Below are 42,538 nucleotides of genomic sequence, written 5' to 3'. Positions count from 1 at the left end.
ACACGCGGCGTTCCACTCCGGATGTCAACGAAGGGGAAGGAGGGGTATCGAGGGTTGGTCATGACACATGACCACCGATACGGCTTCGTCGACTTGAGTGGGATGTCGTCCTCGTACTGGCTGTACTTCCGGCGAATCGACGCCTCGAAGTGCGGTGCCAGACGCGGGGGCCGGGTGCCCATTCTGTTCGGAGTCCCAAGCCAGGCGAGACCGGCATCCGGGCCGACGCGAGGGCGGCTGGGCCAGTATGAGGACAGTCCGCCTCAATTTCATCCCACGCGCCAGCCAAGTGACAGTGCCCCGGGAGGGTTTCCCTTGTCACCATGCTCTCCGCGTCCAGCTCACGTTCTCCGAACGGCAGCTCGGGGCCGACTGCGCAGCGCACCACCTGACAAGCGACCCCACAGCCCTGTCGGACCTCCCAACGGATCCGAAGGGCAGCGATTCCCCACGGCACCGCTCTGCCACGACGTACGGCGCACCGAAGCCGAACGTCCCGCCCCTTTTCCCAACCAGCAGTAGGCCCGACAAGTCCACGCTCGCGTGACCTCCAGAGGAGCCGTTGTGACAGCCCACAAACATCGTCGCCCCTTACGCCGAATAGCCGCGACGATGGCCCTCGCCCTCGTCCTGCCTGTCCTGTCGCTGTTCGCGCCGACGACGCCGGCGCACGCCGAAACTCCGGCACCTGCCTTCAAGGTGCTCGTCTTCTCCAAGACCACCGGATTCCGGCACGACTCGATCCCCGACGGCATCGCGGCGATTCAGAAGCTAGGCCAGGACGACGGCTTCGCGGTCGACTCGACCGAGGACAGCTCGAAGTTCACTGACGAGAACCTGGCGCAGTACCAGGCCGTCGTCTTCCTGTCCACGACCGGCGATCCGCTGGGCACCCAGGAGCAGAAGGACTCCTTCCAGCGCTACATCCAGCGCGGTGGCGGTTTCGCCGGGGTCCACGCGGCCTCCGACAGCGGTTACAACTGGCCGTGGTACGGCAAACTCGTCGGCGGGTACTTCAAGTCGCACCCGGCGATCCAGCAGGCCACCGTCAAGGTCGAGGACCCGGCGCACCCGTCGACCGAAGGTCTGCCGACGTCGTGGACCCGCACCGACGAGTGGTACGACTACCAGGCCAACCCCCGCAGCACCGTGCACGTGCTGCAGTCGATGGACGAGAAGTCCTACTCCGGCGGCACCATGGGCATCGACCACCCGACCACGTGGTGCCAGGACTACGACGGCGGCCGGTCGTGGTACACGGGGCTCGGCCACACCAGGGAGAGCTTCGCCGAGCCGAACTTCCTGAAGATGCTCCTCGGCGGCATCAAGACCGCGGCAGGTGTGGTGAAGGCCGACTGCGCGGCTTCGCAGAACGGCAGCTTCGAGAAGGTCACCCTCGACAACAAGACGTCGAACCCGATGATGCTGGACGTCGCGGACGACGGCCGGGTCTTCTTCGTCGACCGGATGGGCGACGTCAGGGTCATCAAACCCAGCGGCGGCACCGTGACGGCCGGTCACCTGAACGTGTTCACCGCCAACGAGAGCGGGCTGCTCGGCCTGGCATTGGACCGAGACTTCGACTCCAATCACTGGGTGTACCTGTTCCACTCGCCGACCGGGGTGAACGTCGACCGGCTGAGCCGGTTCACCGTCACCGGGGACACCCTCGACATGTCGAGCGAGAAGAAAGTCCTCGAAATTCCGGTGCAGCGGGCCGAGTGCTGCCACCACGGCGGCGGCATGCTGATGGATCACAAGACCGGCGACCTGTGGCTCGCCACCGGCGACAACACCAATCCGTTCGCCTCGGACGCCTACACGCCGATCGACGAGCAGCCGGGCCGTGAGGCATGGGACGCGCAACGCACTGCGGGCAACACCAACGACCTCAGCGGCAAGCTGCTGCGGATCCACCCCGAGGCGGACGGCACCTACACCGTGCCGTCGGGCAACCTGTTCGCGCCTGGTTCCGCGAAGACCAGGCCGGAGATCTACGGCATGGGATTCCGCAACCCCTTCCGTATCGGCCTCGACCCGAAGACCGGACACCCGCTGGTCGCCGACTACGGACCTGACGCCGGGTCTGCGAGCCCCACGCGGGGTCCGGAGAACACGGTGGAATGGAACCTGGTCACCCAGCCGGGCAACTACGGCTGGCCGTACTGCACCGGCCCCAACAGGCCCTACGTCGAATACGATTTCGCGACCAAGAAGTCGGGGTCGGCGTTCAACTGCGCGGCACCGGTCAACAAGTCGCCCAACAACACCGGTCTGACCGACCTGCCTCCGGCGATCCCTGCCACGGTCTGGTACCACTACAACACTGACCAGCAGAACTTCCCCGAGTTGAATGGCGGCGCGCCGATGGCGGGCCCGGTCTACCGGTACGACCCGGACCTGAAGTCGGACGTCAAGTGGCCGGCGTACTGGGACAACAAGGCGATCTTCGGCGAGTGGAACACCAACAAAATGTTCTCGTTCCAGCTGAACGAGGACAGCACCAAGCTCATCAAGATCAACCAGATACTCAAGTCCATGAGCTTCAAGCGGCCCATGGACCTGAAGTTCGGCCCCGACGGGGCGCTGTACATGATCGAGTGGGGATCCGGGTTCGGCGGCGACAACGCCGACTCCGGCGTCTACCGGATCGAGTACGTCAAGGGCAATCGGCCGCCGGTAGCCCGCGCCTCGGCGGACAAGACCGACGGACCGCTGCCGCTGACCGTGAAGTTGTCCAGTGAGGGGACCAAGGACCCCGAAGGCAAGGCGCTCACGTACGCCTGGGACTTCGGTGACGGCACGGACGCCTCCACCGACCCCAACCCGACGCACACCTACACCAAGGCGGGCGAGTACAACGCGGTCCTGACCGTCACCAACGCGGACGGCATGACCGCCAAGGCCAGCGTGACGATCACTGCGGGCAACACCCGGCCGACCGTCAAGGTAGACCTGCCACCGAACGGCGGGTTCTTCGACTTCGGCGACCAGGTGAAGTTCAAGGTCACCGTCACCGACCCCGAGGACGGCCAGATCGACTGTAACGAGGTCCAGATCCAGGCGATCCTCGGCCACGACGGCCACGGCCACCCCCTCGACCAGCTCAAGGGCTGCGAGGGTGTGGTGCAAACGACAGAGGGCGGGCACGGCGTCGACGACAACCTCTTCTATGCGATCGAGGCCAGTTACACCGACCACGGCGCCGCCGACGAGGCCAAGCCGCTGACCGGGCGGGGTCAGGTCATCCTGCAGCCCAAGCGCAAGCAGGCCGAGCACTTCGCCGAGACCGGCCGGGCGTCGGACGGCAAGGGCACCGACGCCCCGGGCGTGCAGACCGAGACCACCAGCGACCCGATGGGCGGTGGCAAGAACATCGGGTACATCGAGGACGGCGACTGGTGGTCGTTCGACCCGGTGAACCTGACCGACATCGACGCGATCCGGTTCCGGGCCGCGTCGAACACCTCCGGCGGAACCATTCAGGTCAAGCTGGGCGACCCGGAGAACGGAAAGCTGGTCGGCTCGGTCGACGTGCCGGGCACCGGCGGCTGGCAGAAGTACATCGACGTCACAATGAACCTCACCAACCCGCCGACGGAGAGCGGACCGCTGTACTTCATCGCGCGCAGCCCGGCGAGCACGGCGGGCGGTCTCTTCAACGTCAACTGGGCCGACTTCACCGGTAGAGGCGTCACGGAGAATCAGCGCCCGGTGGTGACCGCGTCGGCGAACCCGACATCGGGCACCGCACCGCTGAAGGTCGACTTCACCGCGTCGGCCACCGACCCCGACGGCAACCTGCCACTCACCTACAAGTGGGATTTCGGGGTGAAGGGAGCCCCGCAGCCGACCACCCAGAACGCGAGCTACACCTACACTGCGCCGGGTACGTACACCGCAGCGGTCACCGTGACCAACGCCAAGGGCGCGAAGACGACCAAGGAAATCTCGATCAAGGTGGACGCGTCGAACACGCTCTGCCTGGCCGGGCGTTCCGACGACTTCCTGGGCACTGAACTCGACCATGGCCGCTGGTCGGTCATCCGCGAGAACCAGGACCTGAAGATCGCCGACGGCAAGCTCGTGATCCCGACATCGAACACCGACCTGTACGGAGCCGGCGGCGGCACGTCGAACATCGTCGTACAGCCGGCGCCGGACGGAGCCTGGATGGCCACGGCCAAGGTCACTCTCAACGCGCGTGACCAGTACCAGCAGGCGGGCCTGATCCTCTACGGCGGCGACGACGACTACGCCAAGATGGTGCTGCAGGCGCGCGGCACCAACGACCACGCCAACCGCATCTTCCAGTTCATCCGCGAGGAGAACGGCGCTCCCAAGGAGGTGCCGGCGAGCAACACGGCGCAGCTCGGGGATGCCTACCCCGACACCGTGTACGTGCGGTTCATCAGCGACGGCACCAACCTGACCGCCCACTACTCAGCGGACGGCGTCAACTTCACCGCGATGCCGGAGACGAAGAAGCTCGCCGGGATCAGCAACCCGAAGATCGGTCTGCTCGCCCTGTCCGGCAACGGCAGTCATCCGGTGATCGACGCGTCCTTCGACTGGTTCCAGATCACCCCGGACGACACGGCGAGCGCGTCGGGTCCGAACGACGAGTTCGACGGCACGGCGATCGACGGCTGCCGCTGGGACTCGATCGTGCGCCACGACCCCTCGGCTGTGCGGGTGACCGGCGGCAACCTGGAGATCGACACTTCGAAGGGCGACATCTTCGGGACGGGCAACTCCGGCCCGGAGAACTTCATCCTGCAGAAGGCGCCGGAAGGCGACTGGACGCTGGAGACCAAGATCGACGCATCGGCGTTCAACCAGGCCTACCAGCAGGGCGGGCTGATGGTGTACGCCGGTGACGACGACTACGTGAAGTTCGACTACATCACCGACAACAACGCCGGGGCGGCTGTGGCGCGCAGGATCGAGCTGCGCAGCGAGGTCGGCGGAACCGTGCAGAACCCGCAGCCGGCGGTCAGCCAGCTCACCAGCGGCGTGTGGTGGCTGCGACTGAAGAAGGAGGGCGACACCTTCCACGGCTACTACTCCTCCAACGGCACCGACTGGACCGAGATTGGCGTGAACGGCACGCCGACCGCGGTCAAGAACAGCAAGGTCGCCAGCGGTGCGAAGGTCGGGCTGTTCGCCTTGGGCGCCAACCAGACGGAGTCGAAGACGGCCAAGTTCGACCACTTCCACCTCACCCAGGATGTCGCCGACAAGACTCCGCCGTTGACGACCGCGAAGACCGACCCGGCCCAGCCGGACAGCGGCTGGTTCACCGGTCCGGTCAGGGTCACGCTGACGGCAGCCGACGAGGAGAAGGGCAGTGGGGTCGACCGCACCGAGTACCGGCTCGACGGCGGCGCCTGGACCGCATACACCACCCCGGTCATCGTCGCCGGGGACGGCTCGCACACGCTGGCCTACCGCTCGACCGACAAGGCGGGGAACGTCGAGGACGTCAAGGCCGTGACAGCCAAGATCGACACCAAGGCCCCAACCGTTCTGATCTCCGGCGTGGCAGCCGGTCAGCAGTACGGCGACAGCCAGGATCTCGCCATCAGCTGGCAGGCCCTCGACACCGCTTCGGGCATCAAGTCGGTGACCGGCAAGTTGGATGGCAAGCCGTTCGAGTCGGGTGCGGTCCTGGCCCTGCACGAGCTGGCACTGGGCGAGCACACGCTGACCGTCATCGCCACCGACAAGGCGGACAACACGACCGAGCAGACGGTGAAGTTCTCCGTCGTCACCTTTACGGCTGACATCGCCAACCTGATCGACCGTTTCGAGGCCTCCGGGAAGCTCACCCAGAAGAACGCCGACACGCTTCACAAGGCGCTCGACGGCGTCCGCGACGCGGAGAGCAAGGACAAGAAGAACGACGAAATCGTTAAGGAGCTCGAGAAGTTCAAGGACAAGGTCAACGACAAGAAGATCATCACCGATGACCAGGTCAGGACGGTGCTCATCCGGGACGCCGATGCACTGATCGCTCAGTACGGCGGCGCGCCGAAGAGCGGCTGAACATGACCGGGGCGGCGGCCCCGACGGGTGCCGGACGACCGGAAGGGGACCCGGCACCCCGCCGAACCACCCGAGGTGTCCCGCGGCACGCGTCGCGGGACACCCGCCTCATTCCTCTCCGATCAGAACACACGCCCCTTTCATGGGAGGTGCATCATCAGCCGGCATTCGATCCGGGGCCGGGTGCTCACGCTCGCGGCCGCGTTCATGTCTGGCGCGCTCGTCGTCGGCGGTCTGGTGTTCGCGGTGACCCGGCCGAGTTCGACCGAGCGGATGGCCGACCGGCTCCGCGCTGAGTCGGCCCAACGCGACAGGGAACAGATCAGGGACCTCACCGAGCTGGCCCGCACCACCCGCGACAGACTCGCTCCGGTGCTCGACGGACTGGACCGGGCCATGCCCATGCCCGCTGACGGCGGCACCGCGGGAACCCCGGCCAACGTCGCGAAGTGGCGGCAGGCGGCCGCCGCGGCCGTCAAGGACTTCGCCGACCCGCCTTCCGGCGAAACCGCCACCAACGTGGCACGCTCAAGTCTCGCCTCCGCCATACGGCAGATTGCTACCGCCGTCGACACATACGCGACCTCGCAGGCACTTGCCGGGCGCAGCCGTGAGACCGTCATGGCCCTCGCCGTACGTCAGCGCGCTGATGCCGTCTTCACCTGGTCGGTCGGAGCCATCGCTCTCGACGCGGTGAACGGCGACGTGGGCTACGGGCACCAGCCCGTGTTCCTGCCGGCCTCGCCCGGCAGCAGGGCACTCACCGCCGATCCCGAACACGAGGGGAGTAATTCGTGAACATGGCACTGAGGAACACCGCAGCGGCTGTCCTGCTCGCCGTGCTCGCTCTGCTGCTCGGCGCGCCTGCGGCTTCCGCGCACGGCGGACCGATCGTATTGGAGGTTGTCGGAGACGGCAGCCATGGCGTCAACGTGGTGGCCACCTGGAAAAAGGATCGTCATCCGGTCAGGGACATCGTCATCGGGACGGTGGTCGCGACCTCCACAGACAGCCGTTCCTTCGGACCGCTCCAGCTTGTCTCCGCGCCTGAGGGCCAGAACCTTTACCGCATCGCCCAGCCGCTGCCGACAGGCACATGGCGTGTCACGGTGACCACGACCGAACCCGCCGAGACGCAGAAGACGGTGAACGTGGTGGCACGAGACATCACCGCCGCCCCCGAATCGCAGCAGGCCACCGGTGCACCAACGGGCCCGGCCGACATGACGCTCACGATCGTCGTCGCGGTGGGGATCGCGGCTGCGGCGGTGATCGGTGTCGCGGCCGGGATGCACCTGCTCCGTGGCAAGCGGCCGGGCTCCACCGAGCCCAGATGATCAATTCCAAGGGGTGTCCGCCCAAGGGCTGTCCCGTCATCCCTGGTGGATCAGCGCGCGGCGTCAGATGCGGTGCGTCGCAAGGCGGAGGCGCGTCCTCCCACTGGGTGTATTCGGGTGTTCCGACAGCACAGCGAGGTGCCGCAGCTGTCGCCGTGCGCCCGCCAGGAATGACGGGACAGCCCTTGGGCGGCCGCGTACCGGCCGCAGGCCTACGCCCGGCCGGGAGTGAACTGCCGGCGGTGACAGTGGTCAGATCACGGTCACCGGGTGACGCACCACTGCGTCGAACAGAAAGCCCTGCGTGTTGGCCACGGCGGTGTCCGGCTGGGTGTGGCCGGCCGTGTCGGTGGCGCGGGCCAGGAGGTGAGTGTCGCCGACCGTGTCGGGCTTCCAGGTCAGGGACCAGCGGGTCCAGGTGCCGGCACGGGGCCGGTCGTGGAGCCGGACGGGCCGCCAGCTCGCCCCGCCGTCGGTGCTGACATCGACCCGCGCGATGGCCCCCGCGCCCGACCAAGATCGGCCGTGCAGCACCTGCCCCTCCCCCACCGTGAACCTCGCCCCACTCCCGAGCTCGAAGGCACTCCTGACCACCTGCCGGGTCAGCGGCGCGCTGCCCTCCTCCGGGTATGCGGAGCCGAACAGACGGTAGAAGATGGTGTTCCAGGGCGAGTAGAGCGGCTGCCTGGACACCTCGATGTCGCCGACCCACTTGATCGACGAGATCCCCACCCACCCCGGCACCAGCACCCGCACCGGATACCCGTGGTCGTACGGAAGCGGTTCGCCGTTCATCTCGTACGCCAGCAGCACATCGTCCAGCGCCTTGGCCAGCGACAGCGGACGGCGTACCCGCCCGAGGTTCTCACCGCCGCTGAAGAACTCGGCGTCCAGGCCGCGCGGCTGCACATCCACGGCGTACGAGGACAGCCTGGCCTTGCGCAGGACATCGGACAGGCGCACCCCGCGCCAGCGCGCGACGCCGATCGCCCCCAGCGTCCACGGGGTGCCGGTGACCGTTTCGCCCTGCTGCGTAGTGAAGTAGCTGCGGCCGTTTCCGGCGCACTCGACGAACGCTGTACGGGTCACGGCGGGCAGGGCGCGCAGATCGTCGTACCCGAACTCCACCGGCCTGTCCTCACGGGGCGCGCCACGCAGCCCGCTGCCCCACAGCTTCAGCCGCCAGTCGGCGGCGTCCAGGACAGGGGTGGCGGTGTGGTTGCGCACGAAGAACAGTTCGTTGGGGGTGCGGTGGCCGGTTCCGCGCAGCGCCTCCCAGCGGGTCTCAGCGTTGGTGCCGCGCCGAATGAACCACTCGGGCGGCAGCGGCTTGACAATCGTGGGATCGGCGGCGTGGGCGAGGTACGGCGGGGGGATCGCGGCCCCTGCGGCGGTCGCGGCGAGCAGGGTCAGCAGCCGGCGGCGGGTGACCCCGTCCGCCCTGGCGTCCCCGGAGAGCCACTGGCTCAGCCTGTGGCGGTCGTACGCGGATTCGTCGTGGTGGGCGGGGGAGACGGGTGAAGGCATGAGATTTCCTCGTCGTTGAGACAACAGACAGACATGGGAGACGACGGTGCGAGCCGGCGCACTGGGCGGCGTGCCGGGAAGGCTGCCGAGGTCCACAGCGCGGCGGCGTGTCAGAGGTTCCAGCGGCGGCATGGCTGGATGCAAGCACGCAGCGCGAGAAGGCGTCAACGGGGCGATCTCGCCACTCGGTTGGTCCTTTTCTGCGGCAAGTCATTGTCAATACCTGTGGGTGAGTTGGGTTTCAGTCCGCTTCGGGCCGCTCGATGCGGCGGCCGTTTTCGAAGCGGGTGCCGAAGCGGACGAGGGTGACGAGGTGGGGTGTGGTGACCGTGAGTCGCTGCGGTCCGCCGACTCATGCCGACGCCTCCCGCGACCACGACAGCGGTTGCCGCCGGGCGACCGCAGTCCGTCGGATCGTCGCGGTTCACATGTCACCTCCTTCAGTGGGTGGTTCCGGTGCGGTGCACCCCGCGCACCGCCGACTGGTTCACCAGACGGGCATCGATATGCAACGCAATCAGGGCCGCGTCTCCGGCAGGGTGGTTCCGCGCTGTGGTCAGGGCGACCCGGTCGCGTGAGATGGACGACGCACCCGTCAGACGGGCGCTGCCGTTCGGAGTGCAGGACCAGGTCGCGGCCTGCTCACGCCGACCGCCCTTGTCCGTGGTCCACGCCACAAACCGCTGAGCCCTACGGCTCGCGAACTGCTGAGAGATCGGCCCCTACCGGCGGTCTGGGGACATGAACACCTGGCTGCCGCCGCCGGGCGGGGCGCGGTGCGCGTGCTGAAAAAGATCCGCGTCCGCGGGCCGGTCGCCCGGCCCCGCACACGGCCGGGCACGGTCCTCGCTGACAAGACATCCCACGCGGATAAGGGTCAAGCTGCGGCGGTGGCTTCCGCGGACGGTCGTTGCCGAGTGAGCCGGAACTCGAGCATCGCCGCAAAGCGTTCGTCGGGATCATTCAGGTTCAGTTGCGCGATTTCTGCCGCTCGCCGAAGGCGGTATCGGAATGTGTTGGGGTGTACATCCATGGCCGCAGATGCGTTCAGGGTGTTGCCGAGGTGGTCGAGCCATTGGGCCACGGTTTCCGCCATCGTGGTTCCGTGTTCTCGATCGTGGTGATGCAGCCGGGCGATGGGGCCGTCCAGCAGCCCGCCCTCATTGTGCAGTTGGTCACCGATCTCCAGCAAGAGTGCGTCGAGTTGGACGTCGGCGAACAATGCGACTCGGCCGGCTGGTTCCTGGCGCAGGACACGTAGGGTTCTGTCCGCATCGTGCCGCGAGCGAGCGAGGTCGGCCGGATCGGATGACGAGCCGTCGCGACCGATACCGATCGCCGCTCCTCCAGGTCTGTCCCGTGCACGGTCGAGGAAATCGTTCGAAACCCGCTGGGCCATGGCCGTGACGTTTTCTTTTCCTTTCCGGATCGGTGCCGGCACGATCGCATAACACACGTCGCCGACCAATGCGGCAACTGCGCCGGGTGCCGCGACCGACAGGTGAAATGCGAAGGAGTCGGTGATCCGTTCCAAGGTCTGCCGTCGCGTTTGCCCGGAGACGTCAGTGTCGGCCGAGTTCCCATTCGGAAGGGACAGGCCGAGCACTGCCACGGTCCGGTGCGCCAGTCCAAGACGCTCGATCGCGCCCGACGCCGGGGCGCCTCCCGTCAATGCGGTTGCGATGAGGTCCGCGCGAACCTGCCGGTCGATGTCTACACCGATACGGTGCCGCAGCAGATGCAGCGCAACGACTTTCGCGGCATCGACGAGTACGTGCTCCTTCTCGTCGCTCAGGGGCCCAGGGACAGCCGCCCAGATCGAGCCGAGCACTTGGTCCCCTGCTCGTACGGCTATCGCCACGCGCGGAAGACCTGGCACTCCTTCGATCTGCGGCGTGTCGATGAAGATCGGTTTCTCGCCGGCGTAGAGCCGTTTGAAGACGCCCGCTCGTTCCTGCGCGAGGCGGGCGTGCTGGGGGACGCCACGTCCGAGAATCGTCTCGATCCGTGTTTGATCAGCCTCGTTCTGGCGATCGGAGAACGCCAGAATCTGTGAGTCGCGATCTTCGATGGTGATCGGCGCGTCGAGCAGTGATCCGATCGCGTTGGCCAGGGCGAACGAGTCTTCCGCGGGCATTCCGGCCAGCAGTTCCTCGCCGCTCGCACTGCCGGAGAGCAGCGAGCGGAGCAGGACGACCAGCTGTGCCCACGTTGCTCCGCCGGCGAGACCGAGCAGGGCCACACCGCTGCGTTCGACGCGAGCACGCAGCTCCGGCTCGAGATCCAGCGGCGCACGTACCACGAGGGCGGGGGCCTGGCGTGTGACCGCACGATCGAGCAAGGCCGGCAGATCTCCGACGTCGGCGGCGGTACACAGAAGCATGGCCCCGGGGCGAACCGGTACCTGCTCCCGCGGATCGTCGACGACGACGTCGGTGATCAACGTCGTTCCGTCGACGGTCCCCGCAAGAACCTCCAGCAGGGTGCCGGCGAGGTTGCTCACGACGTTGTCGAGCCTGGCTCCAGGGCTGGTCATGATCGGCACCCTTCGTTCGCTTCCTGCTGGACCCAACGGTACGTCGTTCGTGAATCCGCACCACACCTCGGTCGTGATTGGTGCGGCCGCACGATGCACGTCGTGGTGATGCACAGCACGCTGGTGCGCATCGACGCCCCACCCCGAAAGCAGGGAGTGTTTACATGTTCGCGACACCATCCACCACCGGTGCATCCGACGACGCGCGGTGCGCTGTCTCCGCATCATCCATGTCGTCATGGGCGGAAAGCCTTGCTGAGCTCGGGTTCGAACTTCCGTCGACGGCCACTCCGATCGGCGCCTATGTTCCGGCGGTGCGGACCGGTGATCTGGTCTACACCTCTGGCCAGTTGCCGTTGGTGCGGGGATCGATCGAACGACCGGGAAAGGTCGGCCGCGAGGTTTCGGCGATGGACGCGTCGAGGGCAGCGGAAATCTGCACTCTGAATGCACTTGCTGCGATCGATGCCCTCGTCGGCCTCGACTCGGTCGTACGGGTCGTGAAGGTGACCGGGTTCGTCGCTTCCGCCGACGACTTCGCCGGCCAGCCCGACGTCGTCAACGGCGCCTCGAATCTGCTCGCGAGCGTTTTCGGCGATGCCGGTACACATGCGCGCTCGGCTGTCGGCGTCGCCGAACTGCCACTGAACGCTCCCGTCGAAGTCGAACTCATCGTCGAGGTTGCCTGACCTCCGGCACTCAGCCGGACCCGACCGAGCGACGCCCGGCACGGTCCGCCACGACTGTCCTCGCCAACACAGAACGCCTATATCGGAACACTGACCTCGAACAAGGACACATCATGACTGTCGACAGCTCCCTCGAAGGGGCGAACGAGGACGGCCTCGCGCAAGGGCTCAACAAACGACACATCCGCATGATCGCGATCGGTGGCGCCATCGGAGTCGGGCTCTTCCTCGGATCCGGGAAAGGCATCTCCTACGCCGGGCCGGCCGTGATCGGCGTCTACGCGATCACCGGCTTCTTCATCTTCATCATCATGCGTGCCCTCGGCGAGCTGCTGATGTACAGGCCCGTCGCGGGGAGCTTCGCCGAGTATGCGCGCGAATTCCTGGGCCCTGCATACGGTTTCGTCACCGGCTGGGGTTACTGGCTCACCTGGACCATCATCGGGATGGCCGAGCTCACCGCAGCAGGGGTCTTCGTCAAGTTCTGGTTCCCGTCGCTGCCGCAATACCTCACGGCGCTGATCGCACTGCTCGCACTCGTCGGATTGAACCTGGCCAAGGTCGGATTCTTCGGGGAGGCCGAATTCTGGTTCGCATCGATCAAGGTCGTCACCATCCTTGCCCTGATCGGTGGCGGCATCTTCGCGCTGGTCTTCAACGTCGGCGAAGCCGGCCAGGCAGGAGGGATCGAAAACCTCTGGAATCACGGAGGCATCGCCCCGCACGGGCTACTCGCGGTCCTTCTGGCCTTCCAGGTCGTGGTCTTCTCCTACCAGGGCGTCGAACTCATCGGCATGACCGCAGCCGAGACGAAGGACCGGGAGTCCGTGATACCGAAGGCGATCAACTCCGTGCCCTGGCGTATCGGGATCTTCTACGTCGGCACCCTGATCGTGCTGATGTCGCTGTTCCCCTGGGATCAGTTCAGCGCGGACGAGAGCCCCTTCGTCAAGAGCTTCTCGCACATTGGTCTTCCCGCGGCCGCCGGCGTCATGAACTTCGTCGTCCTCGCCTCCGCTCTGTCGGCGTGCAGTGCCGGGCTGTACAGCAACGGACGCCTGCTCAAGAAGCTCGCCGAGGACGGGCTCGCACCCAAGGTGTTCGAGAAGACCAGCCGTGGTCACGTGCCTGCGGCCGCCATCATCGCCTCCGGCACTCTGATGCTCGTCGGCGTCGCGGTCAACGCGATCGTCCCGGAGCAGGCGTTCTCGTACATCTCGTCGGTCGCCACTCTCGGAGGAATCTGGTGCTGGGGTGTCATCGTCGTCTGCCACCTCGTCTACCGGCGTCGCGTCGAACGCGGTGAGGCACCCGCGAGTACGTTCCAGCTCCCTTACGCCACGGCCCTGTGCTGGGCCACCCTCGCCTTCCTCGCAGCTCTGACGATTCTCCTCGCGTTCGACGAGGGCCAGCGCATCGCCTTGTACGCCCTGCCGGTCTGGGCAGCGATTCTCATCGGCGGCTACCGGATGTCGTCGCGAAACGCCGCCCGCAAGGAGCACATCCCGGCCCGGGCACCGAGCGCGCTGTGAGCCCTGAGTCCATCCACTTGCGCTGACGCCCTGCCGAGCAGCCACCTGAAGGAACCACCGTGATTCCCGCCGCATACCCCCAGCTGCGTCTCGACGCCGCCGCCCTCGATCACAACATCCGCGTCATGGCCGACTGGTGCAAAACCCATGACGTCGCACTTGCTCCCCACGTCAAGACGACAATGTCCGCTCCCATCATCGAACGACAGATCGCGGCCGGCGCCGTCGGCGTCACCGTTGCCACCGTCGACCAGGTCGCGACCGTGCTCGGCTGGGGACACAACACCGTCCTCATCGCGAACCAGGTCGTCGATCCATTCGGACTGGCGCGACTTCGGGCCTGGCTCGCCGCCGAGCCGGAACGGAAGATCCGGTGCTTCGTCGACTCCGCGGCCGGGATCGCCGCAGCGAATCAGGTGTTCGACGCGCACGGCCCCGTTCTCGAGGTGCTTTTGGACATCGGCACCCCGGGTGGCCGCACCGGTATCCGCGACCCGGAGCAGGCCCGCCGCACAGCGGAGCTCGTCCGAGCGGCTCCCGGACTCCGGCTCGTGGGAGTCGCCGGTTACGAAGGCGTCGCCCCGAACACAAGGACCGACGAAACGCTTGCGGCCGTGGACGAACACTGCCGCCGGGTCCGCGACGTCTACCTCGACGTCGCCGGACTCTTCGAGACCGACCGCCCCGTGTACTCGATGGGCGGATCGGCCTTTCCTGACCGTGTCGTCGACTTCCTCGCGACGGACGACGACGTTCCGGGCACAATCCGGTTGCTCAGGTCCGGTTGCTATGTCACACACGATCACGGCGTCTACGCCCGCGTGAGCCCGATTCCCGGCCTCGTCCCAGCCCTGGCCGTGCGCGCGGTCGTCGTGTCCGCCGCCGAGGACGGCACCGCCGTGGTCGGAGCCGGGAAGCGCGACCTTCCCTACGACACCGAGACGCCGATCCTTCTGTCCGCCAGCACGGCGGCCGGACAAAAGAAGTCCGATGTCCGCGGACGTGTGCGCGCGCTGTACGACCACCACACCGTGCTCTCCGACGCATGGAATCTTGAGGTGACGGATGTCGTCGAGTTCGGGATCTCGCACCCGTGCTCGGCATTTGACCGGTGGCCCGATTACCTCATCACCAACGACCACGGTGATGTGATCGACGTCTGGCGCACCGACTTCCACCGATCATCGATCGCCACAGCGCTCAGCGAGTCGGCGAGGAGAACGGAGGCAGCTCATGCCCGATAGGCCTTTCGGTGACTTGCGGCACCACGGTGGCAGGATCGCCGAGGAGAAGCGCTTGCGCTCGCCCGTGGCCTCGTCGACGCGCTTGTCGTTCACCCGCGGGGTGCGGACCTCGACCGGGCCGGCCCGGGTGGTCACGATCCGGGGGCGGTGGTGGCCGTTGCGCACGACCAGGCGGCGGTCCCGTTTGTCGCGCTCAGCGACCAACTCGGCTATGTACTGGTCGACTTCCGCTTCCAGTGCGGCGGCGAGCATCCGCCTCGCACGGAGCCGGTGGACGTGGAGCCCTCTTCGCTGACTTCGGCAGTCGCCGACCCAGGCTTTCGGAGGCTGGCGCCGGACGGTGGTGCACGATGGTTGGGCCCGATAAGGCGAGCAGGTGGAAGCTCATGATCACTCTCCAAGGACTTCTCGATGCCGTGGGAGCGTCCGTGTTGTCAGAGGTGTCCGCTCCCGGCAGGGCTCCGGTCGCGTTGGGTGACGTGGTGATCGCCGAACCGGACGGTGAGCTCGAGCTGGGCAGGGGTGACGTGATCCTTGGCGTGAACCTGGTCGACCGAGAAGCGGCCCTTGGGCTGTTGTCACTGTGCGCCCGGCAGTCCGCCGCCGCGCTGTTGCTCAAGGCACCGGCAGCCGTGGATGCGGAGGTGACCACGGCGGCGACGGCCGCAGGAGTCGCACTGATACAGGTCGCGCATCAGGCAGGGTGGGCCCAGGTTGTCTCGCTGCTACGCGCAGCGCTCGACGGTGACAGGCTCGCGGAGTCAGTCGCGGGCCTTGGAGTGGCTGAAGCCGCGGACTTGTTCGACCTGGCCGATGCGATCGCCGGCATCATCGACGCCCCCGTCACCATCGAGGACCGCACCTCGCGCGTACTCGCCTACTCCACTCGGCAGGAGCGTGACGACGAGGCACGCGTGGCGACCATCATGAGCCGTCACGTTCCCGACGAGGTGAACGCGCACTACCGGCGGCACGGCGTCTTCCGCAAGATCGCCCGGGACAAGAGGCCCATCTACGTTCCTGCAGTCGTCGAGGGAACCAAGCCCCGACTCGTGGTGCCTGTGCATGCAGGAGGGGACGTCCTCGGCTCGATATGGGCAATCGTGCCGGGCCCGGTCCCGGCCGAGCGCGCCGCGGCATTCGCGGCCGCCGCGGACGCCGCGGCCCTGCACCTGCTCCGTCGCCGTGCAGAGGCTGACCGGGAGCGCCTCGTACTGACGGACATGGTGGCGAAAGTGCTGCACGGGAAGGCGGGTGCCGTGGACGCGGCGCGCCTCCTCGGGCTGTCGGCCGGGCCCTGGCGGGTGATCGCCGTGGGCGTGCGCTGCGACGGTGCCGACGAGGCCGAGACGCAACGCCTGGCAGTGCAGGAACGACTGTCCCGGTTCCCCGGCTCACGTCTGCGCTCACCAGCAGCCGTGATCGGCGGCGTGGTCTACGGCATAGTGGATGCCGAGCCAGTGACCGCTGCTTCGCGACGCCAGTCCGAGTGGCTGCACGAGCTCGGCGAGACCACCGGCCGGGCTACGCAACTCGTCGCCGTGGGCGGGCTCGCCGCCTCCGTTCCAGAGCTTGCCGCCTCCCGGGCACAAGCCGACGACACGCTCGGACTGCTCACGTCCGGGCTGATCACGAACTCCCCGGCCGTCCACGACGACGTGTGGGCCAAGGTGGTCCTCCGCCGGGTCGCCCTCGCTGCCTCAACCGCCGGGACCGCGGACATCGGGCCTCTGCGACATCTCGTGAACCGCGACCGCGAGTGCCGCACCAGCTACCTGCCGACTCTGGAAGCCTGGCTGGAGGAGATGGGCGACCCCAAGGCGGCCGCCGCCCGGCTGCACATCCACCCGAACACGCTCCGCCACCGGATGCGTCGCCTGCGGGACGTCGTGGAGCTGCAGCTGGACAGCCCGGACGTCCGTTCCGCACTGCTCCTTCAACTCATGGCCCTCCGCTACGGCGCGGAGAGCGGTGCGCGCACCAGGAAGGATCACCAGGCCTGACGGCCTGCGTGAGCGTCCGCTGTGGCACCCGGCACGTCCTCTCCCTCGTTGTCCTAGTCGCACTCCCGGCCGCCGCAACACAGTGCCGTTCGCACGATGACGGCACGTTGTCCCGCCCGCCACCATGGCTCCACCCGCAGCCCGACGGGGCATCGCAGGATTCCATGGAAGGACGACGGCGTGACAATCGGCAGTCCCCACGAGGCCACCAGCCACACGCACCGAGCGGAGGAGAAGACGCCGCTCGCGGAGGCCCGGATCGATCTCGCAGCGATCCGCGACAACACGTCCCGGCTGCGCGACACGGCACGTTCCGCCGAAGTAATGGCCGTGGTGAAGGCCGACGGTTACGGGCATGGCATGGTCCCCTGCGCCCGCGCGGCGCTGGCCGGCGGCGCAACGTGGATCGGCGTCGCCCGCATGCACGAAGCGCTGGCACTGCGCGCATCGGGCATCAGCAGCCGAATCCTCGCCTGGCTGCTGGGCCCCGGTGACGACTGGGCTTCCGCCATGGTCGAAGGGATCGAACTGTCGGCCGGCGCCACGTGGGCGGTCGAGGCGGCGGCACAGGCGGCACAGGTCGCAGGCCGCCCGGGCCTGCTGCACCTGAAGATCGACACCGGACTGGGGCGCGGCGGTGCCTCGTCCGCCCAGTGGCCTGCGCTGGTCGAGGCTGCCTCGCGAGCGGAGGCATCCGGGCATGTTCGGGTCGTGGGGATCTGGTCCCATCTGGCTGATGCCGACTCTCCCGGACATCCCGAGTGCGACCGGCAGGTGGAGAACTTCCGGGACGCGGTTCAGCTGGCACGAAAGGCAGGGCTGAGCCCCGAAGTCCTGCACCTGGCCAACTCGGCCGCCACGCTCACCCTTCCACAGACCCACTTCGACCTCGTGCGCCCCGGCCTCGCGCTCTTCGGGCTGAGCCCGGTACCGGAGTTGGCCGACCCTGCGGCCCTCGGCCTGCGGCCGGCAATGACGCTCACCGCACGGCTGGTCTCCGTCAAACGTGTCCCCACCGGACACGGAGTCTCCTACGGCCACCGCTACCGCGCCTCCCGCGAGACGACGCTCGGCCTCGTCCCCCTCGGGTACGCAGACGGCGTACCCCGGCATGCCTCCGGCACCGGTCAGGTCCTCGCCGCCGGCCGTTGGCGCACGGTGGCCGGCACGGTCTGCATGGACCAGTTCGTCGTCGACCTCGACGACGACACGGCCGCAGTCGGCGATGAGGTCGTACTCTTCGGCCCCGGAGACCGCGGGGAGCCCGGCGCCGAGGACTGGGCGCGTGCCGCCGGGACCCTCTCCTACGAGATCGTCACGCGCATCGGTGCCCGCGTACCGCGTACGTACACCGGTGGTTCCAGCCCCGACGAACGCTGAAGTCGCCCCATTCATCGGCCCCGTTCTAAAAGCCTGCGGAATGGCTCACAGCACCACACCGCTCACCCCGCAAGCCCCGGTCACGACACTTCGCCGCCCCGGACAGCCCCCGGCAGTGTGGGAAGGATCCCCGCGTGTACGTCCGGAGCTTTCCCCTGAATTTCTGGGGAAGGCCCGTGTCAGTCCAAGCCGAGGGCGTTGAGGACGCCCTGGAGATAGCCGATCGCGTGGGCGCGGCCACGGCTGCAGTACGCATCGGAGGAAGTGTCGATCCAGGTATCGGGGTCGCCGACCACGGCCGGCACATGGTCGTCGATGATGAAGCCGTCGAATCCCACGTCATGGAGGCGGCGTATGACCCGGGCGGGGTGGTAGTTGCCCTCACCGAGGAAGCACTCACGGAAGGACGGGACGCTCCCTTGGACGTCCCGGAAATGGACGTAGCAGATCGCACCGAGCGGACCGAGCGTGTCGATGACTTCGTTGACGGCATCCTCGCCGCCCATCTCGGAGACCGTGCCGAGGCAGAGATCCAGTCCCCAGGCCGGACTTCCCTTTGCCTGCTCGCGTGCTGCGGAAAGCGATGCCGGCGAGTTGAAGATGCGCGCCGCGCCGCCCAGCGGCTCGTCCACCGGCGGGTCGTCCGGGTGCAGTGCCAGCCTCACCCCGGCTTCCTCGGCGACGGGCAGGACGGCGTCGAGAAAGTACTGGTGGTTGGCCCACATCTGCTCGGCCGTGATCGGCTCGGACGGCAGCGCGGTGGGCGAGAGCCGGTAGGAGGCGAGCGCGTTGCCGGCGCCGATGCGGGACAGGTCGAAGGAGGTGACCCTGGCGCCGCCGCGGCCGGCCACGTCCATGTCGGTGCGCCACACGAACGTCGGCAGCCAGTTGTAGCCGAGCATGTCTATGCCGACCGTGCCCATGTTCCGGATGGTCGTGCGGTAGTTCTCGATCTGTTCGTCCCGCCCGGGAAGACCCTGCTGGACCTTCCAAAAGTGGGCCAGAGGAACGTTCTCCAGGCCGTCGATCCGCAGCTTGTCGACGTCGCAGCGCTCGCGCAGTGCCCGCAGCTCCTCCAGGCTCCAGTAACCCGCCTCGCCGGGTAGCAGGTTGGGGGTGTGGAACTGGACGCCGGTGAGCCCGAGCTGATGCGCGAAGGTCGCCGTCCTGTCGTCATAGACGTCGATGTGGCCGAGGGAAAGCCTCAGCGTCATTCTCGTACCGCCTTCTGGGTCTGCCGGCCGAGGCCGTCGATTTCGACCTCGACGAGGTCGCCTTCGGTGAGATAAAGGAACCGGCGGAGGAGCGCGACGCCCTCGGGGGTGCCGGTGTTGGCGATGTCGTCAGGCTCCAGGACCGTGACCTGGCTGATCAGGTGGATCGGCGTGGCAACATCGAAGATCATTTCCAGCCTCGCGGAGGACTGCTGGGGCACGTCGTTGACTCAGGACCGCAGCCCGAGCGACTGGGGTCGCGGACCTCGTCGGGCGTCAACAGCGAGGAGCCCAACGGGTTGAACGTCTCGCAGCTCTTACCCTTGGACCACTGGCCACCGCTGGTCTCCAGCTGAAGGCGGCGCTCCAAGAAGTCGTTGGAGATGGTGTATCCACCGATGCAGGCCGGCACTGCTCCGGTGATCCCAGGCAGCGGGCCTTCCGGCCGATCACGACGGCGAGTTCGACCTCCCAGTCGGTCCGGTCCGATCCGCGTGGGAGCAGGCGGTCGTCGGACGGGCCGGCAACCGTGTTGGGGGCCTTGTACACCGCTGGGTGCTGCGGCGGCGGCGATCCGGACTCGGCGGCGTGGGCAGCATGGTTCGGGCCGACGTACAGCACGACGCCGGGACGGGCCACGGGCAGGGCGATGCGCAGGTCGCGGTACTCGCCATCCGGGGTGGCCACGACGGGCGCCTCGGCGCCGGACGGGCCGATACGCAGGAATCTCATGATGGCCCTTTCCGCAGGCAAGGAAAGGCCGGCCCCGTGCGGAGCCCGCCGTCGGCGGTCGGCGTCGCCGGTCCGGACCGTCCGGCTCGTCCGGAACTCAGTCCGCGAAGTACCCGGGGTAGCGGGCCTGGAGTCCTGGGGCGGTCTCCAGCACCCTGCGGGCGTGCCTGCTGATGCGGGCGCGGCCGTGTACCGCGTCGCCGGATTCCAGCGCGTCCACGATCGCCGTGTGCTCGTTGATGAGGATCCGTAGCGTCGCCGGATCGGGCAGGCTGAGCCGCCGGAAGCGATCCAGATGCATCTTCATCGGCTGCATCAGCTGCCAGGCTCCGGGATAGCCGCTCATCTCGAAGATCTGCCGATGGAGCGCCTCGTCGGCGGCGAAGAACCCGTCGAGGTCGTGAGCCTGATGGCAGCGTTCCTGCTCGACAAGGAGTGCACGCAGCCCGGTGACGTCCCGCTCCGGCTTCTCACAGGCCGCGGCAAACGCGGCCACCTCCAAGCTCTCCCGGACGAAGCGCGCCTGCTCAACATCCCGCAGCCGGATCGGCTCCACCCGAGTACCCACCTGAGGCACCACCGACACCAGACCAGCGTCCACCAACCGCACAATGGCCTCACGCAACGGCGTACGGCTGACCTGCAACCGCTCGGCCAGATCTGTCTCCGACAACGACGCACCCGGCTCGATCCGCAGATCACGGATAGCCCCGGCCAACTCCTCGTACACACGGTCAGAGGTGCGCTGGCGGACGTGCAGCCGCCGCACCGATGAGAGAGTCGACGGGCCATCTGGGAAGTTTCGATCCGTTTTCACGAGCGCAATCCTTGCATACTAGAGAACTTGTATGCAAGCATCCCAGTCCAGCCAGGCGATCTCCGGGTTTCAAGCGGACGCACCTGGCACTTCTCGCAGAGAACGGCTGAGTCGCCAACGAGAGGAAGACTCGTGCTGATGGATCTGTCGAATGCGACACCATCCCCCTCCCGCTCCGGATCGGATGTCCCCATACTCTCGGCCTCCGGGATCTCCAAGCGCTTCGGCCACGTCACAGCACTGACCGACGTATCCCTGGAGGTGGCCCCCGGCGAGGTCGTGGCACTGATGGGCGACAACGGCGCGGGCAAGTCCACGCTGATCAAGATCCTGTCGGGCACCCTCGCTCCGGACAGCGGCGAATTGCGCGTACGCGGCGAACAGGTCCACTTCGCCAACCCCTCGGACGCCCGCGCCGCTGGCATCGAGACCGTCTACCAGGACCTCGCGCTGGCCGACGATCTGACCGCCCCCGCCAACCTGTTCCTGGGCCGCGAGCGCCGCAAGCCGGGACTGCTGGGCCGGCTGGGCGTCCTCGACAACAAGCGGATGCAGGCCGAGGCGGAGGACTATCTGCGCACCCTCGGCGCCCGTGTTCCGGACTACCGGGCTCCAGTACGGATGTTCTCCGGCGGCCAGCGCCAGACCGTGGCGATCGCCCGGGCCGGGATCTGGGCCCGCGAGCTGGTCATCATGGACGAGCCCACCGCGGCGCTGGGCCTCGTCCAGACCGAGCAGGTCGCCCAGCTGATCAAGCACACCCGGGACCGGGGCATCGCCGTCATCGTCATCAGCCACAGTGTGCCGTTCGTGACCGACGTGGCCGACCGCATCGTCGTGCTCCGGCTGGGCTCCACCGCCGCGACGCTGTCGCCCGCCACCACCTCGCACGACGAGATCGTCGCCGCCATCACCGGCGCGGCTGCCGGAACCCCAACCGACCCGCAGGGAAGCACGTCATGACTCCTCATCTCGCTCTTCCCACCGCGGACACCGACATATCCGGTCCGGACACCGCGAGCCGTGTGCGCCGCGCAGCCGCCGCACTGACGAGCAACTGGGTCTTCCTGGCGCTGGTCGTCCTCGTTCTCGCCTTCTCCGCGCAGGCCGGCGAAATGTTCCTCAACGCGGACAACTTCCGCAACATCCTCTTCAACGCCTCCGGGACCATCCTGCTGGCCGTCGGTACCGCCTATCTGATCATCGGCGGCCAGCTCGACCTGTCCATCGGATCCGTGCTGGTCTTCAGCCAGGTGATCGCCGCCAAGACGATCGTCGCGGTCAGCGGGTCCGCCGAAAGCGGCTACCCCAACGCCGGTGCCGCCATCACGCTCGGCATCGCCGTTGCCGTGGCCGTCGGCGCGGCGTGGGGCCTGCTCAACGGCGTCCTGGTCACCCGGCTGAAGATCCCCTCGTTCATCATCACGCTCGGCACCCTCGGCATGGGCCTCGGCCTGGCACAGGTCATCACCAGTGGCACCGACGTCACCGGGCTACCGCCCCAGATGGTGACCGGCATCGGCATGCGCCAGGTGCTCGGGCTGCCGCTGCCCGTGTGGATCGCCGCCGCAGTGGCCGTCGTGGCCGGCCTCGTCCTCGCCAGGACGCAGTTCGGCCGGTACACCTACGCCATCGGCTCCAACGCCGAAGGCGCCCGCCGCAGCGGCATCAAGGTGACTCGTCATCAGGTCGTGCTCTTCACCATGATGGGCACCCTCGCGGGCCTGGCCGGCGTCCTGGACGTCGCCCGATACACCACCACCCAGGTCAGCGGCCACAGTGCCGACAACCTCGTCGCCATCGCCGCCGTCATCATCGGCGGGGCCAGCCTCTTCGGCGGCCGCGGCACCATCTTCGGCACCGCCGTCGGCGTCATGATCCCGGCCGTGCTCAACAACGGACTGGTCATCGTCGACGTCCAGCCGTTCTGGCAGACGGTGGCCATCGGCGCCATCCTCATCGTCGCGGTCGCCGTCGACGACATCAAACGCCGTCAGCAACTGCGAGCTTCCTGACCTGCCTCGCACCACCCCGGACCTCCCCCGTACACACGGAACGGATCATCCCATGCTTCGCAGAATCACCCGGGCCGCGCTGGCGGCCGCGGCCGCGGCCGCCGTCCTCGCCCTGTCGGCCTGTTCCTCCTCCGAAGCCCCCACGAGCGCGACCGGCGGCGGCTCCGGCAAGCAGCGCACCATCGCCTTCATCCCCGGGTGCACCTGCGACCCGTACTACTCGACCGAGATCACCGGCTTCAAGGCCGCGGCCAAGGCCGCCGGGGTCACCCCGATCGTGCAGGGCCCAGCCAACTTCCAGGCCTCAGAGCAGATCCCCGTCCTTCAGGCGGTTACTCAGAAGAAGCCCGACGCCATCGTCATCGACCCGACCGACGCCACCGCGCTCGCCGCCCCGATCGCCGCGGCCGTCGCCCAGGGCATCCCGGTGATGACGACCGGAAACAACGTCAACAGCGACAAGGTCTTCACCGCCATCGCGGCCAGCTCCGTCCAGGGCGGCAAGCTGGGCGCCCAGGAGCTCATGAAGCAGAAGCCCGCAGGCGGCAAGGTGGTGTTCGTCCACATCAAGCCAGGCATCAGCTCCATCGACGACCGCGAGAAGGGCTACCGGGAAGCCTTCGACACTCAGTCCAAGTACAAGATGCTGCCCAACCTGTACGCCGGCAACGACTCCGCCACCCAGGCCGCCGGCCTGGTGCAGTCCGCCATCACCGCCAACCCCGACCTGGTCGCCGTCTTCGCCTCGAACGTCATCACCGCCGAGGGCGCGGCAAACGCGGTCAAGGCCGCCGGCAAGACCGGCAAGATCGCCGTGCTCGGCTACGACGCGAGTCCGCAGGAGGCCACCAACCTCAAGAACGGCACCCTCACCGCTCTCGTCTCTCAGAACCCTTACCAGATCGGCCAGTTGGCCGTGAAGAACGCGCTGAAGTACATCGAGGGCGACCGCAGCATCCCCAAGGATCAGCCGCTCGTCCCGCTGGTCATCACCAAGGACAACCTGGACGACCCGGCCTCCCAGACCGGCCTGTACAAGTAACACCGCGCCTCCCGCGCTCCGCCTCGGGGCCCTCGTCGGCCCCGGGACCTCCTCCCGCAGCCACCTCGCAGAAGGACCGCACACCCATGGAATTCGAGGGCAAGTCCGCACTGGTCACCGGCGGATCCAGCGGCATCGGCCTGGCCGCGGCCGAGCTCCTGGCCGCCCGCGGCGCGCGGGTGGTGTGCGCGTCCGTCACACCGCCGGAGGTCGCCGTCCACGATGCGATCACCTACGTCGAGACCGATGTCACCGATGAGTCCTCGGTCGCCGCCGCCGTCGGTCACGCCGTCCGGCACCATGGCGGACTCGACGTCCTCGTAGCCTGCGCCGGCATCCAGCGCTACGGCACCGCCGCCGACACCCCGCGCACGACCTGGGAGGAGGTGATGGCGGTCAACGTCGAGGGCGCCTTCCTCGCCGCCAAGCACGCCCTGCCCGCCCTGCGCGCCTGCGGCGCGGGTTCGATCGTGCTCGTCTCGTCCGTCCAGGCCTTCGTCACCCAGAAGAACGTCGCCGCCTACACCGCCAGCAAGGGCGCCCTCAACGCGTTCGCCCGCTCTCTCGCGGTCGACGAGGCCGCCTTCGGCGTCCGCGCCAACACCGTCTGCCCGGGCTCCGTCGACACCCCCATGCTCCGCGCCGCCGCCGCCGGGTTCGCGAGCAGCCCCGAGGAGGCGGACGAACTCGTCGTCACGTGGGGTCGCAGCCACCCGCTCGGGCGGGTGGCCCGTCCCGAGGAGGTAGCCGAGGCCATCGCCTTCCTGGCGAGCGACCGCGCCGCCTTCATCACCGGCATTGCCCTGCCCGTCGACGGCGGCCTGCTCGCCCAGGTCGCCGTGGCCCTCCCCGACTGATCACCGAACATTCTTCAACCCGCGATCGGAGAAGTGATGTTGAGCACCGAAATCACCGTCGCGATACCCGGTGAGGCCCGCGTCGGAGAAGGACCGTTCTGGGACGGTGAGACCGGACAGCTGACCTGGGTGGACATCCTCGCCGGCCGCGTCCACACTGCCGACCCGGCCGTGCCCCACTCGCACACCCTCACCCTGCCGACCTTCGTCGGCGCCGCCGTCCCCAAGGCGTCCGGTGGATACGTCGCCGCCACCACCGAGGGGTTCACGGATGTCCGCGCCGACGGCACCTGGACCACCCGCTTGGCCGTCCTGCCGCCCGGACGCCGGATGAACGACGCCAAGTGCGACCCGCAAGGACGGCTGTGGGCAGGCAGTTGCGCCATGGACTTCACCGCCGGCCGCGGGGCTCTCCACGTCCTGACCCCGGACTGGACGACAGAACCGGTCCTCGACGGCCTGACACAGCCCAACGGCCTCGGCTGGAGCCCCGACAACCGCACCTTCTACCTCATCGACACCGCCGCCCACGAGGTCAACGCCTTCGACGTGCTGCCCGACCGGCTCGCCCCCACCCGCCGCCGCACCCTCGCCCGCTTCCCCGAAGCCGCCGGAGAACCTGACGGAATGACCGTCGACGCCAACGGCTGCCTGTGGATCGCCCTGTGGCGCGGCGGCCGGCTCTGCCGCCTCTCCCCCGACGGGGAGGTCCTCGCCCAAGTCCCCCTTCCCGTCGACCAGCCCACCTCCTGCGCCTTCGGCGGCCCGAACCTCGACGTCCTCTACGTCACCACGGCCCGCGAAGGTCTCGGACCCGGCCCCGCCGGGCCCGCCGGCTCCGTCCTGGCCGTGCACGGCCTGGGCGTCCGCGGCCTTCCCGCCCACCCGTTCGGAGGCTGACCGGCCATGACCTCTTCTGTGCAGCTGCACGGCGACCACCTGTCGGTCGAAGTACGCCCCGACAAGGGCGCGGACATCACGTCCGTCACCGAACGCACCAGCGGCATCGACGTCTTGTGGCGCACGCCGTGGGGGTGCCGCGACCTGGCCGGGGCGCCCGTCACCGGCGACAGCCGGACCGACTGGCTCGCCCGCTACGGCGGCGGCTGGCAGCAGCTCGTGCCCAACGCCGGCGCCGAGCGGACCGTCGACGGCGTCCGCCGCGGCTACCACGGCGAGGCGGCCGTCGTCGCCTGGACGGTCGAGAGTGCGGACGAGGCCGAAGTCCGTCTCGCCACCGACCTGATCACCGCCCCGCTCCGCCTCACCCGCAGCCTGCGCCTGGACGGGCCGGCCCTGCACGTCCACGACACCGTCCACAACACCTCCGGGGAACCCGTACCGGTAATGTGGGTCCAGCACCCGGGCTTCGGGGCACCGTTCATCGACGAGCACTGCACCATCACGACCGCGGCCCGCACCGTCCTCACCGACGCCGAGCAACCCGGCACGGTCCTGCCGCCCGATGTCCGCGCGGCGTTCCCGCTCGCGCCCACCGTCGACGGGGACGTCCTGGACCTGCGGCAGTGCCCCGGACCGGACAGCGGGCGCGCCGTGTTCGCCTGCCTCACGGACTTCCAGACCGGTTCCTTCGCCATCGAAAGCCCCAGCGCGGGATTCGGCATCCGCGTCGAGTGGGACGCATCCGTCCTGCCGCATGCCTGGCTGTGGCAGGAGTGCCACGCGAGCAGCGGCTTTCCCTGGTACGGCCGCGCCTATGTCGTCGCCATCGAACCCGCCAACGTCCTGGCCGGCACCCCTTCCCCAGCTTGCCCCACCCGCGGCCAGGCACCCCTCCTGCCGGCCGGCACCAGCTGGACCAGCGACATCACCCTCAGCATCACCGACCTTCGCTGAAGCCGGCGGCCGCACGCAGCACACCGCCCTCCGGCACCGGACGGAACACGGAAGGACCGCAGACCCATGGCGTACGTCGGGACCGAACCAGCAGTCCACAATCCGCAAGCGGTGTGCCTCGGCGAGACCATGGCCGTCCTGCTGCCCGGACACCTCGGCCCCGCCGAGTCCGTCGAAGAGTTCCGGGTCGGCGTGGGCGGCGCCGAGTCCAACGTCGCCTGCGGCCTCGCCGGGCACGGGATCACCACCGCCTGGGTCAGCCGCGTCGGCGACGACGGCTTCGGCCGACGCATCATCAGCGAGCTCACCGCACGCGGGGTCGATGTCTCGGCCGTCACCATCGATCACGTACGGCCGACGGGCCTTTACCTCAAGGAAACCCACCCGCACAGCCGGATGCGCTACTACCGCACCGGCTCCGCCGCCTCCGCCCTCGGCCCCGACACCTTCACCGACCCCGTGTTCAACCAACTCCTTTCCGGCGCCCGACTACTGCACCTGTCGGGCATCACCCCTGCGCTCTCCGACAGCTGCCTCAGCCTGATCCGGGCCCTGCTCGCCGCTCCTCGCCGCGGCCACACCGTCAGCTTCGACCTCAACTGGCGGCCCGCCCTCTGGCACGACCGCGACCCGGCCGTCCTGCTCGAACTCGCTAACGCCGCCGACCTGCTCCTCCTCGGAGCCGACGAGGCCGAAGCCGCCTTCGGCCTCAGCAGCCACGCCGCCATCCGGGCAGCCTTCCCCGCCCCCGCAACCGTGGTCGTCAAAGACTCCGAGCACCACGTCACCGTGCTGAGGGCGGACGGCACCACCGTCAGCGAACCTGCGCTCGTCGTCGAGGTCGTCGAACCCACCGGCGTCGGCGACGGGTTCGCCGCCGGCTTCCTCGCCGCGACCCTGCGCGGTTTGGACCAGCGCTCCCGCCTGCGCCTGGGCCACCTCACCGCCGCAACCGCCCTCACCACCCACGGCGACCACGGCGTCCCGCCCTCCCCCGAGCTCACCGCCGCCCTTCTCGCCGCCTTCCCCGACGAATGGGCCGCAACCCGGGTCACGTGTGCCGGAATCCACTCACCCGTCCTGCCCCGACCGCACAGCGTGATCGGCCTCGCACCCACATCATGACAATCCCGACCAGGGAGCACCGGACCATGACCACGCCCCTGTCCTTTCCGGCGGAGCTCACCGCCAGCCCAGTGATCGCCGTCGTCCGCGCACCCCACATCGCAGACGCGCCGGCTCTGTGCGCGGCGCTCGCCGAAGGCGGAATCCGCCACGTCGAGTTCACCTTCACCACCCCCGACGCCACCCGGCACCTCGCCCAAGCAGCCGCCAACGGCGACCACGTCGGCATAGGCACCGTCCTCACCCGCCGCCAAGCCGAACTCGCCATCGAAGCCGGCGCCCACTTCCTCGTCACACCCGGCTGCCGCCCCGAAGTAGCCGAAGCCGCCCGCGAGGCGGGACTGCCCGTCGTCCTCGGCGCCCTCACTCCCACCGAAGTAGCCCAAGCCGTCGACCTGGGCGCAGCCGCCGTGAAGATCTTCCCCGCCAGTGGGTTCGGCCCCCGGTACCTCAAGGACCTCCACGGCCCCTACCCGGGCACCCCCCTCGTCGCCTCCGGTGGAGTCAACGCCGCCAACGCCGCCGAATACCTCGCCCACGGAGCCGTCGCCGTCTGCGCCGGAACCGAGGTCGTCCCCCCGACAGCCGTCGCCGAGGGCAACTGGGACGAGATCACACACCGAGCCGCGGCGTTCATGGACCCCCTCACCCGGTAGTCCCAACGCGCCGGGCGTGGGCAATGGCGTGCAGCCAACAGCCCGCACGCACCGCTCTCCTCGCATCGCCGGGTCGCGCCCGCTCCGCCGAACAGCAGGGACGGCCCCCCAACCGATTTCCGCATCTCGCACAGAACTCATGACCCGAATCGATCTCGAAGGGAAGCGCGAAGTGACCGAGCCAGAGGTAAGTAAAGGGAAGCGCAAAGTGACCGAGCCGAAGGCAAGTGGTCAGTTGGCCCGTCGTCGTCTTCTGTTGTCCGCCGGTGGAATGCTGGCGGCGGGCGTTGCGGGAGTTGGCGGTTCCGGCGGCATTGCCTGGGCAGCAGCGCCGGGGGATGCGGTTTCAGCCAAGGCGGGCCGGGACTATGTGCGCCTGGTCAATCCGTGGGTGGAAGCGGATCGGGGCCGGTTCTTCTTCTTCCAGTCGGCGAGCAACCCGTTCGGGATGATCAAGCTGCGGCCGGACACGAGCACCAACACGCTGTGGGGGACGGGCTACCTGCACAAGGAGAACAACGTCAAGGGCTTCAGTCATCTTCATTGCTGGCAGATCGCCGGCGTACAGGTGATGCCCACGACCGGTGCAGGTGTGTCCAAGCTGCAAGGCGATACCGGCTGGCAATCGTCTGTGCAGCATGACGCGAGTGAGGTCGTCGAGCCGGGCTACCACCGGTTGCATCTGGATCGGTTCGGCGTCACCGCCGAGCTGACGTGCACCGATCGCGTGGGTATGCACCGCTATACCTACGGCAACGCCGGCCGCAGTGAGATCATCATCAACTTCGGCGGTGTGCTGGGCGAAGCGAAGATGAAGGACGCCCATGTCACCAAGGTCAGCGGTCACGAGATCGAGGGCTACGTCGACCAAGGAGGAATGCTCACCGACGGCCTCTACTGGCCCGAAACGCCGCCGGAAAAGAACCGACTGTTCTTCAACATTCGGTTCGACAAGGCGTTTGATTCGCTGCGGGGTTGGGCGGGTGGCAGCCTGGCCGACGGCGGTGCGGCGATCGAGGAGTTGTCCGGCGACGACATGGGGGTGTACGTCTGCTACGAGCAGCTGGATGCCGGTGCGGTCGTGCAGATGAAGGTGGGGTTGTCGTTCACCGGGGCGGCGGGGGCGCGTAAGAATCTCGAAGCGGAGCTGCCGGGCTGGGACTTCGAGGCAGTGAAGCGGGCGTCCCAGCAGCGCTGGAACGCGATGCTCGGACGCATCGACGTCGAAGGCGGCACCGAGCAACAGCAGGTGAAGTTCTACACGGACCTGTTCCACCTCCTGTGCGGGCGCAGCACGATCAGCGACGTGGACGGCAAGTACCTGGACAACACCTGGCGGAACAACAAGGTCAAGCAGATCCCGCTGGATCATCGCGGCATACCGAAGTACGCGATGTACAACTACGACGCGCTGTGGTTGACGCAGTGGAACCTCAACACCGTGCTCGGTTTCGCGTATCCGGACGTCTACAGCAGTTTCGTCCACTCGCAACTGCGGATGTACGAGGACGGCGGCCTACTGCCGCGAGGCCCGCGCTTTGGCGACTATTCGCTCGTGATGACTGGCTCGGCGGTGACGTCGTTCATCGCCGGCGCCTGGAACAAGGGGATCCGCGACTTCGACGTCGACCTGGCCTACGACGCCATGCTCGATGCCCAGTCCATCGGCGGCCTGTTCGACAAGGCTACCTACGCGAACGCCTCCTGGATGGGAGACGGTGGAGTTGCCCGGCCATACCTCGATCACGGGTATGTGCCGCACAACATGCCGGATTCCTGGAAGTCGCGTGGCGCCGGTGAGACGCTGGAGTTCTCGTTCCAGGACTGGACGCTGGGGCAGTTGGCCGGACGGCTGGACAAGTCGGGGCTCAGCATCTCGCAGTTCGCCGACGTGTCGGTGTCCTCGCAGGTGAACGATACGAACTTCGCCGGTGTGCGGGCGGTGGACGGGCGGCCGATCCGCTCCAGCATCGTGCCGTCGCAGAATGTGGAGTGGGCGTCCACGGAACGAAATCCGTGGATCAAGCTGAGCTGGCGTGAGGAGAAGCGCGTCCACAAGGTGGTGATCAGCGATCGGGCGGACCCGAGGTCGAACGCGAACTCCGGCGTTCTGACGTTCAGCGACGGGTCGACGATCGTGGTGAGCAAGATCCCCACCGATGGCAGGAACAAGGTGGTGGCCTTCCGACCGAGGCGGGTCAACTGGGTACGGTTCGACGTGACCGGCGGCACCGGCGAGAACGTGGGGCTGAACGAGATCGAGGTATGGGACGACACCGACGTCGGCGCCTACCTGATCGAGCGGTCGGGCAACTGGCAGAACCTGTTCGACAGGTCCACCGGGTTCATCCGGCCCAGGGGTGCCGACGGACGGTGGCTCTCGCCGTTCAACCCGCTGTCCGAGAACGATTTCGTGGAGGCCAACTCCTGGCAGGCCACCTGGTACACCCCGCACGACGTGATGGGCCTGGCCAACCGGCTGGGCGGCAGGGCCGCCTACGCCGACAAACTCAACTACGCCTTCGAGCAGTCCAGAAAGAGCAATTTCATTGGCGAAGGGCAGAACGGCAACGAGGGCGCCTACATCAACTACGGCAATCAGCCCGGTCTGCAAACGGCGCACCTGTTCAACTACGTGGGCTACCCGTGGTTGACCCAGTACTGGGTGCGACAGGTGAAGGAAAAGGTCTACTCCTCTATATCCACCACTGATGGGTACGGCCACCACGACGAGGACCAGGGCCAGATGGGATCGCTCAGCGCACTGATGGCGATCGGCCTGTTCGAAGTCACCGGAGCGAGCCTGCAACGCCCGGTCTACGACATCACCTCACCGATCTTCGACAAGGTCACCGTCAACCTCAACACCGGCTACTTCCCCGGCGGGCAGTTCCGCATCGTCACCCACGACAACTCCGCGGCCAACATGTACATCCAGCGTGCCACGCTCAATGGGCAGGAGCTGAACCAGGCCTGGTTCTACCACGACCAACTCACCGGCGGCGGAACGCTGGAGCTGTGGATGGGCGACCAGCCGAACAAGGCGTGGGGCGTCAAGCAACTGCCGTTCTCCCAGTCACCGCAGGCACCCGCGGTCATCTACTCCACGCCTGATCAGGTTCGGGTGGGTCCAGGCGAGAACGGCACGGTCAGGTTGGAGGCGAAGAATCTCACCGGCGAAACGGTCACGGTGAACTGGCGGACCAACGCCCCTGCGGGTCTGCGTACCGAGCCGGCCAGCGGCACGCTGAACGTCCCAGCCAACGGCACAACCGGCCAGGACCTTGCACTGCGGGTTGCCGAGGACACTCCGGAAGAACTTCACCGGATCACCTTCACCGCCGTCGCGGCCGACGGGACCGGACTCCCCGACGGCGTGCTCTACGTGAACGGCCTGCCGGCGATCTCGGTGTCGACTGCACCTGCGGAACTGCGCCTGTTGCAGGACACCCCGTCCACGTTCCAGGTCCGGCTGGTCAACAACGACAGCCAAGCCCAGGACACGGAAGTCTCGCTGCAAGCTCCGCAGAGCTGGCAGGTCGAACCCGCTACCCGCACGCTGCGACTTGCCGCCGGTGCGACTGCTACACCGACCTTCACCGTCACCCCGCCGGCGACCGCCTCGGGGGCGCAGACCCTCGTCGTGACGGTCAAGGATGCGGCGGGCACATCCCACCACGAGGTCTCCGCCACCGTCCACCAGGCGATCGCCGTGGTCGGGGCTGTCGATGTGGCGACGGCGGGATTCGCTCTCACCCCCAACCGTTACACCGCCTACCCCAGCACCTTCCCCAACGGTGTCGACTTCACCGTCGGCAGCAGTGACGCCTCATCCGCGTGGAGTTACATCCACCCCGGACCGAACGACGCCTGGGCCGGAAATCGATCCCACACCTTCACTCTGCGCTTCGACCTCCCCCAAACCCCCGAAAGCGATCTCGCCCTCACCGCATGGCTGGTCGACACCCAACAGACCAGCCCTCCGAAACTGGCCTTCAGCCTGAACGAACAAACCGCCACCACCATCCAGCTCCCGGCGGGCGGCGGGGACGGCTACCACTGGGGCGACGGACGTGGTGGCAACATCCGCCCCACCATCATCGATTTCCCCCTGCGCACCAACCAACTCCGCGCCGGGGAGAACGTCATCACCATCACCACGCAAACCGGCTCATGGGCCGTCTACGACGCCATCGCCATCCGCGAAACCACCCCATGACCAGCAAGCACCACCAAGACCGAAACAAGAACCGCAGTTCCTGAGAAGGCGCCTCTTTCGCCCACGACAACCCACCACCCGCTCGGCGCCGTTGCGACGCCCGACCGGTTTCCGCCTGCAACGCATGGCGCCTGAGACGCGCCTGACCTTGAGGAGACAATCATGCCAGACATCAATCGCCGTACATTCCTCACGTGGTCTGGGGTGGTGGGCGCTGCGGCGTTCGCCACTCCGATGTTCGGAGCGGGGCTGGCCGCGGCCGCGGCAGGTCAGGCACCGGCTCTGGACTCGCTGAGCAGCGATTGGTTGCCGCAGGGGGAGCTGGGGCACTTGCCTGCCGTCAGCAATTTCTGGGGGGCTGTGGGCGTCGCCGACAATGTGCTGGGAATCCGCAACTTCACGCTTGCGCCTTATCTCCAGGGTGGTGGCGACGCCTGTGCGCTGAGCGTGGATGGTGCGCCCATCACGGCCAGCGAATCGCGCTGGTCGGCTTATGAGGTCCTGCGTAAGGCGGTGACCGGTTCCGGGGTACGGATCCAGACCGCGACCCGCCTCGCCTTCGAACGCAACGAACTGCTGCTGCGCGTCACCGTCTCCAACCCCACCAGGACGGCGATCACGGTGTCGGTCAATGCCAACCCCCGTATCGCCAGGGCGACGGCCGGCTGGACGTGGAGTCCCCCGCGGCCGGGCGGCGGCCGTACCTTCACCGCGTACAAGGTCTCCGGTTCGAGCCTGTTGATCTCTGACAGCGGCTCCTCGGCGGTGACGGCGTTCGCGTTCGCTCCGGCGCCCACGTTGAGTACGGCGTCGGCCGGCGGAACCGCTCAATGGTCGGTCGCCGCGGGAGAATCGGCGACGATCGACATCGTCATGGAGGTGGGTCAGACCTCGACGGGGGCGCCACTCAAGGACGTCAGTGACGGCAAAAGTGTGCTCGACGCCTGCAACGCCACGATCACCGAGTTCCAAGATGCCTTCAACGCCGCCGCCAGGGGCTGGAAGAACCGCTGGCTGGATGCCTTCACCCCCGGCAACGGTCACTATTCGGGCTGCCTGCCGACTCTGGACACCGACGACACCGCGATCGCCCGCATGTACTACATGAGCATCTTGTCGGTGCTGGCCTGCGAACGCACGAATCTGTCCGCCGCATTCTCTGGCGTTCTCGGCAGACCTACCGGATCTGGCGCCTTCCGCGGATTCGACCGTGTCTACGTGACCGGAGGGCCCGAATGGTCAAACACCGTCACCTACTTCTGGGACACCTCCTACGCCTCGGTCATCCTGGCTCTGCTCGATCCGAAGATGGTCAAGGCCCACACCACCTACTGGCTCTCCAAGGACATCTATAACGGATACGCCATCGACTGCGTCTCCGGCAATACGGTCGGCCCGTGGTACAGCGCCAACGACCTCACCGTCTTCACCACGATCCTCAACTACATCAACTACAGCGGCGACGTCTCCTTCCTCGACACCCCTGTCTCCGGCACCGGCAAGACCGTCCATGAACATCTGAAGAGCATGGCCACGCACTGGCAGAGCCTGGTACCGCAGGGGCAGTCGCTGGCCGACTACGGCGAGAACCACAACCTCCTGGAAGTTCTGCCGAAATACGTCCACCAAGTGGCGTCCTTCAATGCGGCCAACGTGTGGATGATGCAGCAGGTCTCACAGCTTTCCGCTCGCGCGGGTGACTCGGCGACCGCCAAGGACTTCAACAACAGAGCCGACGCTCTTCTCGGCGAAGTTCTCAAACTGTACGACAGCGCCAACAAGGGGGTGTGGAACTGCCGGCACAACGACGGCACCACCGTCGCGGTACGGACCGTCCTCGACTTCGCCATCGCGGGCAACCTGCTCGCCCCGGCCCTGACCGACGCCCAAAAGACCGCCATGAAGAGCTTCGTCACCACGGAATTGCTGGCCGGGGACTGGATGCGCGCCTTGTCGCTGTCCGACTCCCAGGCACCGGTATCCCGCGTCGACCACGGCACCGACGGCGCCTATGACGCCTGGCCTGCGCTCACCGCCCAGACCTTCGCGCGGTTCGGCGACTATCCGGCGTTTCTGTCCCTGCTGAGAAGGTTCGCGGGTGTAACCCGCCAGGGCCCGTTCAGCCAGGCCCACGAGCTCCAGCAGGTCGCCGGTGTGCCGGTCACCGACCGGCCGGCGTTGAACCCCGCGAAGGCCGTGACGGTCTCCGCATGGATCAACCCCTCGAGCTGGCCGACACAGATCTGGCAGAGCAGCATCATCGGCAAGGACTCCTGGAGCAGCGGGGCGGCCGGCTACGTGCTCCGCGGCGGCGCTGGCGGCAAGATATCCTTCGTCATCACGCTCGACGGTAGCTTCATCGAGGTGCAGACCACCAGCACGGTCCCGGCCTCGGGATGGCACCACGTCGCGGGCGTCTACGACGGCAACCAACTCCAGATCTTCATCGACGGCACCGTACAGGCCACCCGCCCGGCCACCGGAACCCTGACCCCATCCACGGGCACCCCGCTCATCGTGGGAAGCTGCCCCTCCGACTCCAGCCGCCGGTTCATCGGCAGCATCGACGAAGCCCGCATCTACGCCCGGGCACTGTCCGCCGCCGAGATCAACGCCCAGTACGCCGCCACCATCCCGGACACCGGCGCCACCGACGACACGCTGGTGCTGCGCCTGCCCTTCGACGAAGGCAACGGCACCACCACCACCGAGTCGATCAGCGATGAGACGGTGAAAATCAATGGGGCGACGTGGAGTACGGGACCGACCGGATTCGGTAAAGCGCTGACCTTCCCCGACACACCCGCCTACCGCGCCGTCATCGCCTCGCCCGACAGCCTTCAGGTCTTCAACTGCGTGCCCGGTGGCAAGTTCGCCGACATCATCATCAGCGAGCTGTTCGGCTACATCCCCGACGGCACCACCGCCAAGCTGCAGGACGCCACGGTCCCCAGAGGACTCGCCGCGACGCTCTCCGGAGTGCGCCTCAACGGTAAGCACCACAGGATCACCAGCGGCCCCAGCGGCCTGTCACTGACCTGAACCGCCCACTGCACGTCCAGTCCTGCTGGCGGCGGCTCGACAAAGCCGAGCCGCCGCCATGTGGCGACGCAGTACGGACGTGACAGTGACTCTGGCGAGGCGTTCTGATCGCCGGGGAATCAACTCAGCGGGACGGCCGCGGGGCGCGCGCAGGTACTCCCGACCGGCACGGATGTTCCGGTCCACGCGGACTCCAGGAGGGACTCCATGACTTCGAGGACGTGGTAGGCGAGAGGTCCCGAGGTGCGAGGGTCCTCCGTCCTCGGCGTCCGTGACATGTCGGCGAGCCCGAAACCCCGTGAGGCGTCGCGATATCCGGCCGACGGGGTCAGCGTTTCCCATGCCTCGCCGCCGAGCCGGAATAGCTTGACATCACCTGAGAACCGGTTCGGGTCGGGAACGATCAGGGAACCGGTGTCGCCGTGGATCTCGATGTTCGACGAGGCGGTGGCGACAGCGTCGAAGCTCATGACGATGGTGGACAGGACCCCGGAGTTGTGCGTCAGGACCCCCGTCACATGGGTGTCTGTGGTGACCGGGATGGCTTCGCCCTTTCGTGGCCCGGAGGCGATGACGCGCGTGGCACGCGACCGGCTGGACGTACCCGTGACGGAGGCGACGGGGCCGAGGAGTGTCACGAGAGACGTGATGTAGTAGGGGCCCATATCCAGTAGCGGGCCCCCGCCAGGCACGTAGTAGAAGTCCGGATCCGGATGCCACTGCTCATGGCCTGGGACCATCATCGTCGCCGACGCCGAAAGGGGGCGGCCCACGCGTCCTTCGTCGAGGGCCCGACGGGCCGTCTGGATTCCGGTTCCGAGGACGGTGTCGGGAGCGCATCCGATCCGGACACCGCGCGCGGACGCGGCGGACAGCACGTCCCTCGCCTGTGCGGTGGTGGCCGCCAGGGGCTTCTCGAGGTAGACGTCCTTGCCGCCTGCTATGGCCTCCAGCGCCACCTCGGCATGAACCGCCGGAACCGTCAGATTGAGCACGACGTCCACGGCCTCGTTGGCGACAAGCTCCGGCAATGTAAGGACTTTGACGGCCGGATGGGCGTCCGCAACGGCCTGGGCCCGTGCGGGGGCGAGGTCCGACACCGCCACGAGCTCGATCTCCTCCAGCGCTGCCAGCGTCGCCAGGTACTGGCGGGAGATCGCGCCGCAGCCGACGAGCCCGACGCCCGTGCGCGCGCTCACCGGCTCGCCCACAGCATGCCGCGCTCGACGACCGTACGCACGTTGCTGTCCTCGAGTACGTCGAGGCTGTGGCCAGGAGTGCAGACGAATACCCGCCCCGCACCCCAGGACCTCGTCCAGATGGCGGGGCAGGTAACCGCCCGGCCCCATGGGTCAAAGTCACGTCCCGCCAACGTGGTGGTGGCCAGAACGTCGCAGTAGTCGTCGGTCAGTACCCAGTACTGTTCCGTCTCGAGGTCGAAGTCCTCGATCCCCGTGGTGATCGGGTGGTCCGCCGCGGCCAGCAGCATCGTGATCCGGTGCGGCAGGAAGGAGTCCCTCGAATCCCCGCACCGGTCGTGCGGCGCCTTGGCGGGGTGGCTGGCGAACTGGCCGCCCACCAAGTGGAGGTAGTCGGAACTGTTGCGGAACGAGTCGGCGATGCCACCGTGCCAGCCAGCGAGGCCGGTGCCGTTCTCGATGGCCGTCCTCAGACCGACCACCTCGTCGGGCGCGATCTCGCCCATCGTGACGCACTGGAGGATCAGGTCGACGCCGCTCATGTAGGTGGCATCGGCGTAGACCTTTGGAGTGCTCTCGATCCGTATGTCGAAGTTGTTGTCCCGTAGGAGGGGGAGAAACAAGTCCGTCGCCTCGACCGGCTTGTGTCCCTCCCAGCCGCCTCGGACCACAAGCGCCTGCTTGCAGGGTGTTCCCTGACTCATGTCTTGACCTGCCTCATTCTCATCCGTGTTCGTACGTGGAGGAGCTGTGGGAAACCGGCCTACCGATCGCAGCCGCCGTCCTTGTCCCGTCGCGAATGGGGCCTGTTGAGATCCTCCAGACCCTTGTGGCGGTACGGGTCCCGGCCTGCGACGAGGACGATGTCCCGGCAGTCCGCCGCCGCCATGTGAGTCCCCTCGGTCGGCCACTTCCACGGCAGCAGGGACTCGGCGCTCATGTAGTGGTTGACCAACGCGCGGCGGTACCCGTGCGCGCCGGAGTTCTGCAGCGACCGGTGCAGCAGGTACCCGTTGAAGATAACGGCGGCTCCGGCGGGAACCTCCAGGGGTACGGAGTCCTCGTCCCGGTAGGGAAAGTCGTACGCCTCCGTGGTGCAGTCGAACCGCGGGTCCGTCTGATCCCTGGCGGGGTAGAGCACACCAGACCGATGCGATCCCGGCAGTGCCCACAGGCAGCCGTTCTCAACTGTCGCGTCGTCGAGAGCGATCCACGCGGCTGTCAGTGACCGGTCACGGGTGGGTATGAAGTACTCGTCCTGATGCCAGGCCTGTCCGGGCTTGCCTTCGGACTTGATGAAGAGCATGGATTGCATGGCCTTGACGTTGGGGCCGATCAGTCCCGTGAGCGCCGCGATGACACGAGGGTTCTTCATCGCCCCCATGGCCACTTCGGACACCTTGTGCGGGTAGTGAATGCACAGGAACTGGCGCATCAGCTCGTCCGTCGACTTCGCTCCGGCCAGCGGCTTTCCTGTGTCGATCGTGCCGTACTCACCTCGGCACAGTCGCTCTGCGTCCTTGTTGATCTCTGCGACCTCGGTGGGACTGAACGCATCGCCGAGGACGGCGAAACCGTTCTCGCGGAAGTACTCGAGCATCTCCGGTCCGGGATCCTTGAAGATCAACGGCCGTCGGCTGTGCTGGGCGGACAACGTCGCAGTCACGGGTGACGTTCCTTTCTATGAAACGTTGAGCCCCGAGATTTCCAGCCAGTGCATGACGGTTCAATGCCGTGCAACGACACAGTATTGTCTGATCGTGACATCGGAAGCGTTGAAGGTGCGTGCGCATTCCCACGTACAGGTGGCCGACTACGGTCGTGGGGCTGTCTTCGGACCGCGGGTGCTCCAGGCGTACGAACTCGTGTGGCTGCTGGCCGGATCGGCGCAGTGGCAGACCGAGATGCGCGACGCTGACGGGGCCGTGCTGGGTGAGGAGGACCTGCTGCTGAGCCCGGGGACACTCGCACTCGCCCGACGCGGTGACCGGGAATCCTATTACTGGGATGCCTCCCGGGAGTCGAGTCACGCGTTCGTCCACTTTTCCCTGGACAGCCCCGGTCACCTTGGTCACGAAGCGACTTGGCCCAGGGTCCGAGACATGTCGGAAGCTCCGATCCTGCAGGCCTTGTGCGCGTATCTGCTCGATCTCGCGGATCTGCAGTCGACACGGAGCCGGCGTCGCAGCGACGAATGTGTGCAACTGCTCCTCGACCTGTTCATCGCCGGGCCGCTGTCCCAGGAGTCACCGCAGTTCTCCCCTATCGTCCGGGCGGCCGTCGAGCACGTGGCCGAGGTGTGGTCCACATCCGGTTACTGCATCGTTTCTGTCGAGGAGATGGCCGCTGCCGCGACCGTCTCGACGGGGCACCTGCACCGGTTGTTCCGTGATTCCTACGCTTGTGGGCCGGCGCGCGCCTTTGAACTCATTCGACTGGCGCGCGCCGCTATGTCCTTGCAGCGCAGCAATTTGTCTCTCGCTGAGATCGCGACAGAAGCCGGTTTCAGCACTCCCTACCACTTCTCACGCCGCTTCGCTGAAACCTACGGAACTCCTCCGGGTGCCTTCCGGCGCACGCAGTCCGCGGTCGACGCGCTGTGGCCCGTGCGACAGGCCCGGCTGCTGCCGCTGGTGCACCTGTTGCCTTGAGCGCTCTTGCCGATGGCAGTCAGCCGGCGGCGGGAGAACGGTAGGAGCTGCGCTCCGTGTGGGGATCGGAAAGTCGTCGCTGCAGGTCAGGTGGTAGCGGTACTCGTTGATGACGCCGCCGAGGACGCGGGTCCGCAGGAGTCTGCGGCCTTCGGACTCGTGCACGGCGATGAACTGCTGGTCAGCGCCGGGCGTGAGTTGGTTGGGTCTGGCGGGGGCGGTGTTCTTTGTAGTGACGCTGGTAGGCGGCCAGGACGTGCCGGGCGTGGGCCTCATTCATGATGAGGACGTGATCGAGGGCGAGGGCTTCACGCCGGATCGTGCCGATCACTTGCTCGCAGTGGGCGTTCATCCGGGGCGCCTGCGACGCTGTCTTGAGGACCTCGATCTCTTCGGCCTCGAAGACAACGTCGAAAAACTGCCCGTACGTGCCGTCGCGGGCACGGAGGAGAAAGCGCAAAGACTCCATGCGTGTGCCGAGATCGGTGGCCAGGTTCCGGGTCTGCTGCACCGCCCAGTCACGGGTGGGTTGGACGGTGACGCCGGCGATGCTCTGGCGCCGAGTACTGTGCTCGAGGAACGCCAGCTCGTAGAGCCTGCGGCCGAGGACGGCGTCGAGGTGGAAGAAGTCGACGGCGATGACGCCTTCGGCCTGGTTGGTGAGGAACTCCGTCCAGGTCGGGCCGGTACGGCGCGGGGCGTCCCCGACTCCGCGTCCGGCAGCACCGGCACGGTACGGGCCGGTATCGACTGCCCGTCCGGCTACGTGTGTATCTACCCGGAGATCAACTTCGGTGGGCAGCCATGGGTACGGCGTGCCGTGGACGGCGGCGTGAAGGACCTGCCGTCCGCGATCCGTGACCGCGGCAGCTCGGTCCGCAACAACTCCGACCGCACCCGCCCGTGTCTACGAGGAGCGGAACTACAGCGGCCGCTGGGTCTGCGTGACCCAAAGTGGCGGCTCCATCCACGACCTGCGCGGCTACAACCTCAACGACCAGACCCGCTCCCTGAAGATCAACCGAAACGACTGCGGCTGAACACCCCCCACAGGAACGTGCACACCGACGGCACGCACCGGGTCACGGATCCTGCGGGTGTCATAGGAAGAGCGCGCTGCCAGCACCTTGACGGTGTATCACCCCTGGACAGTTGGCCGCTGCCCACCCCTTGAGCGGAGTACCTACAGCGCGGTGACTGCGAAGGGGTTCAGCGTCTTGGTCGACGGCGGCGGCTAGCGGTTCACATTGTTGCGGATCTTGAAGTCGTCCTCGTCGGGCTCACGGTAGGTGAGGAGCGGAGAGTCGAGGACGACGAAACCCGGGTGTGGCATGGCTTCGGCCCGCGGTGTAGCGAGCGAGCGCCGCGGTAAATGCCGCGTGGATGATCGAGCGCATGCCCCTGCTGCGGCTGCTTCGCGGACGATCGTCGACCGAGATCTCGGCGGTCTTCTGGTCGTTGGTGACGTAGTTGTTGCCGGGGAGATGCCATGACGTCAGAACCTCAGAACAACTGACTCACCGCCAGCACGGGGGTTGATCCCCGAAATCCAATCACGCCTCAAGCGGCCTCACCGCCGACCGTAAATATTAAGACACAAGAGACAAAGGCGCATAAGCATCACGTGGCATATCTCACTCGGTGATGTCAAGCGGTTACGGTCAGAATCCCCCTGAGGTTGCTTGGGACACCGAAACGGTGGTTCCATCACGCCCGGTCGAAGAAATGGAGACACAGCTCCGTAGCTGTGACAGGCCGTCACCGCGTCGCTCTGAGATCGTCGACCTGGCGCGGCAAGGGCATGAAATCGAGAACGGCAACCGCCCTCTCCGAATGGGTGGTGTGCGCCGATCAGAAGGGAGCAACGTGGGTTGCTCGCACGCCGTAGGATGCCCCCTGTTCCCGCTGCTTAGGGCGAGCTTGCAAGGTTGGCGCAACTACTACTGCGACAGCGAGGATCAGTGGCTCGGCTGTGCGCGCTACCAGATGTCACTCACCGGCGAGCGCGTGCCGATCAGCCTGCTGCCCAACGGGGCTAGCGCACGACATCTCGAAGACGCGGTCAACACGGGCCACTCCGGCGCTGTCGACCCAGGGCAGGTACCCCGGCAGGCCCCGCCGCCACGGCACAATCCGACGTCACCGGGGAGCGCGTCTTGGTCGCAGCCAGCGCCGGCCTGGCCACCTGAGCCGTCTGAACCTGGGATCGCGGCCCCGGAGAGCGTGACTCAGTGGGGGGCGGCATCTCCGCCGATACCAGTCACGCCTTACCAACCGTCACCGCCCCCACAGATTCCCCAGCCTCATACCCGCCCCTCTCGACACGCGCGGCAAGCGCCGAGCTCGAAGCGCGGCTGGTGGGCTCGATTCTCCGAATGGATGGGAGGCCCCGCATGAGTAGCTACTGGCCCTGGTGGGCCGGGGCCGCCGGGCTCGCTCTGGTCACGATCAACTACACCCTCATCACCGATCGGTCTTTCGGGGTGTCGTCCGCGTGGGATCGCGTGTTGCACTGGCGCAGGGAACGCCGCCTCGAGCGGATGGACGAGGAGTTCACCGACGATCGTGCTCTTGTTGACGCTCTCGCCGCAGCTACAGCGGAGCACTTCGGCACCGGCCCTGGCGCGTCTACCGTTCCGCCGGTTCCGTACAGGGAGTCAGAGCTGCTCGAAACGGACGTCGAACCGACGGTGAGTGAGAACACCTCGGTCACAGGCCCGGGCCCGGCCCCGCTGGTCACCCAGGCCGCCCTGCTGATATCGATCTTCCTCGGCGGATTGATCGCCGCGGTCACCTCCGGGCGGTTCCACCTCCGC

29 protein-coding genes and 4 pseudogenes are annotated in these 42,538 nt (G+C 67.4%); 22 read left to right on the top strand and 11 right to left on the bottom strand.

Annotated elements, in window-relative coordinates; genetic code table 11:
* Positions 1-564: 564 nt before the first annotated feature.
* From ACFU6I_RS31420 to ACFU6I_RS31410, 3 genes are all read left to right on the top strand, one after another.
* Positions 565-6,048: a ThuA domain-containing protein gene (locus tag ACFU6I_RS31420; RefSeq protein WP_384372760.1), complete on the top strand. Its 5,484-nt coding sequence runs from the start codon at positions 565-567 to the stop codon at positions 6,046-6,048.
* A 207-nt stretch (positions 6,049-6,255) separates the two neighbouring features.
* Positions 6,256-6,846 (top strand): hypothetical protein, encoded by a 591-nt coding sequence (locus ACFU6I_RS31415; protein WP_384372758.1) that lies wholly within the window; start codon positions 6,256-6,258, stop codon positions 6,844-6,846.
* Between the two features lie 41 nt (positions 6,847-6,887).
* Entirely contained in the window at positions 6,888-7,385 is a 498-nt protein-coding gene (locus ACFU6I_RS31410; RefSeq protein ID WP_384372757.1) for a hypothetical protein, read from the top strand.
* A 252-nt stretch (positions 7,386-7,637) separates the two neighbouring features.
* Here the strand turns inward: ACFU6I_RS31410 and ACFU6I_RS31405 are convergent, their stop codons facing one another.
* From ACFU6I_RS31405 to ACFU6I_RS31395, 3 genes are all read right to left on the bottom strand, one after another.
* Entirely contained in the window at positions 7,638-8,912 is a 1,275-nt protein-coding gene (locus ACFU6I_RS31405) for a sulfite oxidase (RefSeq protein WP_384372755.1), read from the bottom strand.
* Positions 8,913-9,352: 440 nt separating this feature from the next.
* A complete protein-coding gene (locus ACFU6I_RS31400; protein ID WP_384372753.1) occupies positions 9,353-9,589 on the bottom strand; it encodes a hypothetical protein in 237 nt (78 codons plus the stop codon).
* 200 nt (positions 9,590-9,789) lie between these two features.
* Complete coding sequence (locus ACFU6I_RS31395; RefSeq protein ID WP_384372751.1) at positions 9,790-11,448, bottom strand: PucR family transcriptional regulator; 1,659 nt, start codon at positions 11,446-11,448, stop codon at positions 9,790-9,792.
* Between the two features lie 230 nt (positions 11,449-11,678).
* Here ACFU6I_RS31395 and ACFU6I_RS31390 point away from each other — a divergent pair, with 230 nt between their 5' ends.
* From ACFU6I_RS31390 to ACFU6I_RS31380, 3 genes are all read left to right on the top strand, one after another.
* Positions 11,679-12,137, top strand: coding sequence for a RidA family protein (locus ACFU6I_RS31390; protein WP_384372764.1), 459 nt, complete (start codon positions 11,679-11,681; stop codon positions 12,135-12,137).
* A 113-nt stretch (positions 12,138-12,250) separates the two neighbouring features.
* The gene (locus ACFU6I_RS31385; protein WP_384372749.1) at positions 12,251-13,669 is read left to right on the top strand and encodes an amino acid permease; all 1,419 of its coding nucleotides are present in this window, start codon (positions 12,251-12,253) and stop codon (positions 13,667-13,669) included.
* 59 nt (positions 13,670-13,728) lie between these two features.
* Positions 13,729-14,913: an alanine racemase gene (locus ACFU6I_RS31380; RefSeq protein ID WP_384372747.1), complete on the top strand. Its 1,185-nt coding sequence runs from the start codon at positions 13,729-13,731 to the stop codon at positions 14,911-14,913.
* Between the two features lie 3 nt (positions 14,914-14,916).
* Here the strand turns inward: ACFU6I_RS31380 and ACFU6I_RS31375 are convergent.
* Positions 14,917-15,165, bottom strand: a pseudogene (locus ACFU6I_RS31375) (transposase); the annotation flags it as partial.
* 134 nt (positions 15,166-15,299) lie between these two features.
* Here ACFU6I_RS31375 and ACFU6I_RS31370 point away from each other — a divergent pair.
* Both ACFU6I_RS31370 and alr read left to right on the top strand, forming a co-directional pair.
* Positions 15,300-16,916, top strand: coding sequence for a PucR family transcriptional regulator (locus ACFU6I_RS31370; RefSeq protein WP_384372746.1), 1,617 nt, complete (start codon positions 15,300-15,302; stop codon positions 16,914-16,916).
* 186 nt (positions 16,917-17,102) lie between these two features.
* Positions 17,103-18,296, top strand: coding sequence for an alanine racemase (gene alr / locus ACFU6I_RS31365; protein ID WP_384372762.1), 1,194 nt, complete (start codon positions 17,103-17,105; stop codon positions 18,294-18,296).
* Positions 18,297-18,475: 179 nt separating this feature from the next.
* Here alr and ACFU6I_RS31360 read toward each other — a convergent pair whose 3' ends face one another.
* The 3 genes and pseudogenes from ACFU6I_RS31360 to ACFU6I_RS31350 all read right to left on the bottom strand — a co-directional run bounded on the left by ACFU6I_RS31360 (position 18,476) and on the right by ACFU6I_RS31350 (position 21,011).
* Positions 18,476-19,510 carry a mannonate dehydratase gene (locus tag ACFU6I_RS31360; RefSeq protein WP_384372744.1) on the bottom strand — a complete coding sequence of 345 codons (1,035 nt, stop codon included), beginning with the start codon at positions 19,508-19,510 and terminating at the stop codon, positions 18,476-18,478.
* Positions 19,507-20,242 (bottom strand): annotated as a pseudogene (locus ACFU6I_RS31355) (fumarylacetoacetate hydrolase family protein). The gene ACFU6I_RS31360 and the pseudogene ACFU6I_RS31355 overlap by 4 nt, the downstream one beginning before the upstream one ends.
* 97 nt (positions 20,243-20,339) lie before the next feature.
* Positions 20,340-21,011 carry a GntR family transcriptional regulator gene (locus ACFU6I_RS31350; protein WP_384372742.1) on the bottom strand — a complete coding sequence of 224 codons (672 nt, stop codon included), beginning with the start codon at positions 21,009-21,011 and terminating at the stop codon, positions 20,340-20,342.
* A gap of 186 nt (positions 21,012-21,197) precedes the next feature.
* Between ACFU6I_RS31350 and ACFU6I_RS31345 the strand changes: the two genes are divergently transcribed.
* The 10 genes from ACFU6I_RS31345 (at position 21,198) to ACFU6I_RS31300 (ending at position 35,872) form a co-directional block, all read left to right on the top strand.
* Complete coding sequence (locus tag ACFU6I_RS31345; protein WP_384372740.1) at positions 21,198-22,022, top strand: ATP-binding cassette domain-containing protein; 825 nt, start codon at positions 21,198-21,200, stop codon at positions 22,020-22,022.
* Positions 22,019-23,074, top strand: a complete 1,056-nt coding sequence (locus ACFU6I_RS31340; RefSeq protein WP_384372738.1) for an ABC transporter permease — start codon at positions 22,019-22,021, stop codon at positions 23,072-23,074. Before ACFU6I_RS31345 ends, ACFU6I_RS31340 begins: the two co-directional genes overlap by 4 nt.
* A 52-nt stretch (positions 23,075-23,126) precedes the next feature.
* Complete coding sequence (locus ACFU6I_RS31335) at positions 23,127-24,116, top strand: substrate-binding domain-containing protein (protein ID WP_384372736.1); 990 nt, start codon at positions 23,127-23,129, stop codon at positions 24,114-24,116.
* A gap of 86 nt (positions 24,117-24,202) precedes the next feature.
* Positions 24,203-24,973, top strand: a complete 771-nt coding sequence (locus ACFU6I_RS31330) for an SDR family oxidoreductase (RefSeq protein WP_384372734.1) — start codon at positions 24,203-24,205, stop codon at positions 24,971-24,973.
* Positions 24,974-25,009: 36 nt separating this feature from the next.
* Complete coding sequence (locus ACFU6I_RS31325) at positions 25,010-25,873, top strand: SMP-30/gluconolactonase/LRE family protein (RefSeq protein ID WP_384372732.1); 864 nt, start codon at positions 25,010-25,012, stop codon at positions 25,871-25,873.
* Between the two features lie 6 nt (positions 25,874-25,879).
* Positions 25,880-26,830, top strand: coding sequence for an aldose 1-epimerase (locus ACFU6I_RS31320; RefSeq protein WP_384372730.1), 951 nt, complete (start codon positions 25,880-25,882; stop codon positions 26,828-26,830).
* Positions 26,831-26,896: 66 nt separating this feature from the next.
* Positions 26,897-27,955 carry a sugar kinase gene (locus tag ACFU6I_RS31315; protein ID WP_384372728.1) on the top strand — a complete coding sequence of 353 codons (1,059 nt, stop codon included), beginning with the start codon at positions 26,897-26,899 and terminating at the stop codon, positions 27,953-27,955.
* Positions 27,956-27,981: 26 nt separating this feature from the next.
* The gene (locus tag ACFU6I_RS31310; protein WP_384372726.1) at positions 27,982-28,611 is read left to right on the top strand and encodes a bifunctional 4-hydroxy-2-oxoglutarate aldolase/2-dehydro-3-deoxy-phosphogluconate aldolase; all 630 of its coding nucleotides are present in this window, start codon (positions 27,982-27,984) and stop codon (positions 28,609-28,611) included.
* A gap of 16 nt (positions 28,612-28,627) precedes the next feature.
* Complete coding sequence (locus ACFU6I_RS31305) at positions 28,628-32,830, top strand: glycoside hydrolase domain-containing protein (RefSeq protein WP_384372725.1); 4,203 nt, start codon at positions 28,628-28,630, stop codon at positions 32,828-32,830.
* Between the two features lie 162 nt (positions 32,831-32,992).
* Entirely contained in the window at positions 32,993-35,872 is a 2,880-nt protein-coding gene (locus ACFU6I_RS31300) for a LamG domain-containing protein (protein WP_384372723.1), read from the top strand.
* Between the two features lie 119 nt (positions 35,873-35,991).
* Here the strand turns inward: ACFU6I_RS31300 and ACFU6I_RS31295 are convergent, their stop codons facing one another.
* Genes ACFU6I_RS31295 through ACFU6I_RS31285 form a run of 3 tightly spaced genes read right to left on the bottom strand, consistent with a single transcriptional unit; the run spans position 35,992 to position 38,737 of the window.
* Positions 35,992-37,071 carry a Gfo/Idh/MocA family protein gene (locus tag ACFU6I_RS31295; protein ID WP_384372721.1) on the bottom strand — a complete coding sequence of 360 codons (1,080 nt, stop codon included), beginning with the start codon at positions 37,069-37,071 and terminating at the stop codon, positions 35,992-35,994.
* Positions 37,068-37,775 (bottom strand): ThuA domain-containing protein, encoded by a 708-nt coding sequence (locus ACFU6I_RS31290; protein ID WP_384372719.1) that lies wholly within the window; start codon positions 37,773-37,775, stop codon positions 37,068-37,070. Before ACFU6I_RS31290 ends, ACFU6I_RS31295 begins: the two co-directional genes overlap by 4 nt.
* A 59-nt stretch (positions 37,776-37,834) precedes the next feature.
* Positions 37,835-38,737, bottom strand: coding sequence for a phytanoyl-CoA dioxygenase family protein (locus ACFU6I_RS31285; protein WP_384372717.1), 903 nt, complete (start codon positions 38,735-38,737; stop codon positions 37,835-37,837).
* A gap of 25 nt (positions 38,738-38,762) precedes the next feature.
* On the opposite strand from ACFU6I_RS31285, the gene ACFU6I_RS31280 reads away from it, so the two are divergent.
* Positions 38,763-39,722: a helix-turn-helix domain-containing protein gene (locus tag ACFU6I_RS31280; RefSeq protein WP_384372715.1), complete on the top strand. Its 960-nt coding sequence runs from the start codon at positions 38,763-38,765 to the stop codon at positions 39,720-39,722.
* Between the two features lie 181 nt (positions 39,723-39,903).
* On the opposite strand, the gene ACFU6I_RS31275 is transcribed toward ACFU6I_RS31280, so the two are convergent.
* Positions 39,904-40,233 (bottom strand): integrase core domain-containing protein, encoded by a 330-nt coding sequence (locus tag ACFU6I_RS31275; protein ID WP_384372768.1) that lies wholly within the window; start codon positions 40,231-40,233, stop codon positions 39,904-39,906.
* Between the two features lie 57 nt (positions 40,234-40,290).
* On the opposite strand from ACFU6I_RS31275, the pseudogene ACFU6I_RS31270 reads away from it, so the two are divergent.
* From ACFU6I_RS31270 to ACFU6I_RS31260, 3 genes and pseudogenes are all read left to right on the top strand, one after another.
* A pseudogene (locus tag ACFU6I_RS31270) lies at positions 40,291-40,557 on the top strand (peptidase inhibitor family I36 protein); the annotation flags it as partial.
* A 22-nt stretch (positions 40,558-40,579) separates the two neighbouring features.
* Complete coding sequence (locus ACFU6I_RS31265; protein ID WP_384372766.1) at positions 40,580-40,762, top strand: hypothetical protein; 183 nt, start codon at positions 40,580-40,582, stop codon at positions 40,760-40,762.
* A 1,353-nt stretch (positions 40,763-42,115) separates the two neighbouring features.
* A pseudogene (locus tag ACFU6I_RS31260) lies at positions 42,116-42,538 on the top strand (transporter); the annotation flags it as partial.

Source organism: Streptomyces sp. NPDC057486 (assembly GCF_042802415.1).
Classification (GTDB): Bacteria; Actinomycetota; Actinomycetes; order Streptomycetales; family Streptomycetaceae; genus Streptomyces; species Streptomyces yanii.
Note: the sequence above shows the minus strand (reverse complement) of the source record. Positions and strands in the feature narration are given on the sequence as shown.

Excerpts from the sequence above, each read along its gene's own strand:
- ACFU6I_RS31415 (WP_384372758.1), top strand. The coding sequence starts at position 6,256 with ATGTCTGGCGCGCTCGTCGTCGGCGGTCTGGTGTTCGCGGTGACCCGG.
- ACFU6I_RS31405 (WP_384372755.1), bottom strand. The coding sequence starts at position 8,912 with ATGCCTTCACCCGTCTCCCCCGCCCACCACGACGAATCCGCGTACGAC.
- ACFU6I_RS31395 (WP_384372751.1), bottom strand. The coding sequence starts at position 11,448 with ATGACCAGCCCTGGAGCCAGGCTCGACAACGTCGTGAGCAACCTCGCC.
- ACFU6I_RS31390 (WP_384372764.1), top strand. The coding sequence starts at position 11,679 with ATGTCGTCATGGGCGGAAAGCCTTGCTGAGCTCGGGTTCGAACTTCCG.
- ACFU6I_RS31385 (WP_384372749.1), top strand. The coding sequence starts at position 12,251 with ATGACTGTCGACAGCTCCCTCGAAGGGGCGAACGAGGACGGCCTCGCG.
- ACFU6I_RS31370 (WP_384372746.1), top strand. The coding sequence starts at position 15,300 with ATGATCACTCTCCAAGGACTTCTCGATGCCGTGGGAGCGTCCGTGTTG.
- ACFU6I_RS31360 (WP_384372744.1), bottom strand. The coding sequence starts at position 19,510 with ATGACGCTGAGGCTTTCCCTCGGCCACATCGACGTCTATGACGACAGG.
- ACFU6I_RS31345 (WP_384372740.1), top strand. The coding sequence starts at position 21,198 with ATGGATCTGTCGAATGCGACACCATCCCCCTCCCGCTCCGGATCGGAT.
- ACFU6I_RS31340 (WP_384372738.1), top strand. The coding sequence starts at position 22,019 with ATGACTCCTCATCTCGCTCTTCCCACCGCGGACACCGACATATCCGGT.
- ACFU6I_RS31335 (WP_384372736.1), top strand. The coding sequence starts at position 23,127 with ATGCTTCGCAGAATCACCCGGGCCGCGCTGGCGGCCGCGGCCGCGGCC.
- ACFU6I_RS31330 (WP_384372734.1), top strand. The coding sequence starts at position 24,203 with ATGGAATTCGAGGGCAAGTCCGCACTGGTCACCGGCGGATCCAGCGGC.
- ACFU6I_RS31325 (WP_384372732.1), top strand. The coding sequence starts at position 25,010 with ATGTTGAGCACCGAAATCACCGTCGCGATACCCGGTGAGGCCCGCGTC.
- ACFU6I_RS31320 (WP_384372730.1), top strand. The coding sequence starts at position 25,880 with ATGACCTCTTCTGTGCAGCTGCACGGCGACCACCTGTCGGTCGAAGTA.
- ACFU6I_RS31315 (WP_384372728.1), top strand. The coding sequence starts at position 26,897 with ATGGCGTACGTCGGGACCGAACCAGCAGTCCACAATCCGCAAGCGGTG.
- ACFU6I_RS31310 (WP_384372726.1), top strand. The coding sequence starts at position 27,982 with ATGACCACGCCCCTGTCCTTTCCGGCGGAGCTCACCGCCAGCCCAGTG.
- ACFU6I_RS31300 (WP_384372723.1), top strand. The coding sequence starts at position 32,993 with ATGCCAGACATCAATCGCCGTACATTCCTCACGTGGTCTGGGGTGGTG.
- ACFU6I_RS31290 (WP_384372719.1), bottom strand. The coding sequence starts at position 37,775 with ATGAGTCAGGGAACACCCTGCAAGCAGGCGCTTGTGGTCCGAGGCGGC.